General features: G+C 41.5%; 40 protein-coding genes, 1 tRNA gene and 1 pseudogene. 39 read left to right on the plus strand and 3 right to left on the minus strand.

All coding sequences use genetic code 11. The annotated features are described in order from the left end of the window. Positions 1-57 precede the first annotated feature (57 nt). The 10 genes from DXB52_RS09305 (at position 58) to thiI (ending at position 9,010) form a co-directional block, all read left to right on the plus strand. Entirely contained in the window at positions 58-909 is an 852-nt protein-coding gene (locus tag DXB52_RS09305; protein WP_472520067.1) for an Rpn family recombination-promoting nuclease/putative transposase, read from the plus strand. Positions 910-1,074: 165 nt separating this feature from the next. After that, positions 1,075-1,578 carry a cyclic pyranopterin monophosphate synthase MoaC gene (gene moaC / locus DXB52_RS09310; protein WP_117567982.1) on the plus strand — a complete coding sequence of 168 codons (504 nt, stop codon included), beginning with the start codon at positions 1,075-1,077 and terminating at the stop codon, positions 1,576-1,578. Position 1,579: 1 nt separating this feature from the next. Continuing rightward, positions 1,580-2,104: a MogA/MoaB family molybdenum cofactor biosynthesis protein gene (locus DXB52_RS09315; protein WP_118111157.1), complete on the plus strand. Its 525-nt coding sequence runs from the start codon at positions 1,580-1,582 to the stop codon at positions 2,102-2,104. Positions 2,105-2,145: 41 nt separating this feature from the next. Then, entirely contained in the window at positions 2,146-3,135 is a 990-nt protein-coding gene (moaA, locus tag DXB52_RS09320) for a GTP 3',8-cyclase MoaA (RefSeq protein WP_118107077.1), read from the plus strand. Between the two features lie 234 nt (positions 3,136-3,369). Then, positions 3,370-3,810 carry an MOSC domain-containing protein gene (locus DXB52_RS09325; protein ID WP_118107079.1) on the plus strand — a complete coding sequence of 147 codons (441 nt, stop codon included), beginning with the start codon at positions 3,370-3,372 and terminating at the stop codon, positions 3,808-3,810. Positions 3,811-3,911: 101 nt separating this feature from the next. Then, positions 3,912-4,832 carry a glycoside hydrolase family 25 protein gene (locus DXB52_RS09330; RefSeq protein WP_118107081.1) on the plus strand — a complete coding sequence of 307 codons (921 nt, stop codon included), beginning with the start codon at positions 3,912-3,914 and terminating at the stop codon, positions 4,830-4,832. Next, a complete protein-coding gene (prmA, locus tag DXB52_RS09335; protein WP_117579703.1) occupies positions 4,833-5,789 on the plus strand; it encodes a 50S ribosomal protein L11 methyltransferase in 957 nt (318 codons plus the stop codon). Between the two features lie 11 nt (positions 5,790-5,800). Then, the gene (locus DXB52_RS09340) at positions 5,801-6,568 is read left to right on the plus strand and encodes a 16S rRNA (uracil(1498)-N(3))-methyltransferase (RefSeq protein WP_117579704.1); all 768 of its coding nucleotides are present in this window, start codon (positions 5,801-5,803) and stop codon (positions 6,566-6,568) included. Between the two features lie 64 nt (positions 6,569-6,632). Next, the gene (locus tag DXB52_RS09345) at positions 6,633-7,790 is read left to right on the plus strand and encodes a cysteine desulfurase family protein (RefSeq protein ID WP_117579705.1); all 1,158 of its coding nucleotides are present in this window, start codon (positions 6,633-6,635) and stop codon (positions 7,788-7,790) included. Between the two features lie 29 nt (positions 7,791-7,819). Beyond that, entirely contained in the window at positions 7,820-9,010 is a 1,191-nt protein-coding gene (thiI, locus tag DXB52_RS09350; RefSeq protein WP_117579707.1) for a tRNA uracil 4-sulfurtransferase ThiI, read from the plus strand. A 104-nt stretch (positions 9,011-9,114) separates the two neighbouring features. Here the strand turns inward: thiI and DXB52_RS09355 are convergent, their stop codons facing one another. Next, positions 9,115-9,348 (minus strand): HPr family phosphocarrier protein, encoded by a 234-nt coding sequence (locus DXB52_RS09355; protein WP_054752513.1) that lies wholly within the window; start codon positions 9,346-9,348, stop codon positions 9,115-9,117. A 120-nt stretch (positions 9,349-9,468) separates the two neighbouring features. Here DXB52_RS09355 and mtaB point away from each other — a divergent pair, with 120 nt between their 5' ends. The 8 genes from mtaB to DXB52_RS09395 all read left to right on the plus strand — a co-directional run bounded on the left by mtaB (position 9,469) and on the right by DXB52_RS09395 (position 16,102). Then, on the plus strand, positions 9,469-10,821 hold the full coding sequence (gene mtaB / locus DXB52_RS09360) for a tRNA (N(6)-L-threonylcarbamoyladenosine(37)-C(2))-methylthiotransferase MtaB (RefSeq protein WP_117579709.1): 1,353 nt from the start codon (positions 9,469-9,471) through the stop codon (positions 10,819-10,821). A 134-nt stretch (positions 10,822-10,955) separates the two neighbouring features. After that, positions 10,956-11,219 carry an IreB family regulatory phosphoprotein gene (locus DXB52_RS09365; RefSeq protein ID WP_015528745.1) on the plus strand — a complete coding sequence of 88 codons (264 nt, stop codon included), beginning with the start codon at positions 10,956-10,958 and terminating at the stop codon, positions 11,217-11,219. A gap of 7 nt (positions 11,220-11,226) precedes the next feature. Continuing rightward, positions 11,227-11,664: a Holliday junction resolvase RuvX gene (gene ruvX, locus DXB52_RS09370; protein ID WP_015528746.1), complete on the plus strand. Its 438-nt coding sequence runs from the start codon at positions 11,227-11,229 to the stop codon at positions 11,662-11,664. An 11-nt stretch (positions 11,665-11,675) separates the two neighbouring features. Continuing rightward, positions 11,676-11,936, plus strand: coding sequence for a DUF1292 domain-containing protein (locus DXB52_RS09375; RefSeq protein WP_117579711.1), 261 nt, complete (start codon positions 11,676-11,678; stop codon positions 11,934-11,936). A 119-nt stretch (positions 11,937-12,055) separates the two neighbouring features. Beyond that, complete coding sequence (locus DXB52_RS09380; protein WP_015528748.1) at positions 12,056-12,517, plus strand: Fur family transcriptional regulator; 462 nt, start codon at positions 12,056-12,058, stop codon at positions 12,515-12,517. A gap of 16 nt (positions 12,518-12,533) precedes the next feature. Beyond that, on the plus strand, positions 12,534-14,204 hold the full coding sequence (locus DXB52_RS09385) for a ribonuclease J (RefSeq protein ID WP_117579713.1): 1,671 nt from the start codon (positions 12,534-12,536) through the stop codon (positions 14,202-14,204). Between the two features lie 3 nt (positions 14,205-14,207). Further along, positions 14,208-14,861 carry an O-methyltransferase gene (locus DXB52_RS09390; RefSeq protein ID WP_015528749.1) on the plus strand — a complete coding sequence of 218 codons (654 nt, stop codon included), beginning with the start codon at positions 14,208-14,210 and terminating at the stop codon, positions 14,859-14,861. Further along, the gene (locus tag DXB52_RS09395) at positions 14,858-16,102 is read left to right on the plus strand and encodes a peptidase U32 family protein (RefSeq protein ID WP_015528750.1); all 1,245 of its coding nucleotides are present in this window, start codon (positions 14,858-14,860) and stop codon (positions 16,100-16,102) included. Before DXB52_RS09390 ends, DXB52_RS09395 begins: the two co-directional genes overlap by 4 nt. 16 nt (positions 16,103-16,118) lie before the next feature. Here the strand turns inward: DXB52_RS09395 and sigK are convergent, their stop codons facing one another. Further along, positions 16,119-16,736, minus strand: coding sequence for an RNA polymerase sporulation sigma factor SigK (sigK, locus tag DXB52_RS09400; protein ID WP_054752519.1), 618 nt, complete (start codon positions 16,734-16,736; stop codon positions 16,119-16,121). 242 nt (positions 16,737-16,978) lie between these two features. Between sigK and DXB52_RS09405 the strand changes: the two genes are divergently transcribed. From DXB52_RS09405 to DXB52_RS09485, 18 genes and pseudogenes are all read left to right on the plus strand, one after another. Next, the gene (locus DXB52_RS09405; protein WP_117579715.1) at positions 16,979-18,547 is read left to right on the plus strand and encodes a YifB family Mg chelatase-like AAA ATPase; all 1,569 of its coding nucleotides are present in this window, start codon (positions 16,979-16,981) and stop codon (positions 18,545-18,547) included. Continuing rightward, a complete protein-coding gene (locus DXB52_RS17090) occupies positions 18,544-18,867 on the plus strand; it encodes a hypothetical protein (RefSeq protein ID WP_472520068.1) in 324 nt (107 codons plus the stop codon). Before DXB52_RS09405 ends, DXB52_RS17090 begins: the two co-directional genes overlap by 4 nt. Further along, positions 18,765-19,658, plus strand: coding sequence for a DNA-processing protein DprA (gene dprA / locus DXB52_RS09410; RefSeq protein ID WP_472520069.1), 894 nt, complete (start codon positions 18,765-18,767; stop codon positions 19,656-19,658). The genes DXB52_RS17090 and dprA overlap by 103 nt, the downstream gene beginning before the upstream one ends. 13 nt (positions 19,659-19,671) lie before the next feature. Next, complete coding sequence (gene topA / locus DXB52_RS09415) at positions 19,672-21,747, plus strand: type I DNA topoisomerase (RefSeq protein WP_117542171.1); 2,076 nt, start codon at positions 19,672-19,674, stop codon at positions 21,745-21,747. A gap of 161 nt (positions 21,748-21,908) precedes the next feature. Beyond that, positions 21,909-22,688: a GTP-sensing pleiotropic transcriptional regulator CodY gene (gene codY, locus DXB52_RS09420; protein ID WP_015528754.1), complete on the plus strand. Its 780-nt coding sequence runs from the start codon at positions 21,909-21,911 to the stop codon at positions 22,686-22,688. An 18-nt stretch (positions 22,689-22,706) separates the two neighbouring features. Further along, positions 22,707-23,018, plus strand: a complete 312-nt coding sequence (locus DXB52_RS09425; protein WP_117542172.1) for a hypothetical protein — start codon at positions 22,707-22,709, stop codon at positions 23,016-23,018. Between the two features lie 169 nt (positions 23,019-23,187). Beyond that, a complete protein-coding gene (locus DXB52_RS09430) occupies positions 23,188-23,472 on the plus strand; it encodes a co-chaperone GroES (protein ID WP_015528756.1) in 285 nt (94 codons plus the stop codon). A gap of 33 nt (positions 23,473-23,505) precedes the next feature. Continuing rightward, positions 23,506-25,131 (plus strand): chaperonin GroEL, encoded by a 1,626-nt coding sequence (gene groL, locus DXB52_RS09435; protein WP_117497943.1) that lies wholly within the window; start codon positions 23,506-23,508, stop codon positions 25,129-25,131. 369 nt (positions 25,132-25,500) lie between these two features. After that, positions 25,501-26,955 carry an IMP dehydrogenase gene (guaB, locus tag DXB52_RS09440; protein WP_117908529.1) on the plus strand — a complete coding sequence of 485 codons (1,455 nt, stop codon included), beginning with the start codon at positions 25,501-25,503 and terminating at the stop codon, positions 26,953-26,955. Between the two features lie 302 nt (positions 26,956-27,257). After that, positions 27,258-27,941, plus strand: a complete 684-nt coding sequence (locus DXB52_RS09445) for a peptidoglycan recognition protein family protein (RefSeq protein ID WP_117497948.1) — start codon at positions 27,258-27,260, stop codon at positions 27,939-27,941. An 87-nt stretch (positions 27,942-28,028) separates the two neighbouring features. Then, a complete protein-coding gene (locus DXB52_RS09450) occupies positions 28,029-28,547 on the plus strand; it encodes a YqeG family HAD IIIA-type phosphatase (protein WP_015528760.1) in 519 nt (172 codons plus the stop codon). A 77-nt stretch (positions 28,548-28,624) separates the two neighbouring features. Beyond that, positions 28,625-29,181 (plus strand): annotated as a pseudogene (gene efp / locus DXB52_RS09455) (elongation factor P). Positions 29,182-29,495: 314 nt separating this feature from the next. Next, on the plus strand, positions 29,496-30,470 hold the full coding sequence (locus DXB52_RS09460; RefSeq protein WP_118107083.1) for a DUF5688 family protein: 975 nt from the start codon (positions 29,496-29,498) through the stop codon (positions 30,468-30,470). After that, positions 30,467-32,878: a SpaA isopeptide-forming pilin-related protein gene (locus tag DXB52_RS09465; protein WP_118107085.1), complete on the plus strand. Its 2,412-nt coding sequence runs from the start codon at positions 30,467-30,469 to the stop codon at positions 32,876-32,878. The genes DXB52_RS09460 and DXB52_RS09465 overlap by 4 nt, the downstream gene beginning before the upstream one ends. Before the next feature lie 33 nt (positions 32,879-32,911). Further along, complete coding sequence (locus DXB52_RS09470) at positions 32,912-34,777, plus strand: isopeptide-forming domain-containing fimbrial protein (RefSeq protein WP_118107087.1); 1,866 nt, start codon at positions 32,912-32,914, stop codon at positions 34,775-34,777. Further along, positions 34,758-35,831, plus strand: coding sequence for a class C sortase (locus DXB52_RS09475; protein WP_117961832.1), 1,074 nt, complete (start codon positions 34,758-34,760; stop codon positions 35,829-35,831). Before DXB52_RS09470 ends, DXB52_RS09475 begins: the two co-directional genes overlap by 20 nt. Continuing rightward, entirely contained in the window at positions 35,746-36,291 is a 546-nt protein-coding gene (locus tag DXB52_RS09480; protein WP_117579722.1) for a hypothetical protein, read from the plus strand. Before DXB52_RS09475 ends, DXB52_RS09480 begins: the two co-directional genes overlap by 86 nt. Positions 36,292-36,412: 121 nt before the next feature. Continuing rightward, positions 36,413-36,484: transfer RNA gene (locus DXB52_RS09485), tRNA-Arg, on the plus strand. A gap of 82 nt (positions 36,485-36,566) precedes the next feature. Here DXB52_RS09485 and DXB52_RS09490 read toward each other — a convergent pair. Further along, a complete protein-coding gene (locus DXB52_RS09490; RefSeq protein WP_117542179.1) occupies positions 36,567-37,472 on the minus strand; it encodes a deoxyribonuclease IV in 906 nt (301 codons plus the stop codon). Between the two features lie 295 nt (positions 37,473-37,767). Between DXB52_RS09490 and argS the strand changes: the two genes are divergently transcribed. The 3 genes from argS to DXB52_RS09505 are packed head-to-tail and all read left to right on the plus strand — an operon-like array spanning position 37,768 to position 41,649. After that, complete coding sequence (argS, locus tag DXB52_RS09495) at positions 37,768-39,531, plus strand: arginine--tRNA ligase (protein ID WP_117542180.1); 1,764 nt, start codon at positions 37,768-37,770, stop codon at positions 39,529-39,531. A 26-nt stretch (positions 39,532-39,557) separates the two neighbouring features. Then, the gene (locus tag DXB52_RS09500) at positions 39,558-40,754 is read left to right on the plus strand and encodes an alanyl-tRNA editing protein (RefSeq protein ID WP_472520070.1); all 1,197 of its coding nucleotides are present in this window, start codon (positions 39,558-39,560) and stop codon (positions 40,752-40,754) included. Beyond that, positions 40,744-41,649, plus strand: coding sequence for a CPBP family intramembrane glutamic endopeptidase (locus DXB52_RS09505; RefSeq protein WP_117961838.1), 906 nt, complete (start codon positions 40,744-40,746; stop codon positions 41,647-41,649). Before DXB52_RS09500 ends, DXB52_RS09505 begins: the two co-directional genes overlap by 11 nt. Positions 41,650-41,821: the final 172 nt, after the last annotated feature.

Below are 41,821 nucleotides of genomic sequence, written 5' to 3' on the forward strand. Positions count from 1 at the left end.
TTACAAAAACGAAAAGGAGAATTCTTATGAAAGAAAACCCAAGAAAAGTATCTAAAAGTGCAATTAAAAAGCGAAAATGCATTAAATGAAAAAGAAGATTTCATTATGTTGCCAACAGTTGATTTTTGCTTTAAAGAGTTGATGCAAAATGAAAATGTGAGAAAAGGAATTATTGCAGCTATATTAAACAGGCGTCCAGATGAAATTGTAAATACTGAGCTTCTCCCCACAATCCTAAGAAAGGATTCGGAAGATGATAAGTATGGAATTCTAGATGTTCGGGTGCAGTTAGATAATGAAGTACAGATTGATTTTGAGATGCAGGTGGTTTATTATGATTATTGGGCGAATCGTACAATTTATTATTTGAGTAAGATGTATACGGAACAGATACGAGAAGGTGATAGCTATGATAGATTACAGAAATGTATTCAAGTAAGTATTCTTGCTCATGTATTATTTCAAGAAGATGATGAGTGTTATCGACGTATTTCGTTTTGTGATGTAAAGACGGGGAAGGAATATACAGATCTGATGGAAATGCATATTTTGGAACTGCCTAAATTACCGCCAGAACAAAAGAGTGAAACAGATTTAATGCAGTGGATGCGCTTTTTGAATGGTAAACGCAGGGAGGATTTTGAGAAAATGGCTAAGAAGAATTCTTGTTTTGAAGAAGCGTATAAAGAATTGGACAAATTAAGTGCGGACGAGAAAAAACGTCTTGAATATGAAGCAAGACAGAAAGCAATCAGAGATCGTGATATATTGATCAAGACGGGAGAAAACCGTGGACGTAAAGAAATTATTTTATCAATGATTGAAGCGGGACTGCCACTGGAACAGATTGCAGAAATCACGAAAGAAACTCTGGAAACGATACAAGAATTAAAGAAAAAGATGGGATAATGGTAAAAGGGCAGCTATTATAGTTGTCCTTTCTTTTTGCCAAAACATTGAATTTTAGTACTATTCTGTGGTACAATCGTTTGGTATAAAAAAAGTAATCGTCTTGTTGATATTCGCAAGGGGAATGTGGATAACAACAGCATTTTCAGATTGAGAGGTGAAAAAATGGGATTTACACATTTTGATGAAAAAGGAAAAGCCATTATGGTGGATGTGACGGAGAAGCGGGACACAGTCCGGGAAGCAACCGCCACAGGAAAGATCACGGTGAATGAAGAAGTGTTCCGTGCTGTCAAAGAAGGAACTGCAGGCAAAGGGGATGTGCTTGGAGTTGCGACAACAGCAGGGATTATGGGAGCAAAGAGGACATCGGATCTGATTCCGATGTGTCATATTCTTCCGATTACAAAGTGCAAGGTAGAGTTCGAGATGGTTGAGAGTGAACTTGCAATTTATTGTAATTGTACGGTACGTGTGACCGGGAAGACAGGCGTTGAGATGGAAGCTCTGACAGGAGCAAGCGTAGCACTTTTGACAGTTTACGATATGTGCAAAGCGATGGATAAAAAGATGGAGATTGGGGAAATCTATCTGGTCAGAAAGAGTGGCGGCAAGAGTGGGCTGATCGACAATGGATATAAGAAGGAAAGAAAAGAAGGCGAAAAGTAAAGTGGAAAAGAAAGAACAAAGATGGAAAGCAGCGGTAGTGACGCTGAGTGATAAAGGATATGCAGGAGATCGGGAGGATAAGAGTGGACCGCTTCTTTACAGTATGTTAGAAGAAGCCGGATATGAAGTGACAGAAGTAAGACTTCTTCCGGATGAGCAGAAGATGATCGAACAGTGTCTCTGCGAACTTGCAGATGAAAAAAAAGTGGATCTGATCGCAACAACCGGAGGAACAGGTTTTGCACCGCGTGACTGCACACCGGAAGCAACATTTGCCGTGGCGACAAAGAATGCACCGGGAATCGCAGAGGCGATGAGACTGGCTTCACTTCAAGTGACACCAAGAGCTATGCTTAGCCGTGGCGCTTCTGTGATCCGCAATCAGACATTGATCATTAATTTTCCGGGAAGTCCGAAGGCTGTAAAAGAGAACCTAGAAGCAGTACTTCCATCTCTGGAACATGGTCTTGCAATTCTTACAGGAAATGCAAGTGAGTGTGGAAAACCAGTTTCTGAAGGAAAGTAAAACAGTAATGTAAGAGATAAATAATATGAGGTATGTAAGAGATGATCGATCAATATGGAAGAACAATAGAATATCTGCGCATCTCTGTGACGGATCGTTGTAATCTGCGCTGTGTCTACTGCATGCCGGAAGAGGGCATTGAGCAGCTGCCGCATGAGCAGATTCTGACTTTTGATGAGATTGAGAGAGTATGCCGGATCAGTACAGAACTTGGGATTTCAAAGATCAAACTGACTGGTGGGGAACCGTTGGTGAGAAAAGGATTGCCGGACTTATTGGGGAAAATTAAGAGAATTCCGGGGATCGAGCAGGTGACATTGACAACAAATGGAATTCTTCTGAAAGATCAGTTGAATGAACTTATGTATCAGGGACTGGATGCAGTGAATATCAGTATTGATACATTAGATGAAACATGTTACCATACAGTGACAAGATGTGGGGAATTAAATCAGGCACTGGAAGGACTGCAGGCAGCACTCGAATATCCGAATCTGCGTGTGAAGTTAAATTGTGTGCCGATGAATCAGTCAGAAGAAGAGTATATTCAGATGGCAGAGTATGCAAAGGAGCATCCGTTAGAGGTTCGTTTTATAGAAATGATGCCGATCGGGATGGGAAAAGCCTGTCAGGGAAAATCAAGAGATGAGCTTCTGGAACTTTTAGAGAAAGCATTTGGAAACGCTGAACCGTATGAAAAATATTTGGGGAATGGTCCGGCGGAATATGTAAGCTTTCCTGGATTCCAGGGCAGAATTGGATTTATCAGTGCAGTGAGTCACAAGTTTTGCGATTCCTGCAACAGGATCCGGCTCACAGCGGAAGGATATCTGAAACTCTGTCTACAGTATGAAAGTGGAATTGATTTAAGAAAACTTTTAAGAAGCGGTGCAACGGATGAAGAAGTGAAAGAAGCAATGCGTCAGGCAATCTGGGAAAAACCGGCTTGTCACAATTTCTCTGATGAGCGAAGAGATGAAGAAGTTGGGCAGAAAAAAGAACATCGGGCCATGTACGGAATCGGTGGTTAGATCAGTAATGAAATAAAATCAGTGACTGTTCACTCCCGTGGCAATCACTCCGCTGATTGACACGGAGGATGCGTGTTTTGACTTGAATGCATCTCGCCCCATCGCCAAAGGCGATTTAAAATGGCGAGATGCGTTGCTGGTCGCACATCGTGTGAACAGTAACATAAAATCAGTAACAGAAAAGTAACAGTGCAGATTATAAAAGTGAAAAAGTAATTTGAGAGGTATAGAAAAATGGGAAAAGTAATAGCAATTTGTACAAGTCCGGCAAAGGGAACACAGAAGACAAGAATTGAGGAAGGCACATTTATTGAAGATTTTGGTCTGGAAGGAGATGCACATGCAGGAAAATGGCATCGTCAGATCAGTCTTCTTTCTTATGATAAGATTGAGGCATTCCGTGCGAGAGGTGCAGAAGTAGAAGATGGCGCATTTGGAGAAAATGTGCTCGTTCAGGGGATTGATTTCCGTAATCTTCCGGTTGGAACAAGATTAAAATGTAACGATGTTTTGTTAGAGATGACACAGATTGGAAAAGAATGTCATCATGGCTGTCAGATCTTCCAAAAAATGGGAGAATGTATCATGCCACGAGAAGGGGTATTTGCAAAAGTGCTTCATGGTGGTAAAATAAAAGCCGGAGATGAAATGATCGTGCTTGCAGCAGAGGAATAAGGAAAATTACCTGGGAAACATTTCGTTGCTGGTCGCACATCGTGTGAACAGTAACAACATTTCTGCAACGGTGCGGAACAGATGCGATTGGAAGGAAATGAATGAGAAAGAAGCAATGGATGGCAGCGGCTCTTGTGGGGCTTGCAGTTATTCTTGTCGGCGTGGGTTCCGGCAACGTGAAGACAAGACAGACGAAGAAAGACAAGCAGGAAAACACGCAGATTGTCAGTGGAGTTCAGATTGTTACAGAAGACGGAAAGAAGTACTATGACTTCCAGGATGTGAAAGAGAATAATTACAGAGCAAGGCTTCTGAATCAAGTACCGAGGAATTCTTATGATTTCAGCAATCTGGCATTAGATGAAGAGACAGGATATCTTTCGTATAAAGATACGAAGGGAAAAGTGTCAGCGAAAAAAGGAATTGATGTTTCGGAGTTCCAGGGAGAGACGATCGACTGGCAGCAGGTGAAGGAAAGCGGAATTGAATTCGTGATCGTAAGACTTGGATACCGTGCATATGGAGAGAGCGGCGCGTTAGTTGAAGATGCCATGTTTGAACAGAATGTACAAGGCGCATTGGATGCCGGTCTGGAAGTCGGTGTCTATTTCTTTTCCCAGGCAATCTCAGCAACGGAAGCAGTCGAAGAGACTGACTTTGTTTTGGAACATATCCAGCCGTATCAGATTACAGGACCTGTTGTCTATGACACAGAAGAAATCAAAGATGATACAGCAAGAACAGACCAGAATACAAGGGAAGACTTTACGAATTTTTGTAAAGTCTTTTGTGACGGAGTGAAACAGGCTGGATATCAACCGATGATTTATGCTAATATGAAATGGATGGCATTTACCCTGAAGATGGAAGAGCTGACAGAGTATGATTTCTGGTATGCGGATTATCATGAACTTCCGCAGTGTCCATATGATTATAAGATGTGGCAGTACAGTGAGGCCGGTACGGTTCCGGGAATTCGTGCAAGCGTAGATTTAGATTTGTGGTTTCAGGAGGAAAACTAGATGAAATGGAATAAATTCAGATTGAAGACAACAACAGAGGCAGAGGATATTGTAAGCAGTATGCTGGCAGATCTTGGGATTGAAGGTGTTGAGATCGAGGATAAGATCCCGCTGACAGAGTCTGATAAAGAGCAGATGTTTGTTGATATTTTACCGGAGATCGAGGCTGATGATGGTGTGGCTTACTTAAGTTTTTATTTGGAAGAGGATGAGGACAAAGAAAAAGTTCTGGCAAATGTGAAGAAAGAACTGGAGGAGATGTCTGCTTATGTAAATGTCGGAGCCTGCGAGATTGAAGAATCCCAGACAGAGGATGTAGACTGGGTGAATAACTGGAAGAAGTATTTTCATCAGTTCTATGTGGATGATATTCTGATTATTCCATCCTGGGAAGATGTGAAGCCTTCAGATGAAGATAAGATGGTGATCCATATTGATCCAGGTACAGCATTTGGTACAGGAATGCATGAGACAACACAACTTTGTATCCGTCAGATCAGAAAGTATACAACAGAGACGACAAAGATTCTTGACGTGGGATGCGGAAGCGGAATTCTTGGAATGCTTGCGCTGAAGTTCGGAGCAGAGTATTCTGTTGGAACAGATCTGGATCCGTGTGCAATCGATGCTACATATGAGAACATGGAGAACAACGGAATTTCCAGAGATAAATATGAAGTGATGATCGGAAATATTATCGATGACAAAGAAGTTCAGGATAAGGTTGGATATGAGTGCTACGATATTGTGGCAGCGAATATTCTTGCGCCGATTCTTGTAGAACTTACACCGGTAATTGTGAATCAGCTGAAACCGGGTGGAATCTACATTACAAGTGGGATTATCGATGATAAAGAAGAGATGGTAAAAGAAGCTGTTGCGAAAGCCGGGCTGGAACTTCTGGATGTCACATATCAGGGTGAATGGGTATGTGTGACAGCGCGCAAGAACGCATAAGGAGAAATAAGATGCAACATTTTTTTGCAGATCCATCCTGTGTGGACGGAGAACAGATCCGTCTGGCAGGAAGTGATGTAAATCATATGAAGAATGTACTCCGCATGAAATCCGGTGAGGAAGTGTGGGTCAGTGATGGAGAGGGAATGGATTACTTCTGCAGTGTGGAAGGTTATGAGGAGAAGGAAGCAGTCCTTCGTGTTGTGAAAAAAGAAGTGTCTCAGACAGAACTGGCTTCCCGTCTGATCTTATTCCAGGGACTTCCGAAAGGGGACAAGATGGAATGGATCGTACAGAAGGCAGTAGAGCTTGGAGCTTACAGTATTGTTCCGTTTGCGGCAAAGCGCTCCGTTGTGAAACTGGATCAGAAGAAAGCCGGAAAGAAGAGAGAACGCTGGCAGGCAATTGCCAAGGGGGCTGCGGAACAATCGAAGAGAGGAATTGTGCCACAAGTGCAGGATGTGATGAGCTTTCAGGAAGCGATGAACTACGCGAAAGAGCTGGATGTAGTGCTTGTTCCTTATGAACTGCAGGAAGGGATGAAAGCAACAGAAGCTGTCATAAGTAAGATTGAACCGGGACAGTCTGTCGGTATCTTTATCGGACCGGAAGGTGGGTTTGACGAGAGCGAGATCGAGCAGGCGGAAGAGGCCGGAGCGGTTCCAATCACACTTGGAAAGCGTATTTTAAGAACAGAGACAGCGGGACTTACAACATTGTCAATTCTGATGTATCATTTAGAATGCAGGGAACAGTTGGACGATAAAAACATAAGATAATAGAAAGACGTTGCCGGTTGCAGACGCCTGTGAATGGTAACAGAGTTAGAAAAGGGAAGATAAAATGGAAGCATATTTGGATAATTCAGCCACAACCAGAGCATATCCGGAAGTGGGAGATCTTGTATATAAAGTAATGTGTCAGGATTATGGCAATCCATCCTCCATGCACCGAAAAGGTGTAGATGCGGAGCATTATGTAAAGGAAGCCAAGGAAACGATCGCAAAGGTTCTTAAGGTAAATGCGAAAGATATTTACTTTACATCAGGAGGAACAGAGAGTGATAATCTTGCACTGATCGGATGTGCAAGAGCAAACAGAAGAGCGGGAAATCACCTGATCACAACTTCGATCGAGCATCCTGCAATCTTAAATACAATGCGTTATCTGGAAGAAGAGGAAGGCTTCCGTGTGACATATCTTCCGGTAGATGCGAGTGGAAGAGTGAATCTGGATGCATTGAAAGAAGCACTTTGTCCGGAGACAATTCTCGTATCAGTTATGTATGTAAACAATGAGGTTGGAACACTTCAGCCGATTGATGAAGCAGTAAAGATTGTAAAAGAGTATAATTCTTCTATTCTTTTCCATTCAGATGCAGTGCAGGGATTTGGAAAATATCACATTTATCCAAAACGTCAGAAGATTGACCTGTTAAGTGCGAGTGGACATAAGATTCATGGACCGAAGGGAACCGGATTCCTCTATGTAGGTGAAAAGGTGAAGATTAAACCGATTCTTTTCGGAGGAGGACAGCAGAAGGATCTCCGTTCGGGTACAGAAAATGTTCCGGGAATCGCAGGACTTGGACTTGCAACAAAGATGATCTACAATGATCTGGATATGAAAGTAGCTCTGATGCGTGAACTGAAGGATTATTTTATTGAGCAGGCAGAAAAGATTGAGAATACAACAGTTCATGGCCTGAAAGATGAAGGAAGTGCACCACATATCATCAGTCTTGGAATTGCAGGAATCCGAAGTGAGGTTCTTCTTCATACACTGGAAGATAAGGGAATTTATGTCTCATCAGGATCTGCATGTGCATCGAATCATCCGGCAGTAAGCGGTGTTCTCAGAAGCATTGGGGCGGCACAGGAATATCTGGATGCAACGATTCGTTTCAGTATGTCAGAATTTACTACAAAAGAAGAAATTGACTATACGCTGGAAACACTATATAATTGTATACCGATGCTGAGAAAATATACGCGTCATTAATTGACGGCGATTCATAAAGGAGAAAAAGCATGAAATTTCATTCATTTCTGATAAAATACGGCGAGATCGGAATTAAGGGAAAGAACCGTTATATCTTTGAAGATGCACTGGTACGTCAGATTCGTTATGCTCTGCAGGGCGTAGACGGAGAATTCCTTGTACACAAATGTCACGGAAGAGTTTACGTGGATTGTGATGGAGATTATGATTTTGATGAGACAGTAGAAAGCCTTCAGAAGGTATTCGGTATTGTTGGAATCTGTCCGGTAGTCCGTGTGCCGGTTGCAGAGCTGGAACAGCTGAGAAAAGATGTTGTAGCTTATGTAGATGAAGCTTACGAAGAGAAGAACATGACATTTAAAGTTGATGCAAGAAGAGCAAAGAAGAGTTATCCTGCGAACTCTATGGAGATCAACTGTGAAGTCGGAGAAGCAATCCTGGAGGCATTTCCGGAAATGAAAGTAGATGTTCATAAGCCGGAACTTCGTATCAATGTGGAGATCCGTGAAGAAGTTTATATCTATTCCAGAATCATTCCGGGACCTGGAGGCATGCCAATCGGGACAAACGGAAGCGCGATGCTGCTTCTGTCAGGAGGAATTGACAGTCCGGTTGCCGGATACATGGTATCCAAGCGTGGTGTTGAGCTCGAGGCAACTTATTTCCATGCACCACCGTACACAAGTGAAAGAGCAAAAGAGAAGGTAGTTGATCTTGCAAGACTCGTTTCTGCTTATTCAGGACCGATTAAGCTTCATGTTGTCAACTTTACAGATATTCAGCTTTATATCTACGAGAAGTGTCCACATGATGAACTGACGATCATTATGCGTCGTTACATGATGAAGATCGCAGAACATTTTGCAAAGAAAGACGGATGTCTTGGTCTGATCACAGGAGAGAGTATCGGTCAGGTAGCAAGCCAGACAATGCAGAGTCTTGCGGCGACGAATGCAGTATGTACTCTTCCGGTTTATCGTCCGCTGATCGGATTTGATAAGAAGGATATTGTAGAAATTTCTGAGAAGATCAATACCTATGAAACTTCAATCCAGCCATTTGAGGATTGTTGTACAATTTTCGTTGCAAAACATCCGGTGACAAAGCCGAATATTGAACGAATTGAGAAGTCTGAGTTGAACCTTGCAGAGAAGATAGACGAACTGATGCAGACAGCAATTGATACTGCTGAGATCATTGAAGTGAAGCAGGGAGAATAATAGGAAAAAGAAAAGCTGCTCCAATGGAACAGCTTTTCTTTACTCTAAAAAATATGCGGACAAGCTACAAAAATAAAGTCCGCATGAATCGTATTCAGATAGAATTATTTGATGATGTAAGCATCAAGTGCAGCAAGAATATCATCAACATTGCTGTCAGCGTGGATGTTCAGGTCGATCGGTTTGGAAAGATCAAGGCTGAAAATACCCATGATTGATTTGGCATCTATAACATATCTTCCGGATACTAAATCGAAATCATTATCATATTTTGTGATAGTGTTAACGAATGATTTGACTTTGTCGATTGAGTTTAATGAAATCTGTACTGTTTTCATTTGAAATCCCTCCTTGAATTATACAATAAAGTTGGCTTCTAAGCCTAGGTATATTCTACGGGATGCAGGTTCAAAAGTCAAGAAATTAACGAGATAAAAGGAAAAAAGAGGTAGAAATAAATGAAGAAAGCAGCACTGCACAATTTGGGATGCAAAGTAAATGCCTATGAGACGGAAGCCATGCAGGAAATGCTTGAAAAAGCAGGGTATGAGATCGTTCCTTTCAAGGAAGGGGCAGACCTTTATGTAATCAATACATGTACTGTTACAAATATCGCGGACCGCAAGTCGAGACAGATGCTGCACCGGGCGAGAAAAATGAATCCGGATGCAGTTGTTGTCGCTGCAGGATGTTATGTCCAGGCGAAGGAAAAAGAGATTCAGGTGGATGATTGCATTGACATTGTGCTTGGTAATAATAAGAAGCAGAATCTGATCGAAGCATTGGAAGAGTATGAAAGAACACACAATGCAGATTGTAACGTAACAGAAAGTGAAAAGAATGCAAAGAACCAGGAAAACGACAGAAAAGCAGAAATCAAGATGGAAGAGATCGGAAAGACAAAAGAGTACGAGAATCTTCACCTGACGAAGCCAGGAGATCATACAAGAGCTTATATTAAAGTTCAGGATGGATGTAATCAGTTCTGCACATATTGTATCATTCCATATGCCCGTGGAAGAGTCCGCAGCCGTTCCATGGAAGATGTGCTTGATGAAGTACGCACACTGGCAGATAACGGATATAAGGAGGTTGTACTGACAGGAATTCATCTAAGCTCATATGGAATTGATTTTGATAAAGAATATCACCTTCTGGAATTGATCCGGGCAGTTCATGAGATTGATGGAATTGAAAGAATTCGTCTTGGCTCTTTGGAACCGGGGATCATCACAGAAGAATTTGCAGAAGGGATTGCAAAGCTTCCGAAGATGTGTCCGCATTTCCACCTGTCTCTGCAGAGCGGATGTGATGCAACATTAAAGCGTATGAACCGTAGATATACAAGCAGTGAATATGCGGAAAAATGTAAACTTCTCAGAAAATATTTCCCGAATCCGGCATTGACAACCGATGTGATTGTGGGATTCCCGGGAGAGACAGAAGAAGAGTTCAAAGAGTCATATGATTTTGTGGACAGCATAGATTTCTATGAGACACATATTTTTAAATACTCCCGCCGTGAGGGGACAAAAGCAGCTGTGATGCCAGATCAGGTAGATGAACAGATCAAGGCGAAGAGAAGTGCACAATTAATTGAACTTGGTGAGAAAAAGCGTGCAGCATATGAACAGAGTTTCCAGGGAAAAGAAGTGGAAGTGCTTGTGGAAGAGGATCTGGAACTGAATGGAAAAGAAGTACAGACAGGTCATACGAAAGAATATATGAAAATTGCACTAGAGACAAATGAAAATCTCAAGAATAGTATCGTAAAAGTTCAAATTGGGAAGGATTCGCAAATTATACATTGAATTTTGAATTCGGTTATATTAGAATTATAAGTAGGGTTTCTGGGTTTCCAGAGCGTTTTGCGCTGTTTGACAGAACAACAGCAAAGCCCTTCGGAAGAAGGAAATAGATACAAGAAAGAGAAGGAGGAAGAAAGATGAGTGATTTAAGTAGTACTCAGTTCTTTCAGGTAGAGCCGGGACCGCAGATTTCTGCGAAGGATATTTTTGAGATCGTATACAAGGCTCTGAAAGAAAAAGGATACAATCCGGTGAATCAGATCGTTGGATATATCATGTCAGGAGATCCGACATACATTACAAGTTTTAACGGAGCAAGAAGCCTGATCATGAAGGTGGAACGTGATGAACTGGTAGAAGAACTGTTGAAAGCGTATATTGAGCATAATGCGTGGGAATAATCAGACAATGAGAGTAATGGGACTGGACTATGGGACGAAGACTGTAGGTGTTGCTATCAGCGACCCGCTCGGACTTACGGCCCAGGGAATTGAGACAATACAACGGAAAGAGGAGAACAAGCTGCGCCGTACCTGTGCGAGGATTGAAGAATTGATCAAAGAATATCAGGTAGAGAAGATCGTGCTTGGATTTCCCAAACATATGAATAATGATATCGGGGAGCGTGCACAGAAGTCATTGGAATTTCGTGACATGCTGGTTCGTCGTACAGGACTGGAAGTGATCATGTGGGACGAGAGACTTACGACAGTAGCGGCAGAGCAGACACTGATCGAGAGTGGTGTGAGAAGAGAAAACAGAAAGCAATATGTCGATAAGATTGCTGCTGTGTTCATTCTCCAGGGATATTTAGATTCGATTTATATGCAGAAAACAGCAGAATAGAGGAAAATCATATGGAAAAGGCAAAGTTTACTTTCAGTGATGGAAGTGGAGCAGATGAGTTCTTTGTACTTGAAGAGACAAAGATCAATGGTTTCGCGTATATTCTTGTAGTTGATTCAGAAGAAGATGACGCAGAATGCCTGATTCTCAGAGAAGTTGAAGAATCAAAAGACGCAGAGAAGACGTATGAGATCGTGGAAGACGATACAGAGCTGATGGCAGTTTCCAAAGTATTTGAGGAATTGCTGGAAGACGTCGATATTGAGATGTAATTATATGAAAGAAATACGAATGTAAGAGAAACTGCAGACAGGAATACTTTTCTCACTTTTGCAGAAGTGTCAGAAAAAAGTCTGGAGTTCTTTTTACAATATAGATAGGAGGCAGACAGATGGAAGCAGATAAGACACAGAAGCTTCTGAAAGAGAAGTTAAAGGAAAAGGGGCTGAAGGTGACTCACCAGAGACTGCTTGTTCTGTCCGTACTTGAAGAGAACAGTGGGAGTCATATGACAGCGGAAGATATCTATGATCTGGTATCAGAGGATTATCCGGAGATTGGGCTTGCCACAGTATACAGAACATTACAGCTTTTGTGGGATATGCAGCTGGTAGACAGGATTAATTTTGGGGATGGATGTGTGCGCTATGAGATCGGACATTTACTGAATGGGGAGACAAAGCACAATCATCATCACCTGATTTGTAAGAGATGTAACAAGGTGATGCCGTTTGATGATGACCTTCTGGAGAGCCTGGAAGATCATATCGAGAAGGCAACTGGCTTCCATGTCCTGGACCACGAACTGAAATTCTACGGACTGTGTAAAGACTGTATGAAGAAACAGAGATAGTGGAGGTGTATATTTTTTGAAAAAACAGAATAATGGAAAATTGCGTATCATACCGCTTGGTGGTCTGGAACAGATTGGTATGAACATTACTGCTTTTGAGTATGAAGACAGTATTGTTGTTGTAGACTGTGGTCTTGCGTTCCCGGAAGATGATATGCTTGGAATCGACCTTGTAATTCCGGATGTAACTTATCTGAAAGATAATATTTCCAAGGTGAAGGGATTTGTTATTACGCATGGGCATGAGGATCATATCGGTGCGTTGCCGTATGTGCTCAAAGAGATCAACATTCCGATTTATACAACCAAGCTTACAATGGGAATCATTGAGAACAAGCTGAAGGAGCACAATCTGCTTCGTGGAACGAAGAGAAAGGTTGTACGTCACGGTCAGTCAATCAATCTTGGAAAGTTCCGGATTGAATTTATCAAGACGAACCACAGTATCCAGGATGCGTCCGCACTGGCAATCTATTCACCGGCAGGTGTTGTTGTCCACACAGGAGACTTCAAGGTTGATTATACTCCGGTATTTGGAGATGCGATCGACCTGCAGCGTTTTGCTGAGATCGGTAAGAAAGGCGTGCTGGCACTGATGTCTGACAGTACGAATGCAGAGCGAAAAGGATTTACGCAGTCAGAACGTACAGTAGGTATCACATTTGATCACATTTTTGCAGAGCATCAGAATACAAGACTGATCATTGCGACATTTGCTTCGAATGTTGACCGTGTACAGCAGATCATCAACTCTGCTTATAAGTATGGCAGAAAGGTTGTTGTAGAAGGTCGTAGTATGGTGAATATCATTTCTACAGCATCTGAATTAGGATATCTGAATGTACCGGAGAACACACTGATTGAGATTGATCAGATGAAGAATTATCCACCGGAGAAGATGGTTTTGATCACAACAGGAAGTCAGGGAGAATCTATGGCTGCGCTGTCCAGAATGGCAGCTGATGTACACCGCAAGGTTACAATTCAGCCGAATGATACGATCATTTTCAGTTCAAACCCGATTCCTGGAAATGAGAAATCGGTTTCACGTGTGATTAATGAACTTTCTGCAAAGGGAGCAGAAGTTATTTTCCAGGATGCCCATGTATCAGGACATGCCTGTCAGGAAGAATTGAAGTTGATCTATTCTCTCGTAAAACCGAAATATGCGATTCCGGTGCATGGTGAATACCGTCATCTGAAAGCAAACGCAGGTGTTGCGAAGAGCCTTGGAATTCCGAAAGAGAATGTATTTATTATGCAGTCCGGCGAAGTGCTTGAACTGTGTGATGACTACGCTAAAGTTGTAGATAAGGTTCATACAGGAGCAATTCTGGTAGACGGACTTGGTGTTGGAGATGTTGGAAATATTGTTCTTCGAGACAGACAGCATCTTGCAGAAGATGGTATCATTATTGTAGTTCTTACATTAGAGAGAAGAACGAACCGCCTGCTTGCAGGACCTGATATTGTATCAAGAGGATTTGTCTATGTCAGAGAGTCAGAGGAGCTGATGGATGATGCGAGAAAGGCTGTTTCAGAAGCCCTTGAGAAATGCCTGAAAGGAAGACATACAGACTGGAATAAGATCAAGCTTGTGATTCGTGATGCAATGAATGACTATATCTGGAAGAAGACAAAGAGAAGACCAATGGTGATCCCAATCATCATGGATGTGGATGTGTAAGATATGATAGTAGATGAACGTATTATTACATTCATCAATTCTATGGATACAGAGAACAGTGAAATACTGGAGACAATTGAACAGGAAGCTCTGGCGGCGGATGTACCGATCATCCGACGAGAGATGCAGAGCTTCCTGGAGGTTCTCCTTTTGATGAAAAAACCTATGCGCGTTCTAGAAGTCGGAACTGCCGTAGGTTTCTCTGCGTTATTGATGAGTGATTACCTGCCGGAAGGTGGACATATAACAACAATAGAGAATTATGAGAAGAGAATCCCGATTGCGAGGGAGAATTTCCGCAGAGCGGGAAAGGAAGATAAGATTACTCTGATTGAAGGAGATGCGACAGAAGTTCTTGCGGAAATGGAAGGAACTTTTGATTTTATCTTTATGGATGCCGCGAAAGGGCAATATATTCATTATCTTCCGAATGTGTTGCGACTGCTTTCGGATGGAGGCTGTCTTGTGTCAGACAATGTGATGCAGGATGGGGATATCATAGAATCCCGTTTTGCGGTAGAACGCAGAAATCGTACAATACATGCGAGAATGCGGGAATATCTGTATGAATTGAAACACAGAGAGGATCTGGTCACATCGATTATTCCGCTTGGAGATGGTGTGGCAGTGAGCATAAAACAAGGAGTAGAAAAATGAGTAGACCGATCGAACTATTGATCCCGGCGAGCAGCCTGGAAGTGTTAAAAACAGCTGTAATTTTCGGTGCTGATGCAGTATATATCGGAGGAGAAGCATTTGGGTTGCGTGCGAAAGCAAAAAATTTCTCTATGGAAGAAATGAAAGAGGGAATAGAATTCGCACATGCACATGATGTAAAAGTGTATGTTACAGCAAATATTCTTGCCCACAACGATGATCTTGAAGGGGTAAGAGAATATTTTGAAGAGTTGAGAGAGATTAAACCTGATGCACTGATCATTGCAGATCCGGGGGTGTTTGAGATTGCAAAAGAGGTATGTCCTGAGATTGAGCGTCATATCAGTACACAGGCGAATAACACAAACTATGCAACTTATAACTTTTGGTATCGCCAGGGCGCGAGTCGTGTGGTTTCAGCAAGAGAATTGTCTCTGAAAGAGATTAAAGAGATCAGAGAAAGAATTCCGGAAGATCTTGAAATTGAGACATTTGTCCATGGAGCAATGTGTATCTCTTATTCCGGACGCTGCCTTCTGAGTAATTATTTTACAGGAAGGGACGCAAACCAGGGTGCATGTACACATCCATGCCGTTGGAAGTATGCAGTAGTCGAGGAAAAGAGACCGGGAGAATATCTGCCGGTCTATGAGAATGAGCGTGGAACTTACATCTTTAATTCAAAAGATCTTTGTATGATCGAGCATATTCCGGAATTGATTGATGCGGGAATTGACAGTTTTAAGATCGAAGGACGAATGAAAACAGCACTTTATGTTGCAACAGTGGCGAGAACTTACCGTAAAGCAATTGATGATTATCAGAAAGATCCAGAGCTTTACAAGAAGAACATGCCTTGGTATCTGGATCAGATTTCAAACTGTACTTATCGTCAGTTTACGACTGGATTTTTCTTTGGAAAACCAGATCATGAGACACAGATTTATGACAATAACACATATATCCGGGAGTATACTTATCTTGGAATTGTCGGGGCTGTTGAGAATGGGCTTGCAAGAATTGAACAGCGCAATAAGTTTTCTGTAGGTGAGACAATTGAGATCATGAAGCCGGACGGAAGTAATGTTGAGGCAAAGGTTCTCCGGATCTTGAATGAGGATGGAGAGGAACAGGAAAGTGCACCGCATTCAAAGCAGGTTCTTCATGTAGAACTGAGCGAGACACCAGCTCAGTACGATCTTCTCAGAAGACAGGAAGAGGATAAAGAAGTTAATTCATAGAAGAGTCTTAGAAAGTTCAAAAATATTGTCGGAGTTTTCCGATAGCACTTTTTTCAATACGGGATACATAGGAGCGGGAGATGCCCAGTTGTGCGGCAATCTCCCGCTGCGTGTATTCTTCTCCCTGATACAGTCCGTATCGCATTTTCAGTACAAGTTTTTCTCTTGGAGAAAGTTCATTTTCCAGTTTTTCATAAAGCTTTTGAATATTGTCCTTCAGATGAATCCGCTCTGGAATATCTGTTTCTGTAGATTCGATGATATCGTAGAGGTTGACTTCATTTCCTTCCCGATCTGTGCCGATCGGTTCATAAAGAGAGATTTCATGGCTGCATTTTTTTCTGGCGCGCAGATACATCAGGACTTCATTTTCTACACAGCGGGAGGCATAGGCAGCCAGACGATTTCCCTTTTCAGGATCGAACGTAATTACAGCTTTGATCAGGCCAATCGTGCCGATGGAAATCAGATCTTCCGGATCTTCACTGGTATTTTGGTATTTCCGTATAACATGGGCAACGAGACGGAGATTGCGTTCAATTAAAATATGCTTGGCTTCCAGATCGCCCTCGGTGTATCTCTGAATGTATTTTTTCTCTTCCGCCGGTGTGAGGGGATTAGGAAATGCTTTCAAGACAGCACCTCTGGATGCATTTAATATAGTTTATGAAAAAATGTGGAAATTGTGCTTTTCCATATGCTCAAGTTCTCGGAAACTGATTGACAAATCGATATTCGGAAGTTATGATATCTATACATTCTCGGAATGTCAGTTCCGAAAATCAAATCCGGCTGATTCAGCCAGAATTTCAGCAGCTTACAATGGGGTGTAAGAAGAACAGGTGCGCTTGTGACTGGGAAAAGGAAGGAGCGCATATGAGTTTTAGTACAGTAAAATCCGCGGCAATGGAAGGGCTTGCGGTAGAAATGGTCTATGTGGAGGCAGATGTCAGCAATGGACTTCCGATTTTTCACATGGTGGGATATCTGTCATCAGAGGTGAAAGAAGCAGCAGAACGCGTACGGTCTGCAGTCCGGAATTCAGGTCTTGAATTTCCGGCGAAACGTGTGGTGATCAATCTTTCGCCGGCAACTATGAGGAAAAGAGGAGCGTCATTTGATCTTCCAATCGCAGTGGCGATTCTGACGTCACTTGGCGTTTTACAACAGAATAGAAGAATGAAAGACTGTATGATCATCGGAGAACTGGGATTGGACGGACAAGTCAGAAAAGTTCCCGGGATTCTTTCTATGGTATCAGAGGCAAAGGTACAAAAAGTTACAAGCTGTATTGTTCCAAGAGAAAATAAAAAGGAGGCAGAACTTGTAGAAGGGGTTCGGATCATTGCAGTTGGAAGTCTCAGGGAATGTATCAGTTATTTGGAAGATGGAGACAGAACAGGTGGAGAACAGAGATATCTTGGTGAAAAAGAGGCTGATAAAATAGAAGACAGAGGAAAAGTGGGAGAAGAAGTACCTGATTTCGCAGACTTATATGGTCAGGAGAATGTTCGTCGGGCAGCGGAAATTGCTGTGGCGGGAGGGCATAATCTGCTTATGGTCGGACCACCCGGAAGCGGAAAGACGATGACCGCAAAATGTATGGCAGGAATTCTACCGCCGATGAATTACGAAGAAAGTATGGAGCTTACAAAGCTTTACAGTGTCATGGGAATGCTGGATGGAAAGGAACCATTGATTTCCAGAAGACCTTTTCGAGAGGTACACCATACTGCAACGAGAGCAGCGCTGATTGGAGGAGGGATTGTTCCAAGACCAGGAGAGATCAGTCTGGCTCATAGCGGTATTTTGTTTATGGATGAACTTCCGGAATTTAAGAGAAGTGTTCTTGAAGTACTCAGGCAGCCACTGGAACAACGCAGCATACAGATCACAAGAACTAGCGGAAATTATATCTTTCCGGCTGATTTTATGCTTGTGTCTGCCATGAATACGTGTCCTTGTGGGAAATTCCCATCAACAGCCTGTAGTTGTACGCCGGCACAGATCCAGGCGTATTTAAGCAAGATCAGCCAACCGTTTCTCGACCGGATTGATCTTAGTGTTGAAGCTTCTAAAGTGGAATATCGGGATCTGGTGAAAGAGTCTGTTTCTTGTCCGGAGTCTTCGGCGGTGATCAAAGCGCGGGTGTGTGAAGCGAGAAAGAGACAGAAGATTCGCTACCAAAACACAAAGATTCAGTGTAACGCAATGCTCCATGGTGCAGAATTGAGTAAGTATTGCAGATTAAACGGAGAAGAAATGCGGCTGATGGGGCAGGCTTATGATGTACTGAATCTGACGGCGAGGTCTTATCACCGTATCTTAAAGGTTGCGAGAACGATTGCTGATTTAGATCACAGTGAGGAGATAAAACTGGAACATTTACAGGAGGCAATTGGTTATCGGACATTGGACAAGAAATATTGGGGGAGGTATGTATGATGTGTGAAGAGATGATTTTTGAATATTGGTTTTCCACAATCCGAAAACTATCTGCAAGAAAAAAGTATCTGCTCCGTGAACTCATAGGAACCGGAAAGAAGATATATTATATAGAAGAAACTGAAATCGCAGGAATTGAATTCCTTACAGAGAAAGAAAAAGAGGGATTAAAAAAAGCCCGGAAAGAGAAAACGAAAGAGCAATTAAAAGAAGAGTTTTGCAAAATGCAGGAACATGGAATCGAATTTATTCCATTTTTTTCAAAAGAATACCCACCGGGCTTGCTGAGATACCAGATCCGCCGTATGCTCTTTTTGTGAAAGGAACATGTCCGGGAGCACCAAAGAGAGCAGCAATTGTCGGAGCAAGGGGATGTAGTGGATACGGAGAACACTATACAAGAGAATTTGCAGAAGCACTGGCAGCCGCAGGTGTTGATATCATCAGTGGCATGGCGAAAGGAATCGATGGAACAGGACAAAGAGCAGCGTTGAATGCAGGAGGAAAATCTTATGCTGTTTTAGGGAGTGGAGTTGACGTCTGTTATCCAAGGGATCATATCGGCTTATATATGGATATCATAGAACATGGAGGTGGAATCCTTTCGGAATTTCCACCGGGAACACCGCCACTCGCAATGAATTTTCCAATGAGGAACCGGATCATCAGCGGTCTGTCAGATGCGGTTCTTGTGATGGAGGCCCGGTTGAGGAGTGGCTCTTTGATTACAGCAGATATGGCACTGGAGCAGGGAAAGGATGTTTATGCTCTTCCAGGATCTTTAGACAGCCCTCTGAGTGCCGGGTGTAACCAACTGATCCAACAGGGAGCCGGAATCCTTCTGAATCCTGAAAATCTGCTGGAAGAATGGGGGATTGAAACAAATGTTTTGTGCAGAAACACGGAGATAAAAAACGAGAAAAATAAAAAAGTGCTTGAAAGTACAGATGATTTGGTGTATAGTTGTGTCGGTTTGTATCCTAAGAATGTGGATCAGATTGCGCAGGAATCTCGGGTGGAGATCAGAAAATTGATGAGCATTCTTGTTACACTGGAACTGCAGGGATACATTCGTGAAATAACAAAGAATTATTATATCAGAATAAAATAGGAGTATAGTTTTTATGGCACATTATCTTGTAATCGTGGAGTCTCCTGCAAAGGTGAAGACGATTAAAAAGTTTCTAGGGAGCAATTATACAGTTGCAGCGTCACAGGGACACGTCAGGGATCTGCCGAAAAGTCAGCTTGGAATTGACGTGGAGAATGACTACGAACCAAAATATATTACTATTCGTGGAAAAGGAGAGATTCTTGCAGCACTCAGAAAAGAGGCGAAGAAATCAGACAAAGTTTATCTTGCAACCGACCCTGACCGTGAAGGAGAGGCTATTTCCTGGCATCTTGCTGCGGCCTTGAAGCTGGACGAGAAGAAAATGCGTCGTATTACATTTAACGAGATTACAAAGAATGCCGTGAAAGCATCTTTGAAAGCACCACGCGATATTGACATGGATCTTGTGGATGCACAGCAGGCAAGAAGAGAGCTTGATCGTATGGTTGGATATAAGATCAGTCCATTGCTTTGGGCAAAGGTAAAGCGTGGGTTGAGTGCCGGACGTGTACAATCAGTCGCACTTCGTATTGTTGCAGACAGGGAAGCAGAGATTGATGCATTTATTCCGGAAGAGTACTGGTCATTGGATGCACAACTGAAAGTAAAAGGTGAGAAACGTCCTCTGACAGCGAAGTTCTACGGAACAGAGAAGAAAAAGATGGCGATTCATTCAAAAGAAGAGATGGACGAGATCTTGAAGAAATTAGAGAATGAAGAGTTCCAGATTACAGATATCAAGAACAGTGAGAGGACGCGTAAAGCTCCACTTCCATTTACGACAAGTACGCTGCAGCAGGAGGCTGCCAAAGCATTGAATTTTGGTACACAGAAGACAATGCGTATTGCACAGCAGCTGTATGAAGGTGTTGACATTAAAGGAAACGGAACCGTTGGTGTGATCACTTATCTTCGTACAGATTCTACACGTATTTCAGAGGAAGCTGATGCAGCAGCAAGAAGCTATATTGCTGAGACTTACGGAGAAGCATATGTTGCAGAAGGAACAAAAGCAAAGTCCGCGGACAAGAAGATCCAGGATGCGCATGAGGCCATCCGACCGACAGATATTACACGTACACCGGCCGCAATCAAGGATTCATTAAGCAGAGATCAGTTCCGTTTGTATCAGCTGATTTGGAAGCGCTTCACAGCAAGCCGTATGCAGCCGGCGAAGTATGAGACAACAGCAGTTAAGATTGGAGCAGGTGAGTACTGCTTTACTGTATCAACGGCAAGGATTGCATTTGATGGATTCCGATCTGTGTATGTAGAGGCAGAGGAAGAGAAGGAAGAGAGCAATGTACTGGTCGGACATCTTAGCATGGATTCTGTTCTTACAAAAGAAGAATTTGATCCAAAACAGCATTTTACGCAGCCACCGGCACATTATACGGAGGCGAGTCTTGTAAAGACAATGGAAGAGCTTGGAATCGGACGTCCAAGTACCTATGCACCAACCATTTCGCTGATCCTTGGAAGAAGATATATTACAAAAGAAGGCAAGAACCTTTATCTGACAGAGATTGGTGAAGTTGTTAATAATATTATGAAACAGTCATTCCCAAGTATTGTAGATGTTCATTTTACAGCGAATATGGAAGGTCTTCTTGATATGGTTGAAGAAGGAAAAGTTCCGTGGAAGGAAGTAATCCGTAATTTCTATCCGGATCTTGAAGAAGCTGTTAAAATTGCAGAAAAAGAGCTTGAGGAAGTTAAGATTGAAGATGAAGTAACAGATGTAATCTGTGAAGAGTGTGGTCGTAACATGGTGATCAAATACGGTCCGCATGGTAAATTCCTTGCATGCCCGGGATTCCCGGAATGCAGAAATACAAAACCATATCTAGAAAAGATCGGAGTTCCGTGTCCTGTGTGTGGAAAAGAAGTTGTTATCCGCAAAACAAAAAAGGGAAGAAAGTATTATGGATGTGAGGACAATCCGGAATGCGAATTTATGTCCTGGCAGAAGCCATCCAGTAAGAAATGTCCGGAATGTGGTGGATACATGGTAGAAAAAGGCAATAAATTAGTTTGTGCTGATGAAAAGTGCGGATATATGGAAACAATTAAGAAAGAAGATTAAATATTTCAAAAAACAGAAAAACACAACGTTGCTATTTTCTGAATTGTATGATAATATAAGCTAGTAAGGAATTTGAAATTTGATTTGTGTATACAACTTGGGAAATAATAGTTACTGTTTGCTAGAAGTAGTAAATAAGAGCAAATCATGTGGAGGAGACAATGAGCGTACAATTATTGGATAAGACCAGAAAGATTAATAAGTTGCTGCATAATAATAACTCCAGCAAAGTTGTGTTTAATGATATCTGTGCGGTACTGACAGAGATTTTGGACTCAAATGTGCTGGTAGTCAGCAAGAAGGGAAAGATTCTTGGAGTCAGCAAAAGCAATAAGGTGAGAGAAATCAGTGAACTGATCACAGAATCCGTAGGATCTCATATTGATAATATGCTTAATGAAAGATTGCTGAGTGTTCTGTCTACAAAAGAGAATGTTAATCTGGAGACACTTGGTTTTTCTTCAGATGCTGTGGAAGGATGTCAGGCAATCATCACACCAATAGATATTGCCGGGGAGCGTCTCGGAACATTGTTTATCTACAAACAGGATGCAACGTATTCTATTGATGATATTATTCTCAGTGAATATGGTACTGCTGTAGTAGGACTTGAGATGCTTCGTTCAGTGAATGAAGAAAGTGCGGAAGAGACAAGAAAAGAACATGTTGTTCAGGCAGCAATCAGCACACTTTCTTTCTCAGAGCTGGAAGCAATCATTCATATCTTTAAAGAACTTGATGGTACAGAGGGAATCTTGGTTGCCAGCAAGGTGGCAGATCGTGTGGGGATTACAAGATCAGTTATCGTGAATGCACTCCGCAAGTTTGAAAGTGCAGGAGTCATTGAATCACGTTCTTCAGGAATGAAAGGAACTTATATTAAAGTTCTGAATGATTATGTATTCACAGAGCTCGAGAGGATTGAGAAAGAACGGATGTAAGCAGAAGGAGAAGACAAGATGTACGAGGGAAATCCGGTTGATCTGCAGATGGAAAAAGTGATTTCAGCAGATGCTATTTTTGATGATACAACAAGAGCCTGTAAGGTGGATCATTATGATACAGAAGAAGATTACATTTATCTTGAAGTGATGGAAAATCCTCTGACAACGATTCTGCTGGATGCAAAATACAGATGTTATATTTCAACGGGGACAGAGCTGTTGTGCTGTTCCGGTGTTGTGAAAGAGAGGTACCAGTCTGAAGACAGGAATCTTCTGAAATTTAAAATTGAGAACGGATTCTATGAGATGAACGAAAGAAGATCATAGAGAAGTTTTAGAGACGAAAGAAAAAGCTGTGAGGCAGAGAAAGCCCCATAGCTTTTCTTTTATAAAAAATATGTAAACTGTGTTGACAAATGAAATGGGGAGTGCTATTTTATATTCATGGGTTAGCACTCGAGAGAAAGGAGTGCTAATAAAGTAAGGAGGAATTACAATGAAATTAGTACCATTAGGTGACAAGATCGTTTTAAAACAGTTAGAAGCAGAAGAGACAACAAAGTCCGGAATCGTATTACCGGGACAGGCAAAAGAGAAGCCACAGGAAGCTGAAGTAATCGCAGTCGGACCTGGCGGAGTTGTAGATGGGAAAGAAGTTGTAATGCAGGTTAAGGTTGGAGATAAAGTAATTTATTCCAAATATGCCGGAACAGATGTAGAGCTTGAAGGAGAGAAATACATCATTGTAAAGCAGAATGATATTCTTGCAATTGTAGAGTAATACCTAGACGAATATAAAGGAGATGCAGTTAAAATGGCAAAGGAAATCAAATACGGATCAGAAGCAAGAGCAGCACTTGAAAGAGGTGTGAATCAGTTAGCTGATACAGTTAAAGTAACATTAGGACCAAAAGGAAGAAACGTAGTACTTGATAAATCATTCGGTGCTCCGCTTATCACAAATGACGGTGTGACAATCGCCAAAGAGATTGAGTTGGAAGACGGATTTGAGAACATGGGTGCACAGCTGATCAGAGAAGTTGCAGCTAAGACAAATGATGTTGCCGGAGACGGTACAACAACAGCTACAGTTCTTGCACAGGCAATGGTTCACGAAGGAATGAAGAACCTTGAAGCAGGAGCAAACCCGATCGTCCTGAGAAAAGGAATGAAGAAAGCTACAGATAAAGCTGTAGAAGCAATCCGTGAGATGAGCAGCAAAGTTAACGGAAAAGAGCAGATTGCAAGAGTTGCTGCAGTTTCTTCAGGAGATGATGAAGTCGGACAGATGGTTGCAGATGCAATGGAAAAAGTATCCAATGACGGAGTTATCACAATCGAAGAGTCCAAGACAATGCAGACAGAGCTTGACCTTGTAGAAGGTATGCAGTTTGACCGTGGATATATTTCCGCATATATGGCAACAGACATGGAGAAGATGGAAGCTGTTCTTGATGATCCATATATCCTGATCACAGACAAGAAGATTTCCAATATCCAGGAGATTCTTCCGGTTCTTGAGCAGATCGTTCAGTCTGGTGCAAGACTTCTTATTATCGCTGAGGATATCGAGGGTGAGGCACTTACAACTCTGATCGTGAATAAACTGCGTGGAACATTCAATGTTGTGGCAGTAAAAGCACCGGGATATGGTGACAGAAGAAAAGAGATGCTTCAGGATATCGCAATTCTGACAGGCGGACAGGTGATTTCTGAAGAACTTGGATTTGATCTTAAAGAAACTACAATGGATCAGCTTGGACGTGCAAAATCTGTTAAGGTTCAGAAAGAGAATACAGTTATCGTTGACGGATGTGGAGACAAGAACGCAATCGCAGATCGTGTTGGACAGATCAAGAAAGCAATCGAAGAGACAACATCTGATTTCGACAGAGAGAAACTTCAGGAGAGACTTGCAAAACTTGCAGGCGGAGTTGCTGTTATCCGTGTAGGTGCAGCTACAGAGACAGAGATGAAAGAAGCTAAACTTCGTATGGAAGATGCTCTGAATGCTACAAGAGCAGCAGTTGAAGAAGGAATCATCGGTGGTGGTGGATCCGCATACATCCATGTTTCTAAGAAGGTAAAAGAATTCGCAGAGACTCTTGAGGGAGATGAGAAGACAGGTGCCAAGATTATCCTGAAAGCACTGGAAGCTCCTCTGGCTCAGATCGCAAAGAATGCAGGACTTGAGGGAGCAGTTATTGTAAACAAAGTAAGAGAGTCTGAAGTAGGAACAGGATTCGATGCTTACAATGAGACATATGTAGATATGGTTGAGAAGGGAATCCTTGATCCAGCGAAGGTTACAAGAAGTGCTCTTCAGAACGCAACAAGTGTTGCTTCTACACTTCTTACAACAGAGTCTGTTGTATCTACAATTAAAGAGGATACACCGGCTATGCCAGCAGGCGGTGCAGGTGGAATGGGAATGATGTAATCTATCCATCAGGAAGATTTGCAGAATTTCTATAAGAATAGAATAAAAGAGCTGTTACATAGAGATCTGTAGCAGCAGGAACAGAGGGTTCTATCACATTTTCGTAATGTCAGATAGAACCTTTTGTTTGTTCTAAAAAAGGCTCAGTTTGTCGCATAGATAATAAATAAAGGAGTACTTATAAGTAAAACTTAATAATAAAGGTTAAAATAAATCAATACAAATTATGAGCACATCAGGGAAAATACTCTTGACATCCTTCGGGAATTTCTGTAGTATATCAGTTAATAATTACAAAAGATTTTTAGATACATTAACTGCCATTTCAAAGCAGTTTCATGGGTTCTTAAGAAAGAGAGGTAAAGTATAATGGGTAAGATTATAGGGGAAGGTATTACATTTGATGATGTTCTTCTTGTACCGGCTTATTCAGAAGTAATTCCGAATCAGGTAGATCTGTCAACACATCTGACAAAGAAAATCGTATTGAATATTCCGATGATGAGTGCAGGAATGGATACTGTTACAGAACATAGAATGGCAATCGCTATGGCTCGCCAGGGTGGAATCGGAATCATCCATAAGAATATGTCTATTGAAGCACAGGCAGAGGAAGTTGATAAGGTGAAGCGTTCTGAGAATGGTGTTATTACAGATCCTTTCTTTCTTTCACCGGAGCATACACTTGAAGATGCAAATGACCTGATGGCAAAATACCGTATTTCAGGTGTGCCGATTACAGAGGGACGTAAACTTGTCGGAATCATCACAAACCGTGACCTGAAGTTCGAGACAGATTTCTCTAAGAAGATCAAAGAATCCATGACTTCAGAAGGACTTGTTACAGCAAAAGAAGGAATCACATTAGAGGAAGCAAAAAAGATTCTTGCCAAAGCAAGAAAAGAGAAACTTCCGATCGTAGATGATGAAGGTAATCTGAAAGGACTTATCACGATCAAAGATATTGAGAAACAGATCAAGTACCCACTGTCAGCAAAGGATGAGCAGGGAAGACTTCTCTGTGGAGCAGCTGTTGGTATCACAGCAAACTGTCTGGAGCGTGTAGAAGCACTTGTGAAATCTCATGTAGATGTTGTTGTTATGGACTCTGCACATGGTCATTCAGCGAATGTTATCCGCACGGTGAAGATGGTTAAGGATGCATTCCCGGATCTTCAGGTGATCGCTGGAAATGTAGCTACAGGAGAAGCTGCAAGAGCACTGATCGAAGCTGGTGTAGATGCAGTTAAAGTTGGTATCGGACCTGGATCTATCTGTACAACACGTATCGTTGCAGGTATTGGTGTACCTCAGATTTCAGCTGTTATGGACTGTTATGAAGTAGCAAAAGAGTATGGTATTCCGATCATCGCTGACGGTGGTATCAAGTACTCAGGAGATATGACAAAAGCAATCGCAGCAGGTGCGAATGTATGTATGATGGGAAGCATCTTTGCAGGATGTGATGAAAGCCCGGGAACATTCGAACTGTACCAGGGAAGAAAATATAAAGTATATCGTGGAATGGGATCCATCTCAGCGATGGAGAACGGAAGTAAAGACCGTTATTTCCAGGAGAATGCAAAGAAACTTGTTCCGGAAGGAGTCGAAGGACGTGTTGCATATAAGGGATCTGTAGAAGATACAGTATTCCAGCTCATGGGTGGACTTCGTTCAGGAATGGGATATTGTGGAACACATACAGTTGAAGAGCTTAAAGAGAACGGAAGATTTGTGAAGATCTCTGCGGCATCACTGAAAGAAAGTCATCCACATGACATTCATATTACAAAAGAAGCTCCGAACTACAGTGTAGACGAGTAAATTGAAGGTTTGCAGATTGCCTGCAGACAGATAAATGGAAGTACTGCGGATATTCCGCATTACCTGACGGGATGAAAAATCACATCCCTGATATAATAAAATAATATATAGGAACGCCTTGAGGAATTCCCGGAGGTTCAGTGAGAGCTGGATCTACCGGGAATTTCCCTTTTATACGAATATAAAACAGTTAAGACAAAATTCATAAATGGTTAAGAAACATATGGTATAATAGCTGAAATAAGAAGATGTTTGTTTTAAACGATGGAAATGAGAGAATTAAAAATCAGGAGAAATACCGAATGAGTACGTCAAGACGAAAGCAGCTGGCAGGGCGGAAAACATTGCCGAAGAATACACGAAGGAAGAAAAAGCGAGGCAGAAAAATGTTGCGGATCATAATGATCCCATTAATGATTTTACTGCTTTTTCTTCTTTTTAAATCCTGTATACAAAAGAAAAATCAATATGCTGATGTGGATGCTACGCAGCCGGAGATGGATATACAGTTGTTAGATGTAAATCCGTATTCCAGACCAGGGACAACAATTGACCATGTGAATGGGATTGTTGTCCATTACACAGCGAATCCGGGGAGTACAGCGCAGGATAACAGAGATTATTTTAATGGTCTCAAAGATAGCCATGAGACTTCGGCAAGCAGTAATTTTGTGATAGGATTGGAAGGAGAGATTATTCAGTGTATTCCGACCTGGGAGATGGCATATGCTTCAAATGACCGCAATGTGGATACGATTTCGATTGAATGTTGTCATCCGGATGAGAATGGAAAGTTTACTGATGCAACATACCGCTCACTTGTACAACTTACAGCATGGCTTTGTGCAAAATATGATCTGACAGCAGATCAGGTGATCCGTCACTATGATGTAACCGGAAAAATCTGTCCGAAATATTTTGTAGAGGATGAGGACGCATGGGTAGAATTCAGGAGAAATGTGCAGGATGCGTTGGAAAAACAGTAGACATCATTTCACTGAATTGTTATAATGAAATCAATTCTTGGGATCATAGAAGAATTGATTTCAAAGCTTACGGAGTTAGATGAAATAATGTTTGAAAAATTTTTTCCAGATGAATATTTGGGATCGACTTATAAGATCCCTTTTGAAAAACTATATGAGCAAGGATACCGGGGGGTAATCTTTGATATTGATAATACATTGGTTCCTCACGGTGCACCGGCAGATGAACGTGCAAAGAGACTGTTTCAAAGACTGAGAGAGATTGGCTTTGAAAGTTGTTTGTTGTCTAACAATCAGAAAAAACGCGTAGAGATGTTTAATCAGGAGATCCAGACACATTATATTTATAATGCGCTGAAGCCTGCAAGAAAGAATTATCTTCATGCGATGGAGATCATGGGAACAGATCAGGCGAACACGCTGTTTGTCGGCGATCAGCTTTTTACAGATGTATGGGGCGCAAAGAGGGTCGGAATACACAACATTTTAGTGCATCCGATCAATCCAAAAGAAGAGATTCAGATCGTTTTAAAGCGGTATTTGGAGAAGATTGTGCTTCATTTCTATAAGAAGAGCAAAAAAAGATTGAAAAAAGTCGCAAATTAGTATAGAATGGTAGAAGCAAAAAGTCTGTAACGAACAGTTACATTGTCTGAACGAAATGCAATTAAGGAGGATTATACATGGTTTCAGCAGGAGATTTTAAGAATGGTTTAACAATTGAGATTGAGGGAAATATTTTCCAGATTCTGGAATTCCAGCACGTTAAACCTGGTAAAGGTGCAGCGTTCGTAAGAACAAAACTGAAAAACATCATCAGTGGTGGTGTAGTAGAGAAGACATTCCGTCCGACAGAGAAGTTCGAGAATGCACACATCGAGAGAAAGGAAATGCAGTATCTGTATCAGGATGGAGATCTGTATAACTTCATGGATGTAGAGACATATGATCAGATCGCTCTCAACGCTGATGTAGTTGGAGACGCTCTGAAATTTGTAAAAGAGAATGAGAACGTTAAGATCTGTTCCCATAAGGGCAACGTATTCTCAGTTGAGCCGCCGCTGTTCGTAGACTGGCAATCACAGAGACAGAACCGGGATTCAAGGGTGACACAGCTCAGGGAGCTACAAAGCCTGCAATCGTTGAGACAGGAGCTACTGTTATGGTACCGCTGTTTGTTGAGACAGGTGATGTTCTTAAGATCGATACACGTACAGGCGAGTATCTGTCAAGAGTTTAATTACGAATTTAGTACAGTTTAAGCTGTATTTCAAAAAGGAATCTGTATCATGTAGGTTCCTTTTTTCTTTGACAAAATCAGATGAAATTCTCTGTTTTCACTAAAAAAATCAATTCGGATTTATGCAAAATTCTGGCTTGCTTTTTAAGGGAGGCCTGTCTATAATAAAGAACACATAATATTTGTTCTAAATTTTAAGAAATTCTATTTGGAGAGCTTCTGAACTCTCCGGGAAATTCTAACTCAATTGAAATAGTACATTTCGTACTGGTTTCTCATTTTAATTTTATGAACCGCAATCAGGAAGGAGAAGAGTGAATTATACAGAATTTGTAAATGCGGTAAAGGAAAAACTGACTCGGGAGTTAAATGGAGGTGTCAGGGTAAACGTCTATACGACGAAAAAAAATAATGCAACAGAGCGTACAGGACTAATCCTGGAGACGCCGGGGGTTAATATATCGCCGACAATCTATCTGGAAGAATTCTTTGAACTATATGAAAAAGGGAAACAGATGGATTGGATCATTGAAGATCTGGTGGAACTATATGAAGAAATCCGACAGGAAAAATCATGGGATTACGAGAGGATGCTTTCTTTCGAAGGGGTAAAAGACAGAATCATCTTTCGACTGATCAACACAGAGAAAAACAAGGAATTACTTCTGGATGTTCCACATAAAAAGTTTTTGGATCTGTCACTTGTGTTTGCAGTACTTGTAGAAGCGGACAATGATGGGACGGCAGTGATGCTGATCAAAGATCTGCATATGAGACAATGGAAGGTGACAAAAGAACAGCTTTGGAATGCGGCAAAAGAAAATACAAAGCGTCTGCTTCCGGCAGAATGTTTCGGAATGAATTTTGCAGTGTATGAACTGCTCAGCAGATCAACTCCGGGGGAACATGATCGGGAGAATCTGTTAAGAAGAACCTGGCATATTCATGAAGAACTGGAACTTCCGGAAAAAGATAAAATGTATGTTTTGTCTAATAAACTGAAAAATTATGGGGCGGCCTGTATTGCATACCCTTATATTCTGGACATGCTTGCAGGAGTCTTAAAGGAAAATTTCTATGTTCTTCCAAGCAGTGTCCATGAAGTGATCATCGTACCGGAATCTTCTCAGATCCGTCAGTCAGAATTAGAAAGAATGGTGCGGGAAATCAATGAAACGCAGGTTCCGGAGGAAGAAATCTTAAGCAATCATGCTTATTTCTATTATGCACAGGAAGGGAAACTTCAGCTGGGGAAAGAGATGTGTATCGACAGGGAGGAAAATGAATGAAAGGACGCGGAGAGATTATAGCAATCCTCTGCATGTCAGTCTTTTTGATCTGTATTCTCTATGCAATGACATACGGAGGCATTGTCAAGGCCGAAGAACTTGAAAAACAGCCTGAAAAGGTCGGAGAAAAAACGGAGGTTGATATTGAAGAAGAACTGCGCTGGGCAGAAGAAGTAAAAAAGATCCTGAAAGATATCGGGGTGGGATTTTGTGATGAACAGGAGGATAAGCAGGAAGAAGACGAGGAAGAAGCTTTCGGCCAGACAGATGAAAATAAGATACAAAGTACAGGTGTATATGCAGCGGAAAGGGCAGGAGAAACTGTTTATACAAAGGCGATCGAAAGGGGAATCGGTGCGATCGATGTAGTTGACTATGATGACCAAAACTGGTCTGTGCTGCAGCACTGGAATGAAGGAAGACTTGGTACAAAATCAGGAGAAAGCCTATATTGCACCAATCCAACATTAAAGTTCCAAGAGGGAAACAAAACAGCAGTAGATGCTTCCAAACGTTATAACGAACAGACCATTCAGATGATCGCGGCAATGTTCTATTACTACGATAAGAATAAATGCAACGGTGTAAGTTCAAATTACGATTATCTCTTAAAACAATGCGCAGTATGGTGGATCATGAATGAAGTACACCACTGGTATGGAGATATGGTCCATATAGAAACAGGAAATGGTGTAGCCTGTGGGAATGGTCATTGGATTTCAACACACAAATCTGAGTATTATCACAAAGGGATTGCATGGGCGAAAGAGAATTATAAATATTTTCCGGATGCATATGGGGTTATTTATGAAGGAAATGGACAGCCGCTCAGTAAATGGGGCGGAACATACCAGCCAACCGGAACAGGGAGATTAAAGAAGGTGTCGGCGAATACTTCTGTGACAGAAAAGAACAGTTGCTATTCTTTGGAGGGAGCAGAGTACGGTATCTATAGTAGTCCCACTCTTTCTAGTGAATCAAGAGCAGGAACGTTCAGAACAGATTCAGCAGGAAATTCATCAACAGTTGTGTTGAATGAAGGAACTTATTACGTAAAGGAACTAAAAGCTCCCAAAGGTTATGCACTTGTAGATGAAGTGAAAACGGTTACCGTAAAATCCGGACAGGAAGCGACAGTGACATTTTCAGACCCGCCGCAGATGAATCCTGTAGAGCTTTTGCTAAAGAAAAAAGGTATGGAACAGGAGTATGTTGATCCGTCAGGGACAGCGGCGTATCAGGGAGCACAGTTTTTAGTGAAATTCTATGCAGAACTTCTGGAGCCGGGGAAAGATCCGAAAAAAGCAGGGAAAAAGCCAGTCAGAATCTGGGTCTTTCAAACAGATGCAAAAGCAGTTTGCCGTTATCAGGAGAAGTATAAGGTGAAAGGCGATGCATTGTATAAAACGACAGACGGAACAGAGGCACTTCCGCTGGGAACCGTAACAATTCAGGAGATAAAACCGCCAAAAGGGTATTTCCTGAATGAGGAAGTTTTTGTTTGTCAGATAAAGCCAAAAGGTACGGGAGAAAAAATAAATGTATATCAGAACCCTACGATACCGGACCGGGTTTTCCAGATTCATTTGGTGAAAAAAGCAACGGAAACAGGACATCCTCTTTCGGGAGCGCAATTTAAGCATATCAGACCGGATGGAAGTGAAAAAATTCTGACAACAGATGAAAAAGGGACTCTGAAAGTAATGCCATTATCGCATGGAATTCACAAATTAAAGGAAGTAAAAGCACCGGACGGGTACCGGACAAATAATAATGAACTGATTTTCCAGGTTGATGAGAGCGGGAAAACAGAAATTTTATCTGAGGTAAATACAGAAGAAGGAGAGGTTGTTATCGAATATACAGAGGATGGAATTGCGGTAGTGACGATAGAAGATAAGCCAGCCTGTTACAAGATTGAGCTGAAAAAGGAAAATGAAAAAGGTGTTGCACTTGCAGGAGCTGAGTTTACTTTATATGAAGACCAGGCATGTCAGAAAGAAATTGACCGGGTGTTGACGGATGGAAATGGAATTGCAATGTTCGAAAATCTGGAAGTAAAGAAAAAGTACTATATGAAAGAAACAAAAGCACCGACAGGTTACAGAATTCCGAAAACATCAGATGATGCAGATATTGAATATGAAATCTGTCTGGAAAGTAATCCGGAAGAGGGAAAGTGTCTGTTGGTTGTAAATGGAAAAGAATACAGAAGCAAAGATACTGCAGACAGCAAGATAAGTATTGAAGGTTCAATTAAGGAGTGGAATGTGAAAATGAAGATTATAAATCAGACAGGAAAGAAGCTTCCAGATACAGGATCGGCAGGAAAACCTGTGTTACTTACGGGAATTTTAGCTGTAGGAATCATGGCAATGATTTACAGAAAAAAAGAGCAAAAAAGATAGTAGTAAAACGGTGAGAAATGAGGAGGTGACAAAATGAAAAAAAGAATGATGAAAATCTGTTATATGATGACTTTGGCAGCGGTACTCTGTACTTCGGGAACAATAGGTGCGACCGGAATCAAATCTGTATATGCAGCGGAAAATGAAGTACAGGGAAGAGCAGCAACTACAAATGGAATTTTGAATCTTAATAATGGTCCTGCAAGTATTACGATCAAAGGAAATGACGGACAGAGTCTGAAAGGAAAAAGATTTCTGGTATATCAGTTATTTCAGGCAGAAAATGCGAAAGGAATGGAATCCATTAATTACACGTTTAATCCGGAATACAAGAAATTTGTCTGTTATATCGTGGGACAGCGGATTCATAAGGATGAGAGAAATGTAACAGAGTATGATGTGATCGATTATATTCAGTCTCTGAATACGCATCAGACAGAAGGGGCGCAGACCGCTCAGGAAAAGGAAGGAGCATACAGTGAATATCGTGTTTTTGTAGAAGAATTAAGAACCCATCTACAGAGAAATGGAAAAACAGGTCAATCTGTTGAAGTGACAAGTACAAAAGCGGACAATTCATTTGAAATTAAGGGATTACCATACGGATATTATATTATCGATGAGGTGACAGCAGTAAAAGGAACGAATTCAGCAGCCTCTTTGTGTATGGTAAGTACAGCTAATCCGGAAATGAACCTCAACATAAAATCAGACTATCCGGTTGTGACAAAAAAGATCCGGGAAGATGATGAGCAGGATAAAGTTGGAAATCAGGGATGGAATGATTTGGCTGATTTTGAGATCGGGCAGACTGTGCCATATCGGTATGAGTCAAATATGCCTGATGTTAACGGATATAACAATTATTATTACGCATGGCATGATGTGATGAGTGAAGCACTTACTTTCAAAAAGGATTCTGTTGCCATCCGGATTTATGAAAATTCAAATGCAGGAAATTATTATGAATTGAAAGAAGACGAATTTGAAGTAAAGGAAGCTCCGGGAGGAGGAGATACGTTTCAGGTTGTTGTTTCTGATATGAAAAAAATCATAGACAGAGAGTTTAATCGTAAAAATGAAGCAGGAGAAAATAAATATGGACAGAAAATAGTGCTTACCTATCAGGCAACATTGAATGAAAAGGCAGCGAAAAATACAGGACGTCCGGGATTTGAAAATGATGTTCGGCTGGAATTTTCAAATGATCCGGATTCAGCGGTGAGAGGAAGTACAGGATATACACCGTGGGATACAGTTGTTTGTTTCACTTATAAAATCAATGCATTGAAATCAAATAACCATGGACAAAGTCTGGAAAATGCCAGGTTCAGACTTTATTCTGACGCTGGATTAAAAAATGAAGTATATGTAAAACAGGGAGAAGGTGGGTACATTGTAATTAACCGGGACAGTCTTGGAGGAAACGACCATACAGGTGGAAAGCAGCCGGAAAATGCGGTGGAGATGAAATCCGGTCAGGATGGAACCTTTATGATCTATGGATTAGATAGTGGCACCTATTATCTGAAAGAAACAGAGGCACCGGCAGGATACCGTCTGCTGACAGAGCCGATTGTGTTAAATATAAAAGCAAGTTTTCCAAATGATAGAAACGCATATGTAAAAGGAGACGGAAAAACAGACAAAGGATTGAAAAAACTGGAGACATCTGCGCAGATCAAAGAATTTATTAACGGAAACTGGAAAGAATCAGAAATCAGTCTGACAACAAATGAAGGCGAAGGATCTGCTAATCTAACAGTAATTAATACAGTTGGAAAAAAACTGCCGGTAACAGGTTCTTCAGCAGCTGTTATCTGTATTACAACCGGAAGTGTTCTTGTTCTTGCAGGAGCAATGAGAAGAAACAGAAAAAATGCAAAGGAAAAACAATAGATTACAGTCAGATCTTTTACTATGGATAGGAGTTCTTTTGTGTAGTATACCTCTTTTGACTGGCTGGTATAGTCAGAAGAAAACACAAAATGTGTTGGCAACATATGAACAGATTGTGGAACAGACAACAGGAGATGAAATTGAACAATTAAGGAATCAGGCTGATGAATATAATAAAAAGCTTTGGGCAGAATCGAAAGGAGTCAGGGAACAAAGCGAGCCTGACCAGATGGAAGAGTATGAAGGTCTGTTAAATGCCGAAAAAATACAGACAGGAATGATGTGTGTACTGGAAATTCCGTCAATAGATCTCAGGCTTCCGGTTTATCATGGAACCAGCGAGGCAGTACTTAAGGAAGGTGTAGGGCATTTGATGGACAGTAGTCTTCCGATAGGGGGAGAAAATACGCATTGTGTGATGACGGGACATCGTGGGCTTGCAAGTGCGAGACTTTTCACTCGTCTGGATGAATTAAAGGAAGGCGATGAGTTCTTTCTGGAAGTACTGGGAGAAAAACTCGCATATAAGGTAGAAGAAATAAATGTAATCTTACCAGAAGAGGTAGAAAGTCTGGAAATCAGACCGGGAGAAGATCTGGTTTCGCTTGTCACATGTACCCCATATGGAATTAATACCCATCGGTTAGTGATTACTGGAAAGCGGGTTGTGTATGAAGAGAAAAAAGAAGAGAAAATCAAAAAGAAACGTCCATCTGTTAGAGAAATGATCTTCACAATGATTCCAATTCTCTTTTTGGTATATGTTGTGATTGAAAGAATAAAAAGAAAGCGAGAAAAAAGAAATTGTGAGGGAAAGAGAAAAAGAAACAGAAACCAGAAAAGGAAATGTAAGCACTACAGGAGAAAGAAACGTAAAAGAAAGAAAAGCAGGAGACAAAAAAGAAAGATGCAAAAGACGGCAAAATGGGAAAATCAAATGCGGAATTCTTCTTTTGATATGTTTTCTGGTGGTAGCAGTAAAGACCCCGGCGTTTGCAGAAACAGAAACAGGAAATATAGAAATCTGTATTGCAGATACCGGAGAACAAATTAAAAGAGAAGGTGTTACATTCCAGTATTCCAAAGTGGCATCTCTTGTTGATGGTGCTTACGAGATGGAGAAAAGATATGAAGATAAAGGCGTGGATCTCAATGAGGTAAGGTATGCCAGAGAACAGGAAGAGCTGGCGCGGACTTTGAGTAAATATCATTATAGTGATGGATTGTGCAGGACGGATTGCGATGGAAAAGCAACCCTTACGAATCTGAGGGAAGGAGTTTATCTGATCTATGTCGAAGATGAATCAGAATACGAGGTTCAGCCGGTCCTTGTCCAGCTGCCAAAATGGGAAGAGGACAAAGGGGCAATGAACTGGAATGTCAGGGTATGTCCAAAACAAACGATAAGGGAAGAGGCTGCAAAGACCGGAGATTCACAACAGGCAGGTGCATGGGCAATACTTTGTCTTGGGGCAGGGATATTAATTCTTCTGCTTGCAGTGAAAAAAGAATAGTTACTGTTCACACGGGAGTGAACAGTAACTTATTTGCCACTTTACATTTATACAGAATTGTGCTAGGATAAAAAAGGTTGTTAGCTGTACGAAATTAAATTTTCCCACTAACAACCGAGATGCGTCTGTAGCTCAGTGGATAGAGCGATGCCCTCCGGAGGCATGTGCGGCGGTTCGACTCCGCTCAGACGCTATAAGATATATAGGATAAAAAAGTCCTGTTATTTCAGCACATTCAGATGGCTGAGAATAACAGGATTTTTTCATATAGTTTTTTATTCACAATCTGCAAGGATGTGGTCTTTCATTTCAGGATCAAACCGGTTGTTTCTTAGCATTTCAATCTCATACTTATAAGGGGCATAAGATTTCTTTGCTTTTGTTACAGAAGGAATATAAGGAGTCTCAAGGATCTTCGGTACAGATTCGAAATCCGGGTGATGGACAATTGTAGAAATTGCATCAAAACCGATTTCTCCAAAGCCGATATTTTCATGCCGGTCTTTCGCGGCTCCTGGAATATTTTTGCTGTCATTGATATGGAAGACGGCAATCTGATCTTTTCCAAGCAGACGGTCAAAAGACTCCATAACATCATCAAAATGATGGATGATATCATATCCGCTGTCGCTTGTATGACAAGTGTCAAAGCAGACTCTCAATTTATCATTCTGGACAACTCCATCATAAATCCGGGCAAGTTCTTCAAAATTCCGTCCGATTTCTGATCCCTTTCCGGCCATTGTTTCAAGGGCAATACAGCAGTCAGTCTCAGCAGTGAGAACTTCATTGAGTCCTTTGATGATCTGTGCAGTTCCGATTTCGACACCGGCACCTACATGAGCACCCGGATGAAGGATCAGAGTGTGGCTTCTGCAGGCAATCGTGCGGTCGATTTCTTTTGCCAGAAATTCTACGGCAAGAGAGAACGTCTCTGGTTTTACTGAATTACCGAGGTTGATGATATAAGGTGCATGAACGACAATTTCATCAATTCCGTGTTCTTTCATATATTCCCATGCTGGTTCGATATTCAATTCACTGATTTCTTTTCGGCGGGTATTCTGTGGGGCTCCGGTATAAAACATAAATGTATTGGCACCGTAAGAAGCGGCTTCTTTCGCAGAACCAAGAAGCATTTCTTTTCCACTCATGCCAACGTGTGAACCTAATTTTAACATTGTTGGATATCCTTTCTGTCTGATGTTATATCATACAGGATGTAGAAACTGTATGTGTAAAGCTGTGGTTACATTATAAGTATTGGTTATTTTTATGTCAATTGGTTTCGGGGGCAGTCCGGATCAATTTGAATCGTTGCCGTTACTGTTCATAGTAACGCTTGCTGTTCTGTTGGATACATGATAGAATAAATAGTGGCTGTTTGTCTCCAGAAAAGTTGGGAGGCAGACTTGTTTTAATAAAATTGCCGTCAGGCAGAAAAGACAAACGAAAAGTAAAGAGGAGTGTGAAACTTTGAAGACATTACTGGAAATGATCACAATAGAAATGAAAGAAGCGTTCAAAGCAGCAGGATATGATGAAGAGCTTGCAAGAGTTACGCTTTCCAACCGCCCGGATCTCTGTGAATATCAGTGTAATGGTGCAATGGCAGGTGCGAAGAAATATAAGAAGGCTCCAATCATGATTGCGAATGCAGTTGTGGAAGAACTTGCAGATAGCAAGTATTTTGCATCAGCAGAAGCGGTGAATCCGGGATTTATCAACCTGAAGCTGGCACCGGAAGTTGTTGCAGAGTATTTGAATGAGATGGCAGCAGATGAGAATCTTGGCGTTGAAAAAGAAAAGAATCCGAAAAAAGTTATTATTGATTACGGCGGACCGAACGTGGCAAAACCGTTGCATGTCGGACATCTTCGTTCTGCGATTATCGGAGAGAGCATTAAACGTATTATCCGTTTTAAAGGAAATGATGTAACAGGAGATATCCATCTGGGAGACTGGGGATATCAGATGGGCCTGATCATCACAGAGCTGAAAAAACGTAAACCGGAACTCCCGTATTTTGATGAGAGTTTTGAAGGAGCATATCCGGAAGAAGCACCATTTACGATCAGTGAACTGGAAGAGATTTATCCTACAGCAAGTGCTTATGCAAAAGAGCACGACGATTATAGAGAAGAAGCACTTCATGCAACTTATCTGTTACAGAATGGATATAAAGGATATCGTGCAATCTGGAAACATATTATGAATGTGTCTGTAACTGACTTGAAGAAGAACTACGAGCGACTGAGTGTAGATTTTGATCTCTGGAAAGGTGAAGCGGATGCCCAGGCATATATTCCGGATATGGTCGAGATGCTCAAGGAGAAAGGATTCGCACATTATGATGAGGGTGCGCTTGTAGTAGACGTTGCAGAGGAGACAGATAAGAAAGAGATTCCTCCGTGTATGATTCTGAAATCTGACGGAGCTGCGCTGTATGATACAACAGATCTTGCTACACTGGTAGAACGTGAGAAACTGTATGATCCAGATCAGGTGATCTATGTTGTTGATAAGCGTCAGGAATTGCATTTTGTGCAGGTATTCCGTTGTGCGAAGAAGACAGGAATTGTAAAACCGGAGACAGAACTTACATTTCTTGGATTTGGTACAATGAACGGAAAAGATGGTAAGCCGTTTAAGACAAGAGAAGGCGGTGTTATGCGTCTTGAGAATCTGATCCGTGAGATTGATGAAGAGATGTATAAGAAGATCATGGACAACCGTACAGTAGAGGAAGAAGATGCAAGACGTACAGCAGAAGAAGTTGGACTTGCAGCAATCAAGTACGGAGATCTTTCTAACCAGGCTTCTAAAGATTATATCTTTGATGTTGACAGATTTACTTCCTTTGAGGGAAATACAGGACCGTATATTCTTTATACAATCGTTAGAATTAAGTCTATCCTCAAAAAATATGCTGAGAATGGCGGAGTTCTTGACGGAACGATCAGACCGGCTGAGAATGATGCAGAGAAGTCTCTGATGCTTCAGGTAGTGAAATTCAATGAAGTGATCGATAATGTATATAAAGAGACAGCTCCTCATAAGTTGTGTGCATATATCTATGATCTTGCGAACGACTTTAATAAGTTCTATCATGAGACAAAGATTCTTGCAGAAGAAGACGAAGAGAAGAAGAAAGGTTATCTTGCACTTCTTACACTTGCGAAAAAAGTACTTGAGACCTGCATTGACCTTCTTGGATTTACAGCTCCGGAAAGGATGTAATACGAATTATGACAGAAAATGGATTGATGGATGGTACAAGAACAGAAAAACTGTTTTACAATGACAGCCATCTTTCAAAATTTACTGCAATGGTTCTGGAATGTGAGCCGTATGAGAAAAAGGAAGGATGCTATGCGGTAGAACTTGACCGTACAGCATTCTTTCCGGAAGGCGGCGGACAGTATGCAGATACAGGAAAACTGAAGGATGCGAAGGTATCTGATGTTCGGGAAAAGAATGGAAGAATTCTGCATATTACAGATCAGCCGTTTGAAGCAGGAGAGATTGTTGAAGGCGAGATCGACTGGGAGACCAGATTTATGAAGATGCAGCAGCATACCGGAGAGCATATTGTTTCCGGAATCGTGCATGCAAGATACGGTTTCAACAATGTTGGATTTCATCTTGGAACAGAAGATTGTACGATGGATTTTGATGGAGAGATATCAAAAGAAGCACTGCAGGAGATTGAACTTGAAGCAAATCGTGCAGTGTGGAAGAATCTGACAATCGAAGTGTCCTATCCATCCAAAGAAGAGCTGGAAGAACTGGATTACCGCAGTAAGATTGAGATTGAGGGACAGGTTCGTATCGTATCGGTTCCGGGATATGATATCTGTGCGTGCTGTGCGCCGCATGTTGAACGCACAGGAGAGATCGGTATGATCAAGCTTGTTAATATGCAGCGATACAAAGGCGGCGTTCGTGTGACAATGCTCTGTGGAAGCCGTGCACTTGCAGATTATGAGAAGAAGCAGGAACAGAACAGGAAAATTTCAGCGTTGCTCTGTGCGAAAGAATATGAGACAGCAGAGGCAGTGGGACATTTGAAAGAAGAGCTGGATTCTCTGAAACGGACACTGGTGGAGAAAGAACGCCAGCTTGTACACATCTGGGCGCAGTCTGTTCCGGAAGAAGAAAAAACGGTCTGTATGTTTTCAGAGGATATCAGTGCGGATGCCATGCGTCAGTATGTGAATGAAGTGCTTGAAAAAGAAAGAATTCTTTGTGCTGTGTTTTATGGAAATGATGTAGCGGGATACCGTTATGTGATCGGAAGCAGAACCCAGGATCTTCGTGTATTTTCCAAAATGTTAAATGCTGCATTCGAAGGACGGGGAGGCGGAAAGCCGGAGATGGTTCAGGGAACTGTAAAAGGTGAAGCCGGAAAGATCAGAGAGTGGATTCAGAAGATAGCGGAGGAATTGTCTTATGAAAAATGATCCGAGACGCTCCTTCTGGAGAGCTGCCGGTCCTCTACTTGGATTTTGGGGAATCCAGCTGGTGATGGAATTTGTGATTGAGTTTATAATCATTCTTCCTTTTATGGGGGAAGCATCTTCCAGGATGACACAAAGTGGAGAAGTTCTTAATTATCAGGAAATGATGAATAAGTACTATGAAGTGTTAAGTCCTGCGTTTGATAAAATCATAGGAGGTCAGATTGCGATTGCAGGTATTGCTACAGCAGCAACGTTGTTTCTGACAGTTACATTGTTTGTTATCGATCGAAAGAAAGAGCAGATTGCAGGGATACAGCGGATGGGGGTTCAAAAGCCACTGAAGAATTACTGGTCACTTCTTGTGATGGGAGTGATCGGAAGTATTGGTGCTACATGTCTGTCCGCTATGGCACAGGCTGTTTTGGTTGATTCGGAGTATATCCAGACCGCACAGAATATGTATTCAGCAGATTTTGTGGTCCAGATTATTGTATTTGGATTTGCAATTCCGATTGCAGAGGAATTTATGTTCCGCGGAGTGCTTTATCAGAGGTACCGGGAGACCAGAGGATTTTATTATGCGGCAATCTGGTCAGCGCTGTTTTTCTCAGTCACACACACCAACACGGTACAGATGATCTACACTTTTCTCTTAGGAATTCTTCTGTGCTATGTTTATGAGAAATTTGGTTCAATGAAAGCTCCGATTATGCTTCACATTGTTTTGAATCTGGGATCTTTGATCTTTACAGATATCGGAGTGTTTAACTGGCTTGCCAGAGAACCGTTTAAAATGGCAGCGGCAGTGATTATCAGCACATTTATCTGTGCAGCTTGTTTTGTGTGGATTCAGAGAAGCGGGGATCCGGTGAGTACTCAGAAAACAGAGGAATAATGAAGAAATACAAATGAAATAAATTGTACTGATAAAAATACAATCTTAAATTGTGCGCGATGAGGTGCGAAACCTTGTCGCGCTTTTTCTTTTTAATCTATTATTTTATCAAATAAAATCAAAGAAAAACAGAAATCTTAATATTAATATTATTTTTAATAAGAAAATCAAA

Origin of the sequence: Ruminococcus sp. OM04-4AA, from assembly GCF_003462585.1 — a bacterium.
GTDB classification, from domain to species: domain Bacteria; phylum Bacillota; class Clostridia; order Lachnospirales; family Lachnospiraceae; genus Mediterraneibacter; species Mediterraneibacter faecis.

Excerpts from the sequence above, each read along its gene's own strand:
- moaC (WP_117567982.1), top strand. The coding sequence starts at position 1,075 with ATGGGATTTACACATTTTGATGAAAAAGGAAAAGCCATTATGGTGGAT.
- moaA (WP_118107077.1), top strand. The coding sequence starts at position 2,146 with ATGATCGATCAATATGGAAGAACAATAGAATATCTGCGCATCTCTGTG.
- DXB52_RS09325 (WP_118107079.1), top strand. The coding sequence starts at position 3,370 with ATGGGAAAAGTAATAGCAATTTGTACAAGTCCGGCAAAGGGAACACAG.
- DXB52_RS09330 (WP_118107081.1), top strand. The coding sequence starts at position 3,912 with ATGAGAAAGAAGCAATGGATGGCAGCGGCTCTTGTGGGGCTTGCAGTT.
- prmA (WP_117579703.1), top strand. The coding sequence starts at position 4,833 with ATGAAATGGAATAAATTCAGATTGAAGACAACAACAGAGGCAGAGGAT.
- DXB52_RS09340 (WP_117579704.1), top strand. The coding sequence starts at position 5,801 with ATGCAACATTTTTTTGCAGATCCATCCTGTGTGGACGGAGAACAGATC.
- DXB52_RS09345 (WP_117579705.1), top strand. The coding sequence starts at position 6,633 with ATGGAAGCATATTTGGATAATTCAGCCACAACCAGAGCATATCCGGAA.
- thiI (WP_117579707.1), top strand. The coding sequence starts at position 7,820 with ATGAAATTTCATTCATTTCTGATAAAATACGGCGAGATCGGAATTAAG.
- DXB52_RS09355 (WP_054752513.1), bottom strand. The coding sequence starts at position 9,348 with ATGAAAACAGTACAGATTTCATTAAACTCAATCGACAAAGTCAAATCA.
- mtaB (WP_117579709.1), top strand. The coding sequence starts at position 9,469 with ATGAAGAAAGCAGCACTGCACAATTTGGGATGCAAAGTAAATGCCTAT.
- DXB52_RS09365 (WP_015528745.1), top strand. The coding sequence starts at position 10,956 with ATGAGTGATTTAAGTAGTACTCAGTTCTTTCAGGTAGAGCCGGGACCG.
- ruvX (WP_015528746.1), top strand. The coding sequence starts at position 11,227 with ATGAGAGTAATGGGACTGGACTATGGGACGAAGACTGTAGGTGTTGCT.
- DXB52_RS09375 (WP_117579711.1), top strand. The coding sequence starts at position 11,676 with ATGGAAAAGGCAAAGTTTACTTTCAGTGATGGAAGTGGAGCAGATGAG.
- DXB52_RS09380 (WP_015528748.1), top strand. The coding sequence starts at position 12,056 with ATGGAAGCAGATAAGACACAGAAGCTTCTGAAAGAGAAGTTAAAGGAA.
- DXB52_RS09390 (WP_015528749.1), top strand. The coding sequence starts at position 14,208 with ATGATAGTAGATGAACGTATTATTACATTCATCAATTCTATGGATACA.
- DXB52_RS09395 (WP_015528750.1), top strand. The coding sequence starts at position 14,858 with ATGAGTAGACCGATCGAACTATTGATCCCGGCGAGCAGCCTGGAAGTG.
- DXB52_RS09405 (WP_117579715.1), top strand. The coding sequence starts at position 16,979 with ATGAGTTTTAGTACAGTAAAATCCGCGGCAATGGAAGGGCTTGCGGTA.
- DXB52_RS17090 (WP_472520068.1), top strand. The coding sequence starts at position 18,544 with ATGATGTGTGAAGAGATGATTTTTGAATATTGGTTTTCCACAATCCGA.
- topA (WP_117542171.1), top strand. The coding sequence starts at position 19,672 with ATGGCACATTATCTTGTAATCGTGGAGTCTCCTGCAAAGGTGAAGACG.
- codY (WP_015528754.1), top strand. The coding sequence starts at position 21,909 with ATGAGCGTACAATTATTGGATAAGACCAGAAAGATTAATAAGTTGCTG.
- DXB52_RS09425 (WP_117542172.1), top strand. The coding sequence starts at position 22,707 with ATGTACGAGGGAAATCCGGTTGATCTGCAGATGGAAAAAGTGATTTCA.
- DXB52_RS09430 (WP_015528756.1), top strand. The coding sequence starts at position 23,188 with ATGAAATTAGTACCATTAGGTGACAAGATCGTTTTAAAACAGTTAGAA.
- groL (WP_117497943.1), top strand. The coding sequence starts at position 23,506 with ATGGCAAAGGAAATCAAATACGGATCAGAAGCAAGAGCAGCACTTGAA.
- guaB (WP_117908529.1), top strand. The coding sequence starts at position 25,501 with ATGGGTAAGATTATAGGGGAAGGTATTACATTTGATGATGTTCTTCTT.
- DXB52_RS09445 (WP_117497948.1), top strand. The coding sequence starts at position 27,258 with ATGAGTACGTCAAGACGAAAGCAGCTGGCAGGGCGGAAAACATTGCCG.
- DXB52_RS09450 (WP_015528760.1), top strand. The coding sequence starts at position 28,029 with ATGTTTGAAAAATTTTTTCCAGATGAATATTTGGGATCGACTTATAAG.
- DXB52_RS09465 (WP_118107085.1), top strand. The coding sequence starts at position 30,467 with ATGAAAGGACGCGGAGAGATTATAGCAATCCTCTGCATGTCAGTCTTT.
- DXB52_RS09470 (WP_118107087.1), top strand. The coding sequence starts at position 32,912 with ATGAAAAAAAGAATGATGAAAATCTGTTATATGATGACTTTGGCAGCG.
- DXB52_RS09475 (WP_117961832.1), top strand. The coding sequence starts at position 34,758 with ATGCAAAGGAAAAACAATAGATTACAGTCAGATCTTTTACTATGGATA.
- DXB52_RS09490 (WP_117542179.1), bottom strand. The coding sequence starts at position 37,472 with ATGTTAAAATTAGGTTCACACGTTGGCATGAGTGGAAAAGAAATGCTT.
- DXB52_RS09500 (WP_472520070.1), top strand. The coding sequence starts at position 39,558 with ATGGATGGTACAAGAACAGAAAAACTGTTTTACAATGACAGCCATCTT.
- DXB52_RS09505 (WP_117961838.1), top strand. The coding sequence starts at position 40,744 with ATGAAAAATGATCCGAGACGCTCCTTCTGGAGAGCTGCCGGTCCTCTA.